Genomic DNA, 56,754 nt, shown 5'->3' on the forward strand with positions numbered 1-56,754 from the left:
TGATCGCCCACATCCGCCTGATCACCAGACGGCTTGCAAGGTATGGATATCGTTGAAGGCTTTTCGAGTCAGACTCTGAGAGATGCGAAGCGATCGCTCGCGTCGGGAAACCCGACCCGGATCATGGCTCTCCTCACGCATTTCCTCGACGGATCGTCGCCAGCGCAACTGGCCAAGGATCTGGCACGCACTCACTCACACGACATACTTCAAAAGGTCGACGGCGCCGTCGACAAAGGATTGCAAGCGCTTACTTCCGGCGTGCGGCGGCAAACTGCGTCTCTGGGCTTTGCATCGGATGAAGCCCTGGTCGACATCGCTCGCGACCTTCGCTTCAAACTCGCCGATCATGGCGTGGATCCAGAAGATCTGCGATATTCAGGACATGGTTATGCCAACCTGTTGTTCATGGCGACCATTGCGGTGGAACTCGAAAAGGTTCGGACGGCCGATCTAACCCTTTTTCTGGTGGAGGAGCCGGAAGCACACCTGCACCCTCAGCTACAGGCCGCCGTCCTGTCGTTTCTTCGCGATCAGGCCGCCCTCTCTCGGTCGACACCGCCTGACGATGGATCCTTGGCCGGGGAGCTTCAAGTTGTCGTCGCGACACACTCACCAAACTTATCGGCGTGGGTGGCTAACGAAAGACTGGTCTTGTTCAAGTCGGTAGCAGTGCCAGCCCCTCTCTCGGAGAGCGACAAAGCGGAACCCGAGCCACAGCTGGCCGACGCGGCTGTAATCGAGAGCAGCGCAACGTCCGAGACCTACTCCCCAGAGGAATTGAAGGACGGTGTTGTGGTCGCGACGATGACAGCCGCAGCGATGCGCAGATCGACGCGCGTCATTCCGCTTTGCAAACTCCCCCTTGACGACGGCGAGCGCCGGAAAATCGATCGTTATCTCGACGTTACCAAAGCTGCACTCCTGTTCGGTGGTCGCGTGCTCCTCGTCGAGGGTATCGCGGAGGCTTTGTTGCTTCCCATTATTGCGAAATACCACACTTTGAAGGGTCACCCGGAAAAGCTGCGGCTATTCATGTCGACTGTCTTCGTGCCCATCGACGGTGTCGACTTCGCGCCGTATATAAAGTTGCTGCTGACGTCGATAAACGACGCCCGCATTGCCGATCGACTTGTTGTTATGACCGATGGCGACAGAGCGGCCGACGATGATGAAGACGACGACGATGCTCAGGACGAGATGAACGAGAGCGCTGGTGCCGGCGCAACACTTAGATCGAAAGACAGCGCTGAGAGCGCCTTAGTGCAGGAAGAGGTTGCGCAAGCGCTCGATCGGGAAATGGATGAAGCTGTCACGCAGGCGCAAACTGTCGATCCCGTAATCCCCGGAGAGCGGCGCAAGAAAGAATTTGACGATCTGGCGACGGAGCTTGGGGGGATTGATCACTTCAAGGCGATAGCCAGCACCTACTCCTTGGAAACCGAACTAATCGAGGCTGGGAACGTCGACATTCTCCGCAAAGTGTACCTCGATCTTCATCCGAGGTCTCGACGGAAGTGGGATAACGCTGTTGGTTTGTCGGGCGACGCCCGAGCGAAAGCGATCCACAAAATCTTCAAGACGACCCGAAAAGGTGACTTCGCCCAGATACTGGCCAAGCGAATCGAGGACGGCGAAGCCTTCAACGTTCCTGGCTACATTGGCGACGCGATCGAGGCGGTGGTCTCGTGACCCAGAAGTCTTTCAAACCGACTGATGAACAGAGGACGATCATCAACCATACGGGGTCCGCTTTCATTACCGCCTGCCCTGGGGCCGGGAAAACACGAACCCTCGTCGAGCGAGCGAGGACGGTGCTGCAAGACCGGAAACTCCGGAGCGGCATTGCCTTTCTCTCTTTCACAAACGCAGCGGTCGAAGAGCTCGAAGCTCGCCTGAGAGTATTACGTGTCCTGCCAACGCCGCTCTTCCCGAGTTTCATCGGAACATTTGACAGGTTCCTCTGGCAGTTCCTGATTCAACCATTCGGAATCCCAGGCAGTGCCGCTCTACCCCGGCTCGTCCCTGACAAATCCGAGTGGGAAATAGTGCCGTTCCCCAACGCTCAGGCGCTGCCCTTCCGCGTTTTCGATAGAGAGACCGGGGATGCCGATGAAAACTTGTTGAAAGAAGCGGGTTTCGATGTTGAGACTCGTAACATAACCGCGTGGGAAACCGCAGCAGTCCGCACGCAGAAAAATGCCCTGGCCAAGGGGATGATCGACTTCGACGATGTGCGGTGGATCGTGTCACAGCGATTGGGTGATAGCAATTTTCGAGATCGAGTAGGAAAGGCGCTGGCCGCTCGCTTTTGCGAGGTAATCGTCGATGAAGCTCAAGACTGCAATCCGGCGGATCTTGACATCGTCGCCTGGCTGAGAACGGCCGGCATCGCGATCAAAGTAATTTGCGATCCGCACCAGTCGATCTACCAGTTTCGGGGCGGGGTCACCGATGAGTTGATGAAATTTGCGAAGACGTTCCCTAACGATCAGCAGCTATCGATGACCGGCAATTTTCGATCATCACCTGCGATCTGCTCGGCAGTCGTGGCACTGAAGCCACCTGGTGGCGCGGCAACAATCGACAAACCGCTCGGCCAGCACAAGCATGACCTTACGCCGGTTCATATCCTGTCCTATCCGGGTACGAAAGTAACGGCGGCGATTGGCGCCGCCTATCAGAAGATCGCCGAGCGATACAAAATCCCCTTGGACGCCGCGCCGGTAATCGCCTCGACACGACCAAGCGGAAGTAACGCCATCGGCCAACCGACCGTTAGCCGAACCAAGGAAATGACGTTGCTTCTCGCGGAGGCGGCGATGCAATATCACTTTGCCTTTGCTTCAGGAAACCGCAAGGAGGCGCTTGTCAATTTGCATCGCACGATACTCTACGTGCAAGATCGGATCCCATCGCTCGGAAGTTATCATGCCCACGTCGCTGAGACGAGCCTTGACGATGGTCGGTGGCGTCCTGCCGTCATCGCGATAGCAAATGATCTAGGTGTCCGGGATGGCGAGACGGCAGACGATTGGCTGGCTCGTGCACGATCTATACTCAGCCCTGGCCTCGTCGGCACGCGGAAAATTGGCCAAAGATTGAGGAGGCATAATGACCTCGGCTCCGTTCTTTCCCGGCCGCCACTCCAATCATCACCAGCCAGGACAATCCATTCGGTAAAGGGCATGGAATTTCCTGCGGTCTGCGTGGTCATGACCACCCAGACCAGTGGTGGAATCCTCGACTTCCTTGAGGGAAGCCCGGCCGTCAAATGGGAAGAAGATGCTCGAAAAATTTACGTTGCGGCCTCTCGCGCTGAACGGCTTCTCGTGGTCGCCATTCCTCATAGCCGTGTCGTGCGTTTAAAAGCTTTACTCGAAAAGCACGGCTGTAGCGTCGAGGTTACAGAACTGGCGAGGGATGCATGAACTACCGATGGTCTACATGCGAGCTGACCGGGTTGATGTTACCCGGCAACGAGGATCGCGAAATAGCCGAAGATCCCTTACTCCGTGGCAAAGTCTCCGGAGACGTTTTCTGTTATCCGCTTGTAGATTCCTGGCGGAAGACAATCTGGTCCCTCCTCGGCGATGTGATCACCGACGATGCCAAACTCGCGTTTAAAGAAGCGTCCCCGGAGTTCGTCGTATCCGATGACCTGAGCTGGCTGGACGAGCTGATTTTTGAGGTGACGGGAGAGCTCGTGAACATAAAAGAGCTGACCGCGCAGCGCCTCCGGCAGAAGTATCGCTTTTTTCGCGCCGCTCACGGTACCCGAACGAATGATTTGGCGCCGTTTTATAACAACGGTCTGCGCTTTCTCCGTTCTGACGATATTGAAGATCGAGCAAGATTGCTTTTTCTCAACGGTAGACTCCAGTTCACCAATGAGGAACGACTGCAGCGCGCCATCCAGGAGATCGACGCTCGCAAGACGACGGGCGGCCGGGAGGGCCGGCTCTATTTTTGCGCCGACGAGCGAAACCTAATAACCCGCTCTGGCTGCTCGGGCCACTATCTCGTCTATGGGAGTGAATATCTCTACTGCCTCGGTATAGGTCTCGGTAGCAGTTGGGAAATAAAGCGAATTCTGAAAGAGATCGGGCGTCCGACAATGTTCGTTTGTGACATCCCGATGTCTCAGATTCCAGATTATACTCTGGAAGAGTTTGCAGGTTTGCTTCTTGAATATCTGTTCTGCGAACTGGTGGACGAATTGCAACCTTACGCACTTAGCCCCGGAGCGGGAAGTGGGTTCAGCCTATCAACCGATCTATCTCCGGATCATATCGTGGGCCATTATCATCCTGATACGGTGCACGACCCGCTCTCGTCGGCCTAGTGTCACCGCCGGATGGCAGTTTGAGCGAGTTTCATCTTGCATGGGTCGAGTCACGGCAAAATTGCGTTCCTTCGGCACGCCACTGGCTCTAACGCTTCCCCCGCGCAGCCGATTACGTTCAGCTAAGAGATGGTACTCTGAACGACGGGCAAGATGGCCATTGCGGCTTCTCATGCGCGAATATGCTCACTTCCCCCGCCTCTCGTCGACAAGACGATCGATCTCGGCCTCGGCGGCCATCGCGCTTTCGTCTAATGCTTCGCGGAGCTGCGCTGTATGCTCAATGAAAGCGGCGTAGTTTTCCAGAGCCACATGCGGGCTTGCCTTGGAACGGAGCCGAGCGACCTGTCTTCGCCATCCTGGGATCGGATCTTTCTTGAAGCGCAGCGGATAGTTGGCTCCGAGCCACTCCAGCAGCTCGAGGGTCTCGCCCGAGAAGCCTCTCTCCTTCGCATAGTTCCGGCCCTCGTCCGAGAAGGCTAGCGGCCACGTCTGGCACTCGACTGTTGCCTGATCTCGAGTTCGTCGCTGACTGACATAGACACCCTCGGCCACAATATCGAGATTGGTGTCTTGGTCATCGATGATCTGCTCCATGTTGTCAGCAAGCGCCCGGATCGTGTCGGACTTCTTATGGTTGCACTGCGCGTCCATCGTGCGGCAGGCCTTCGCGAAATCATCCTGCTGGGCGGGGGAGTAGTCGCCGCGGCTGGTAAAATACTTCTTCGATCTCTCCGGAAGCTCGAGACCATGCCAATAGCTGAAATACCGGATCCGATAGGCCCCAAGAACAGTGCAAGCCGTGGAGAAATAGAAGCGGGAGAGGGCTGGCAGGATCGCTTCGTGCTGCAGGCCGACGTGGTAAAGCTCATTCCGAAAGTTGTGCATGATCGCAACCGTTCGCGCCTGCTCCTCCGTCAGGAGACCTTCGAGCTTAGCAAACTTTAGCTTCGCCTCGAAGACGCGGCCCATCGCTTCGTCGAGCTCCTTCGTGTGCTGATACCTCTCTCTCTGGATCCATGACGCCTTCAGCTCACTGTGCTTGTTCTTCGCAAGCTCGTGCATGGCGAGTTCGATAGCATTGTCGGTCAACATGAGCCCGAACCGGGCATCGTGAACGCCGCCCTTTTGGATATGCTCAAGGGCGAGATCCATTTGGTCCAGCACGCTCGCAAGGAACTTCAACATCGAGATCAGCCGAGGTCGATCTCGTCGGCGGCCTTGCGGGCACGCTCGTCGATAAAATCACTAATGACCCTCTGCTGGCTCGCTTCGATCTGGGCCGTCATGTCAAGGACATCCTGCATCCACGCACCAACGCGGAATCCTGTCACGTCAACGAACTCCCACTGGGCATATTCGTCCATCAGATCCTTGCAGATATCGAACTTGGCAACGCAGATCTCGCCTGCGTAGAAATGGACCTCTCCGCGGTAGGTGTCATCTCCCGGAGCCGACGACAGTCCGCCGTTGCGGAAGACGAGGCGATATGGCCGATCATTGAAGATGAAGTCGTTCGTCGTCACCTCGATACGGCGCGCACCGATCTCTTCGGTGGCTCGGGTGGAGACGATGTTGCTGGCGTCGAACTTCACCCATCTCATGAAGTCATCTCGCTGGCTCCATGCGTGCCAATGGCTCATGTGTTCTGGCAGGCAGCACCCGAGCGCATGCGCTATCCGGCCCTCTCTAACGATCTTGCGCGCAATCTCGACCTTGCGATAAGCCGCCTTCAGCTCCTCATCCGGAGCAACCTGCTGGGCTGCATACGAGGCATCGGCATAGGTTCGGAGCGATGAGGCCAGCTTCTTCGCTGCCTCCTCAAGCTCGTCCTGTTTCGATTTCGGCCCTGGCTTCATCGCCGTAACAACTGGCTCAGCTACCACCCGATCCTGCTTCTTCTTCCAAAACATGCATACCCCTCGCTGTCCGCCATCAGCGCCCATGAGACAGAACTGGCTTAATTGAGAAGAGAGGATTTTCGGCTCATCGTAGCTCATTCAAAGGAAGCGAAGATGAGACAGAAATCCGGGCCGCAGACATCAGCGGCTGAGAAGACGATCAAGGACATCCGCCGCGCCACGCGCAAGCACCATTCTGCGGAAGACAAAATCCGCATCGTGCTGGAGGGCCTGCGTGGCGAAGACAGCATTGCCGCGATCTGCCGCCGTGAGGGGATCGCGGAGAGCCTGTATTATAGCTGGTCGAAGGAATTCCTCGAAGCTGGCAAGAAGCGGCTTGCAGGCGACACTGCCCGTTCGGCAACGAGTGACGAGGTTAAAGCCCTTCGCAAGGAGAGCCGCGACCTGAAGGAGGCGCTGGCCGACCTCACCCTGGAGAACCGCCTGCTCAAAAAAAGCATGATCGGGCATGGGGGCGACGAGGAATGAGATATCCCGCCACGGAGAAACTTGAGATCATCCGGCTGGTCGAGAAGTCACATTTGTCGGTCCGGCAAACCCTCGACAAGCTCGGCATTCCCAGGCCAACATTTTACAGATGGTATGACCGGTTCCAGACCCACGGTGTCGAGGGACTGGAAGACCGGACGTCCGCGCCGCCACGGGTGTGGAACCGCATCCCCGACGATATCAGGGGCAGGATCATTGAGATGGCGCTGGACCACGCCGATCTGTCGCCACGCGAGCTGGCGGTGAAGTTCACCGACACGGAAAGCTATTTCGTATCAGAGGCTTCTGTCTACCGCCTGCTCAAGGCCCATGATCTGATCACGTCGCCAGCCTATATCGTCATCAAGGCCAATGACGAGTTCAAGGACAAGACCACGCGGCCGAACGAGATGTGGCAAACCGACTTCACCTACTTGAAGGTCATCGGCTGGGGATGGTTTTATCTGTCGACCATTCTTGACGACTTCTCGCGCTACATCATCGCCTGGAAGCTGTGCACCAGCATGAAGGTAGACGATGTCACAGCCACGCTCGACCTGGCGCTGGCCGCCTCAGGCTGCGACAAGGTCAAGGTCGAACATCGACCGCGCCTGCTGTCCGACAACGGACCGTGTTACGTCGCTTCCGATCTCGGCGAATGGCTGGACAAATACAAGATCGACCAGGTCCACGGCGCTCCCGGCCATCCGCAGACACAAGGGAAAATCGAACGCTGGCATCAGACGTTGAAGAACCGCATCCTGCTGGAAAACTACTTCTTCAAGGAAGACCTCGAAGCCCAGATCGCCGCCTTCGTTGAGCACTACAACCATCGCCGATACCACGAGAGCCTCGACAATCTTACCCCAGCCGACGTCTACTTCGGGCGCGGCCAGACCATCCTGCTCGAACGCGAAAGGATCAAACAAGACACGATCAAACTGCGCCGCTTGAACCACCAGGCCAAAGCAGCTTAAATCAACCCGCAAACCGAGCAGGAAACTCCAATCTTCCAGAGCCCAAAAAGTCTCAAATCATTCGACGACGGACACCCCTCGCTTCCACAACCATAGCATCATGATTTCAAAAGGGGAGGGCCCTCAAGAGGCTCTTGCGTCGTTCGCCACCGGCGACAATCATGTCAGGGTGCAGACGGACCCCACGCCGGATAGATTTCCCTTACGGCAAGCCCTCAAGTTCGTGGTCGCCGTGGCGCGACATCAAAAGTCTGCCAACCGGAGACAGTCTTTTCCCTTACAGGATGATCGGCGCAGTCGGGACCAGGCGACGTGCGGTAACACCTCCGCCGTCTCGAGCGAGAACTTCGACGAGGGCAGCGTTCGGCCCGTTGACGAAGAGGTTCCGGAAGACTGGTTCAAACTTCGCATGCGAGAACGTCATCTCAGGCAGCTTGATGTCAGCCAGCGTGCCAGCAAGGTAATCAGCAATCCGAATGAACTCAGCGTACTCGTTCTCTCCGTCCCATCCGGGCAGACCGAAATAGAACTCTGGCTCGAGAGCAACCTGACCATTCATCATCCGGTGAAGATGGAAATATAGGAAGGACAGATCGAAGGCCACTTTATCATGCTTGTCGAACATGGCGTCCCGGTCGCTGATCCAGCGGATGAATTTGGGCTTCTTTTTGACTGCCAGATGCCGACAAACGATCGAGGCAAAAGCCGAACAGAGAAGAATCTGTCGAGCCAGATTGGAATTTGGAGAGCGCTTTTTCATCTCGGTCTGGAAGCTCGCCAGCCGCCTGTCCACCGCGCGGTAATGATCAGCCTTCTCGGGCATCATTACCACCATTTGAGAAACGACATCCCGCATGTCCTGAAGAGCGCCGCGGATGTTGTCGTCGGTCATGTAGTCGCGAAGCAGCTTCGACTTCTTCTCGATTAGGTAGCTGACGCTGAAGACGACAGGGCAGCTCAGATATTCGATGAGGCCCTGCGACGACGACCGAGATCCTTTGATGTCGCTAGGCGCTACCGCCGCGATGTATTCCTCGATGTTCGACTGGGTGTCGTGATTGAGAACTATCGCGAAGGCAAAGGTGTCATTCGCCTTGTTTGAATCTCCGATGCAGTAATCGGAAAAGACGTTCCACGCTAAACCCTCGGGAAACTGCCTGAACCATGCTTCGAGATCGGCCGAGATGGTCCGGTACACGGTTTCGAGAAGATTGATCAGTTCGAACATGCCATTCTCACTTCACGCCTGCAGTCTTCGGCCGATGTCCAGGAGACGGTTTCGGAGTGTCGGATGTCACGTCGTCGCCGCGACGAGCAGCCAGCTTCGGTACCTTCCGGAATCCGCGGCCGTAGCGCACCAATCCATAGGCCTCACAGACCTTGGCCGAAAACAGGCGATGCAGCTCCTGCCGATCGTCGATGTTGAAGGACTGGACCACGCCGGAGCGGATCTCGAACACCTCGTGCGGTGTCAGGCCGCTGTTGTCCATAAGAATCACTTCGTCTGCGAGCCTCAGGGCTTCGGTCAGCTTTTCCAGCGAGCCTTTGTGTCGCCTGCGGATATCCGCTTCCGGTATGTCGTGACCGCCCTTCTCAACCCGGCGCTTAACGCGCTCGATGTTCGTCTCGACGGAATCCAGGGCGACATAATAGAGGCCGACCTTGAACCCGGCCGCTTTCGCCTCGCGCATCAGCCGGATGGATTGCTGGCTGCTCAGCGTGCTTTCGAAGATGAAGGATTGCCGGGTTTCGATCATCTCCGCGATCTTGCGGAGAGCTGCTTCGGAGGCTCGCCGTTCCTTCGACTTGCCGTCGTCGGACTCGGGCAATGTCTTCGCGATCTCGTCGGCGTTGATCCAGACACCTTCGAGCTTCAGCTTTGCGAATGCGGATGATTTGCCGGAGCCGTTCGGGCCTCCAAGGATTACAAAGGACAGTTCCGGCATGAAGCGATTACTGCCTCATGGCGGCGGGAACGCGCTCTTCATGCTCGCGCTCGGCGCGATCCTTGCGCTCGTTCTCGAGGTCCTTGGCGGAGAGTGGCAAGCCCAGCCGACGACTCTCGGCAAGAGCTTCCTTGCCAATCTGCATGAGGGCTTCCTTGTTCTCGCGGTATTTCTGCAAGAGCATCGTCGAACTCCTATTCCGCCGCTAACATAATGCCTTTGTCCGTCGACTGCAAATTCCAGCTTGTGCCGGGCTCCGCCGGCAGCAGTGCGGCGACACGAAGATTCATATCGTCGAAGGCACGCAGAGGCACTTGCTCGGCAATCCTGTTCGGTGCCATCCTATACAGCCCTGATGTCGCAATATCTGCGATTGCGGTAGAACAGGGAAAAAGCATCACAAGATGCCCCACGCCCGAAACCTCCCCCTCCCCGTCATCTCGCGGAGCCCGAGCTCCGACACGATCCGCCGCGCCGCCTGTGGCGTCACCTCGAGCGTCTTCGCCACCATCCCGGCCGACACGAGCGGCTTCGCCATCACCAGCTCGACCAACTCCGGCAGCTTCGAAGACGTCCGCCGTCCTTCCAGCTTTCGGTCCATCATCGTTTTCGCCAGCGCCAGCCGATCATGCTCCTTCAGTCCAATCTCGGCGGCCGCGATTAGGCCGTGTGCGATGGCGAGCAGCCGGGTCTCCCGGTCGCGATGCCGGCGCCGATCGACCGGAATGGTTTTTAGGCCGAGATTGACGGCGCCGAGATGCGCGCGCGACGTCACACCGGCCTGGCGCAGGATCGACGCGGCAAGGAGCCGTCCGAGCCAGGGCGCGTGCTGCAGCACAGAAAGCTCGTTCCAGGCATCGAGGGCGACGATCGCCTGCAGCACCGCCGGCAGGCTTTCGGACTGGCGCAGCACGCCGCGCCATTCGTCGAGCCGGGCATCCTCGTCCCAGTCGAGATCATAGATCATCGGATCCTTGTCTTGACCGCCGCCGCGGCCGGCCCGGCTTGCGTTCTCGATCGCCAATTCGGAGCGGGCAAGCACTGCATCGATGGCTGCGTAGTCGACGCCGGGTAGATTTTCGATATCGTGTACATCGTCCCCCTCCCCTTCCGGATCGATGGCGACCGCGGGACGAATAATGCGGGCAGGCTCCACTACCTCAGCGCCGATGTCCGCAGTCTGTCGCAAGATTCGGATGCCTTCGGCCGATAACGCCCAATCCGGCGACTGCGCAGCAATCCGCCGGCGGGTGCGCAGCACGTCACGGGCGATTGTCAGCTCGTGGGTGGGGGTGCGAATATCCCGCGTGGCGTCGTGGAGGACGAGGTCTTCCAGATGGACGAGCTCGCCGTCGATCCACAGCGAGGCGCAGGCATCGGTGAATTGGGTGCGTTCGATCCAACCCGCGCCGACGGGCGAACGCGCAATCCGCTCGTCCAGACGCGTGAGCGCTAAACCGGCGTCGAAAGCCGGCCGCATCAGGGCTGTCATGCTGATTTTCGCGAGATCGTAAGCCATTGAAATCATAGTAAATGAATTCTTATAAGAACTCTATCTGAATATTATGGTTCCTCACATCGTATGATTTGTGGTTGGGCGTCTAACCATCGATAAGTAACCCTTATCGATAGTGATTGATTTGACGGCTCTCAAGGCTTAGAGTCATGTCAAATCAACTGCTGGACGCGCGGATTTCAATGACAGACAAGAGGATGAAATGCCGCTTAATCGGCGCGCGCAGTCGCCTTGTGGCCCAGGGTCCGCGCCAGTTCGACAAAGCGTCGCTTCACCTCTTCGAACAAAGCCGGCGGCAAAGGGCCGTGATAGCCGGTTACGCTGTCTACAGGTCGAATATCGGGTCCTGGCCAGACGAAGCGGTTGCTCTCGGTGAGCACGATCCACGACCGCTCGTCACCGAGGCCCAGGCGGCGTTTGGTGGCCGCTGGAATTTCGATGGCTTCGCTCAGATCGGACGGCGGGGAATGCGTGATCGGCAGGACGCGAACCACAGGCGTTCCATCCTCAAGTGTGGCGACAATCGCCAGCACGAGAGCAGGGCGATCCTTGTCACCCTCTTCCCGCCCTTGCAGATGCTGCCAGCGCCAAAGGTAGGAATAGCGAAAGACCCAGCCGACTTTCGGGTCAGTCGGCAGCATTCTTGTCCATCAGCAGTTCGGCGTTGAGATGATCCAGGCCAGGCTCCATCGTCGACGCCTCTACCGCTGCCAACTCATCGTCATCGAGAGAAGTAGTGAGCTCGACACGCCGATCACGCTTCGCCAGCCGGATGTAATCCTCATAGGCCATCAGCACTGTGCGCGGCCGACCATTTTTGGTGATGATCACCGGCTCGCGGACTGCGGCGTCCTGATAGGCGCCAAAATTCTTCGAGACTGCGGCGGCTGTCACAATCGATGTCATGGAAGATCTCCTTTGTTCCGGACTATACGGGGATTACGGAACTTTTGCAAATCGCTCGCATATCATATTCCAGTCCATACATTTCAATTCTGAGGTTCACAGATCCATGAAAGACCCCGTCGATCTCCGCGCCGCCACGCTCGACACTATCGCCGCAGTGCTGCCCAATGAACGGCGCGATGAGCTGGCGGAACTACTGACGGATCAGGATGTCGAAACGCTTCGTCATCTCGTCAATGAGGGCATGGGCGCCAACACGCTGAGAGCGCTGACCTCCGATCTCGCTTATCTGCAGGCCTGGTCTCGGGCCTCGACCGGCAACGCTCTGCCATGGCCGGCGCCGGAGGCGCTGCTGTTGAAGTTCGTGGCCCATCATCTTTGGGACCCCGAACGTCGCGTTATAGACCCCCTGCACGGCATGCCGGCTGATGTGGAAGAGAAACTACGGCTGCAGGGTTTTCTGCGTACGGTCGGTCCGCATGCGCCGGACACGGTGCGGCGGCGGCTCGCCACCTGGTCGACGCTGACCAAATGGCGCGGGCTCAATGGCGCCTTTGCCTCCCCTGCCCTCAGGTCTGCAATCAAGCTCGCCGTCCGGGCCAGTGTTCGACCGCGGCGTCGCAAGAGCGCCAAGGCGGTGACCGGCGATGTGCTCGCGAAACTCTTGGCCACCTGCAGGACCGATAGTCTGCGCGATCTCCGCGACCGCGCCCTCCTGATGGTCGCCTTCGCCTCCGGTGGACGGCGCCGGAGCGAGATCGCGGGACTGCGGGTGGAGCAACTGGCGCTGGAAGAGCCGATCGAGGCGGATGGAGGTTCCCTCCCCTCGCTGTCCATTCACCTCGGCCGCACCAAGACCAGCGCGGCGGAGAGCGACGAAATCGTCTATCTCACCGGCCGCCCAGTCGAAGCGCTGAACGCCTGGCTCCGAGCATCGAAGATCGACGCGGGCAGCATCTTCCGCGCCATCGATCGCTGGGGCAATCTTTCCCGGCGGGCGCTCGATCCCAAGGCCGTCAACGACATCGTCAAACAGCGGGCGCAACTCGCCGGGCTCGATCCGAGGGAGTTTTCCGCCCATGGCCTGCGCTCCGGTTATCTCACCGAGGCCGCCAATCGCGGCATTCCGTTGCCGGAAGCCATGGAGCAGTCGCGGCATCGCTCGGTGCAGCAGGCGTCGAGCTACTACAACAATGCCCAACGCCGCAGCGGCCGCGCCTCCAGGCTGCTCGACTAAGGGTTTTGGCACGGCCCTACCCTGCCCTCATGGACGACGGCTGACCATTCGCCTTCAGCAGGGCCATCAGCGCCGGTCCAAGCGAGAATTCGCCTTGCCGGGTCTTGGCCGTGAGGCTTCGCAAATAGCCCCCGGCCGAGTTGATATGGCCGGATCGTTCGAGGATGCAGGCAATGGCGATGGCGGCGTTTTCCGGTCCCATGGCTTCGCAGGCGTCCTGATAGGCGGAGGGACTAACGCCCAGCATCGATCGGACGACCACGGCGGCGCTCATCAGGTCGCGCCAGTTCGCAATCGCCCCGCCTGGCCCGTAGTCGGCCAACTGCGGGCAGGCCCGCAACACCAATCCCAATGGAAACGCCTTCAGCCCCACCGACGTGCTTTTCTGGCCTGGCGCGGATTTGTCCCACTGCTTTCTGTCAGAAGCGGGTTCAAATTCAGTGATAGATTCGGTATTTGAATTCTGTATGTGCCGCTCATCATGACGGTCATTGCCGATCATAATACTCGTTTTAAGATGCTTTTCCAAGGCGTTGGAGACGTCGTCCGTCAACCGCGCAAGCGCTTCGACGGCAGCGTCGACATCGCTCTGGCGGGCGGACCGCGGCAAGCGGCTGAGAATGCCGATATAGCGGTCTTCGAACCCTGCCCAATCGCCATGCGCGGCTTCTTCCAGGCCGGCTGATATCAGCTTTCGGAGATCTCGCCGAAGGAGGGTCAGTCTTTCTCGTGAAATACGAAGGCTGCGGGCCTCGGCGGCGACTTGCTGGGCAAGCAGTGCAAGCTCGTTCGCCCGCGTCAGCAGGGGTAGGAGACTGAAGCCAAAGGCCGTCTCGACATCGCCGTCCTGATCCCGGCGGGCGTAGCGCTTGCCGTTCGGGCTGTCGCGACGGAAGATCAATCCGGCGTCCACCAGCGTTGCCAAAGCGCGCCGCAGCGTTGCCCCGGAAATGCCATGCGCCCGCACAGACAACTGGGCGTTGGATGGAAAGACCACAAGTCCCTGCCCTTCCATCAAGTCCGCATCGGGATAAAAACTCAACAACGCATTGAGCACAGCGAGCGGTCGGTCATTGAGACCGAGCAGGCTGCGCGCTTCGCAGACGTCGCGAAACACTTTCCACTTGTCCACCGCCCTGTCCTTGGGGGCGTCGTTGACGTCGATCTGGCGTTTGATCAGCGCAAGCTTCGCCGGCCGCCGTCCAAAGGGCGTCGTTATGTCTCCGATCCTCATCGTCTTTCACCTTTCTAAAGGCAAAAGAAATTCCTCCGCCAAAGAGGCGCCGAATACGCTTGACTAATTTTCGTGGGGATGCGATTCTCTAGGGGCTCAATCGAAGAGAGGCTTCCACGACGGCGACGTTTTGGGGGCCTTTTTCTTTTGCGTTAGTCTCCTCTGGTTTTCGCAAAGTCCTCGAAGAGCTCATCGAGCCTCTTCGAGAGATAGTTTCCGAAGGCCGCAGCCTCCGTCGATTTGAGGGAGAGTACGAATGTCTTCCTCCCGGTCTTGATACTTGCGGCGATATCGCCGCCTGCTTTGGGCGACCATTGAACGGCGGGGGCTTCGCGCCCGCCCTTGGCTGTAACCGACGCCAGGGCCAATTCGAACCGCTCATCCGAGGTTAGTGCTTGCGCCTCCGCTTTTCCGAGCCGCGCAGTCGCCGTCGCCAGCGTCCTCGGCGACAAAGCCTCCGACAATGCCAGCCACTTCCGGCGGCCAATACCCGGCGCAGACCCGACCAGCCGGATCAGTTCCGATGGCACGTTGGCGGCGACGGAAAGCATTTTCGACAGCTCCGTCTTGTCGGTGGATAGGGCCTTCATGATGACGTGTCGGGGAAAGCCTCTCTGCTCGAGCGCCAGAGCAAAGGCGACGCGCTCGATATAGGACAGATTCTTGCGCTCGCCGTTTTCGATACCTTGGGCGATCACCAGCGATTGATCGTCGAACTCGCGAATGACAGCCTTGACCTTGATGCCCAGCACCATGGCGGCCTTGAGCCGACGGTGGCCATAGGCGACTTGGTAACGCCCCTGCTCTGTCGGATGAGGACGCACCAGGATAGGAACCTCCTGGCCATTCTCCGCAATCGACCGAACGAACGGATCGTCTTCGCTGAATTCGATGTCTTCGAGACGATCCCGCACGAAGGATGGATCGATCGACGCGGGGTCGAGGTCCTGAACATGATGGCCGGATTTCAGCGCTTCCTGCAGCGCCTTGGCTTCGTCTTCCATTCGGCCCAGGGTCAGCGCCATGGATTTGACCGGACCTGCATGGCCGCGCGGCTCTTCTCGTTCATCGAAGTTGGCCGCGGCCAACCCCTCGACCGATTGCTGAAAGATACCGCTGAGGGTGGTTCTTCTGCTCATTTGCGCCCCCAGACCTTGAGCACATTGGCCAACACTTCGGAATTGGCGGCATTGACGGATTCGAGCGCGCGGTCGTAAGTCGACTTCCGGACCTGCCCGCGCTCGATTTCATAGAGCGTCTGCTTGGAAAGGCCGGCATCCGAAATCGCCGTCGATTTGAGGATGGTGGCCGTGAGCACATCGTCGGAAAACAGGCTGCGCAAAAGAGCGACGATCTGCGACTGAGGACCATCGAAGGGCTCATGCCGTGTGACAACGTACTTGATGAAGTCGTGCGAGAGGTCTCCGCCCGCCTTACGAACCACGGCGAGCAGATCGGAGGTCATCAACAGAAACTGCGACATCGACGCGACGTCGACCATTTGCGGATGGATGGTGATCAGCATGGATGTCGACGCGCAGACCGCGCCGAGCGTGAGATAACCGAGTTGCGGCGGGCAATCGATCACGACGATGTCGTAATCGGCTTCGACTTCGGCGATGGCCGCTCCGACGCGTCGGAAAAAAGGCTCGCTCTGTGTGCTGCGGCGCTCGGCCAGCGCGCGCGGAGTCTCATGCTCGAACTCCATCAGTTCGAGATTGCCGGGCACGAGATGTAGGCCGTCGAAATAAGTTTTCCGGACAATGTCCTTGAGACTGCGCCGCTCATTGTCGTAGCGGATGGCGCCGTAGAGAGTATCGCCGTCGCGTAGGTCGAATTCCGGCTGCACGCCGAGCATGGACGACAGCGACGCCTGGGGATCGAGATCGATCGCCAGAACGCGAAAGCCGCTCAGCGCCAGAAACTGCGCGAGATAGAGCGTCGTGGTCGTCTTGGCCGAACCGCCCTTAAAATTGGTCACGGCGATCGTCTGCAGCTTTTCACCGGCGCGGCGATGCGGCAGCAGCGCCAGCGCGTCTTTCGGCTTGACCGTGGCGAGATGCCGCCTAAGCTCATTGATCTGGGCCAGCGTATAGGAACGGCGGCCGCTGCTCGTCACCTCCGGCGACGGGCCTTTTCCGTCGAGCGAGAGCTGGCGAAGATAGCCGTCGGACACGCCGATCAACTGCGCGGCTTCGCCGGAGGAAAACGTCCGGAGGTTTTTCTGCGATTGCGGCGGAAAGAGATGTTCCGACAGAAGCTTCAGCTGTCGCGAAAGCTGTCTGGCCTGGCGCTCGATACGAACATCGGTCGTCGAAACGGTGTTTGCGGTCAAGTCGAATTTCCTTCGTAAAACGGTTTACGCCCTGATACGGAAACTAGACGTTTATGGTAAAAAAACCGTACCGCCCTTATGGCACGATTCGGATTTGGCGCCAAACGACAAAAAGTTGGCCGCGGCCAACATGGCTTTTTTCGTATGTAGAGCTTGGCGGCAGTCATTCATCACGATCGTGAATCGATGCCGCGAACTGATTCAAACAACTGATTGGACGAGAAACCGACGGCGGTCGATACTGCCGTCATGACCACAAACGATTATACTCTCTATGGCGAGAGGCGAGACACCCGTCGCAACATGGCGCGTTTTTATGCCCTCGAAATCACCACGGATCTCCTCGGGGGATTTCGCTTCGAGCGTCGATGGGGACGGATCGGCCAACATGGGCGGTTGGCCGTGGAAATGTATTCGTCAGCCTCGGAGGCAGAAAGGGCCTTGGATGCCTGGCGGGCGCGAAAGTTCTCGACATCGTCCAATGCTTACCTGCCGAAGGACATGAAAAGTTGAGGGCCCGTCGAACCAGACGCGCCCTCCTCTCTCGATCCAATGCAAGCGGATAGACCCGGCACGCTCAGCGATCAGCTCGGTTCTTGTCGTGAATGGGGTCGCGCACCACGCCGTACGACGCGCCCCAGGCATCGGTCATCTCCGCCCTCACATCCCATAATTCAGGAAAGAACCGGTGTCGGGCTCCCGCCTGAAGCATGTCGACCGGGCGGCCCTTGAGCGATTTGGAGCCGAGGCCGATCGACCGCTGAATGAGGTAGACGTGATTGGCGCGAAACTTCTGGAACAGTTCGTCGAATTCCACCAGCGCCTCGGCCGCGACATAGCTGTCGCCGTGATCATATCGGCTGTCATAGACATCTTTGACCGTCAGCCCCTTGCCATCCAGATAGCTCGCCTTGAACGCGTCCCAGAGATCATAGGGCATGCGCAGCAGAAGCTTGAAGCCGGGCGATTCCTGGCCTGAGCCGTTGCCGAGCTGCAGGCGAATTTGCTGATATTCCTTGGGAGACATCGTTTCGAGCACGTCGAGTTGATCGGTCATCAGCCGCATCAGCCGGTGGACGCGCCCCATAAGCGTCACCACGCGATGTGTGTTGGCCGCGTTCAAATACTCGATCACATCGACGAGAGTGTAACAGATCAGCTTCATCCAGAGTTCTTCGACCTGATGGACGATCTGAAACTGCAACTCGTCGGCATTACAGAGATCGTCCAGAGGCTTCTGACATGTCAGCAGGCGATCGCAATTCAGATAGACGCCGTAATCGAGCATCTGGGGCTGTTCGATCATGTCGTAATAATCGCGCTTGGTCTTCATTCCTGCTTCTCCGCTCAACATTTCGAGCGTCAACCATATCCTGCATGCCTGCGAACAATGTCTTGAAAACATCGCCCAATCCGACAAAGTGCAGGCCAACGTCTTTCATTCTCTCATTTCATCAGGACGATGTTCCATGGACCAGATCGATCGCAAAATCCTCCATGCGCTCGAACGAGATGCGCGGACCTCCTTCGCGGATCTCGCCGACATGGTCGGATTGTCGAAAACACCGTGCTGGACACGTGTCAAGACATTGGAGGCGGAGGGCTACATAACCGGCTACCATGCTCTTCTGGACTCCAAGCGTCTGGGATTTTCACTGGAAGCCTTCATCCATGTTTCCGTCGACCTGACGATGGCGGAACAGTTCGAGGCCGCGGTCATAAAGCAGCCGCTGATTCTGCGATGTCACGCCACCACCGGCGACGCAGACTACACTCTGCACATCGCCGCAGCCGACATGCCCGGCCTCGATCGCCTTCTGAGGGATGTGATCTGTCGGCTGCCGGGCGTGCGCAAATTCGTGACGTCCTTGATTACGCGCGACGTAAAGCCGGTGGCGCGGATGATGTACGCCGCCGACGGGCTTTGACAATTCGTCACTGAGGGGGAGGGCCCTCTGCGCCGGAAACGCGCGCCGCGTCTTGACACCTCAGATCCGACAAGCTCTGTCAGCCTGACGCAGTGCGGACGTTCGGATATCTATAGACGAAAAGGAAGATCGGTTATGAGCATCGAATACAAAGGAAAATCGATTGCGAACCTCGCGGCCATGCTCCAGACCGGCGCACTCGCTCCACGCGACCTGATCGAAGCTACGTTCGACGCCATCGCCAATCATTCCGATCGAGCCGTCTTCACATGCCTCCTGCAGGATCGGGCGAGGGCGGAGGCTGACGCCGCAGCACGCAGGCTGAAAGAGGGACGTTCCCTCGGTCTTCTCGACGGCGTACCCTTCGCCTGGAAGGATCTCTTCGACATCGAGGGAGTGACGACGACCGCAGGCTCGGTCGTGCTTTCCGATCAGGAACCCGCGCGCACCGACGCCGATGTCGTCAAGGCGCTGGCGTCCTCCGGCATGGTGAGCGTCGGCAAGACCAATATGAGCGAATTCGCGTTCTCGGGGCTTGGGCTCAATCCCCATTACGGGACGCCGCGCAACCCCGCGTCCACCAATGAGGATCGCATCACGGGCGGGTCGTCATCGGGATCGGCCGCGGCCGTCGCCGCGGGCCTCGTCCCGGCAGCCATGGGCACCGACACGGGCGGCTCCATCCGTATACCCGCCGCATTCAACGGCATCGTCGGCTACAAGGCGACGCGCGGCCGCTATTCAATGAGAGGCGTTTATCCCTTGGCGAAGAGCCTGGATTCGCTGGGCCCGCTCACCCGCACGGTTCAGGACGCCATGTGGATCGACGCCGCCATGCGTGGTCTCACGGCGCCGCAGATATCTCGACGTCCACTGGTTGGCCAACGCTTCGTCATCGCCGAAACCGTCTTTTTCGACGGCGCGGAAGAGGGGGTGGCCAACGCCTTCGAAGCGTCGGTCGAGCGTCTGGCCCGCGCCGGCGCCGTTATTCGGCGGCAGGCTTTTCCGGTCATCTCCGAAATTTTCGGCCTGATGAGCGAGCGTGGGCCTCTGGTCACCGCGGAAGCGTTTGCTTTGCACAAGGACCGGCTGTCTGGTTCCGAGGCGACGCGCATGGACCCGCGCGTCGTGGCCCGCGCGCGCTTGGGCGAAGCCACCAGTCTTCCGGACTATCTCCATATCCTGGAGCGGCGCGAGGCGATGCAAGCGGCATTTGCCGCAGCCCTTGCGCCGGGTGAATTGGTGTTGGCGCCGACGCTGCCCCATGTCGCGCCGCTGATCGAGCCGCTGCGGCGGAATGACGACCTGTTCTTCGCCACGAATGGCAAAACGCTGCGAAACACGCTGATCGGCAATTTTTTCGATTGGTGCGGTGTCTCGCTTCCCTGCGGTTTTGGGGAGGCCGACATGCCCGTCGGGCTGATGATGTCTGGATTGGCCGGTGACGACGATGCTGTGCTGGCAACAGCGCTCGCCGCCGAACCGCTTGTCCGGAACGACATTTCCTCGATGTGAGTGGATCAGCCGCTCGCAAAAACGGCTGTTTGACGTGCCCAGGCGCTTTATCGCCTCTCGGACGCCTGATCGAATTCCCGTAGCGGCTTTTTCAGCTCGGCTCGGACAGTATCATTCCCTGAAAGCATGCGCCGAAGCCGGGTTGAAGCGGAGATGAACACTTGCCCCGTGACCCAGGCCCTCCAGCATAGGATGGCCGAAGGGCAACCGCACCGAGATCGGCTCGCCTGCGCCGATATCGACGAGGAGATGGGTGTTGTTGCCGAGGAAGGTCAGATCACGAACTTGCCCTGACAGCGCATTCTCGCTCGTCCCGCGCGCCAGCTCGATACGCTCCGGCCTGAGCAACAGTGCTGCTTTCCGTCCCGTCCCCTGGCTGTGCAGCGGCACGCCAGAGACCGTGACGCCGCCGGGCAAGGCAAGCGTGCTCTTGCCGCCGTTCACGTCGACGATGTCGGCTTCGACGAAATTGGAATCGCCGACGAAGCCGGCGACAAAGCGCGTCGCCGGATCGGCATAGAGTTCCTGGCCCGTGCCGATCTGATCAATCTTGCCGTGGCTGAACACGGCAATGCGATCGGACAGGCGCAACGCTTCTTCCTGATCATGGGTGACATAGAGAATGGTGACGCCGGTTTCCTGATGGATGCGGCGAATCTCGAACTGGATTTCCTCGCGCAGTTTCTTGTCGAGCGCCGACAGCGGCTCATCCATCAAAAGCACCGGCGGCTCATAGACCAGAGCCCGGGCGAGCGCGACGCGCTGTTGCTGGCCGCCCGACATCAGCGCCGGCTTGCGGTCTTCGAAACCTTCCAGGCGCACGAGACGCAGCGCCTCCTTGACCCGGCGATCGACATCGGCCTTCGGCAGCCGCCGGATGCGCAAGGGAAAGGCGACATTTTCGCCGACCGTGAGGTGTGGAAACAGCGTGTAGCGCTGAAACACCATGCCGATATTGCGCTTGTGCGATGGCGTGGCCAGCAGCGTCTCGCCCTTGAGCAGGATGTCGCCTTCAGTCGGATCCTGAAAACCGGCGAGAATATAGAGCGTGGTCGACTTGCCCGAACCCGAGGGGCCGAGGAACGTCATGAACTCGCCTTCGCGCACGGTTAGGCTGACATTCTGGACGGCGGTGACGGGGCCGTAATCCTTGCGGATGCCGCGAATTTCGAGAAAGCTCATGATTTGCGTCCCTTGCGGACCAGCGCCGCGATGATCATCAAGACCATAGTGAACAGGATGAGAAGCGTGGACGCTGCGGCGATCACCGGCGTCAGATCCTGCCGGAGCGTCGACCAGATCTTCACCGGCAGCGTCTGCAGCGTCGGGCTCGCCATGAAGATCGCCAGCACCACCTCATCCCAGGAGGCGAGAAAGGAAAACACCGCCGCGCCGAACAGCCCATGGCTTATGGCCGGAACGGTGACCCTGAGCCGCGCTCCCCAGGGCGAGGCGCCGCAGAGAATGGCGGCGTCCTCAATCGATTTGTCGAAGCTTTCCAAAGCATTACCGATCGAAATGATCGAGAAGGGCAGGGCGATCAGGAGATGGGCGATGATGAAGCCGAGCGTCGTGCCGGCCAGTCCGATCTTGAGGAAGAAGGCGTAAAGCGCCACCGCGAGCACCACCACCGGCAGGATCATCGGGGTGAGAAACAACGCCCGCAGCGTCTCCTTACCGAAAAAATGTCCACGATTGAGGCCGAGCGCGGCCAGGAAACCTATCACCACCGAGAGCGCCGTGACGATCAGCGCGATCTTGAGGCTGGTCCAGGCCGAGGACAGCCAGCGCGGATCGGCGAACAGATCGGCATACCAACGCGTCGTCCAGGACGGCGGCGGAAAGATCAGCCATTGCGACGAGCCGAAGGACAGCGCGGCGATGAAGACGATCGGTAGAATGAGGAAGAGGCACACAAGCGTGGTCACGCCGAGGAGCAGCCATTTCCACGCGCCGAGTTTTTCAAAGTCCAGAAGCATCGCGTCCTCCTCAGCTCATTCGGCCGGCGCCGAAGAAGCGCAGTTGCACGCTATAGAGGATCAGCGTCACCACCAGCAGCACAAAGGCCGCAGCGCCGCCCATGCCCCAGTTGACCAGCGACTGGACAAACTGGGCCACCATTTCGGCCAGCATCATATTGGCCGTGCCGCCCAAGAGGGCAGGGGTGACGTAGTAACCGAGCGCCATGACGAACACCATCAGCGCTCCGGCGGCGATGCCTGGCAGCGACAGCGGCAGCAGAATGCGGGTGAAACATTGCCAGCTATTGGCGCCGCACAACGCGCTGGCCCTGAGAATGGCGGGATCGATCGATCGGATGACGCCCACCAGCGGCAGGATCACGAAAGGCAACATGATATAGGTCATGCCGATGGTAACGCCGACGAGATTGTTGACCAGCGCCAAGGGCTGGTCGATCAGGCCGAGCGCCTTCAGCGTCTTGTTGATGACGCCGGTGCGCTGAAGCAACACCATCCAGGCATAGGTGCGGGCTAGAAGATTGGTCCACATCGACAGGATGATGATGGCGAAGACCAGCCGCGACCAGCGCTCTGGCATGACCGCCAGCGCCCAAGCGACGGGATAGCCGATCACCACGGACAGAAGCGTCACCACGCCTGCGACGAGAAAAGTATTGGCGAAAATCCGCACATAGGTCCCGGACCCGATCAGTTCGGCATAGTTCTGCAGGCCGAATTGCGGCTCGGTAAGGCTGCGCAACATCAGGCCCGTGACGGGAGTCACGAAGAAGAGAACAATGAGAATGAGCGCCGGCGCGACATAAGCGAGGGCGTTTCCGCGCCGCGCCGGTCCCCGTCTCAGCGCGACTGTGGCGCTCGTGGTCATGGCAATGATTCCGGTGAAGAATGAGCCGGCCGAGCTCAGAGATCGGCCGGCTATGTGGTGTGAAGGTTACTTCGCCTGCCAGTCGTACCAGCGCTTGCCGATCTCATCACGATGTTCGGCCCAATAGTCCATGTCGGCGTTCACCTGGCTGTCGGCCTGCATGTCAGGCAGCGTCTTGCGGATCGCTTCTTCCATCAACAGGTTGGAGTCGAGATTGGTGGGCGCATAGCCGGTCGTCATGGCGAACTGAGCCTGCTGCATGTCGGCGGTCGCATGCGCGATGAACTTCATCGCCGCGTCCTTGTTCTTGGCGCCCTTCGGCACGACCAGCGAGTCGGCGGCGGTGATGTTCTGGTCCCAGGAGGTCTCGACCGTCACGCCGGTGGCGGCGAGCGCGGTCAGGCGGCCATTCCAGAACGAGCCGAACGGCGCTTCGCCGGAGGCGAGCAACTGCTGGGACGCGGCGCCGCCGTCCCACCAGACGATGTCGGCCTTGATCGTGTCGAGCTTCTTGAAGGCGCGGTCGAGATCGAGCGGATAGAGCTTGTCGGCAGAAACGCCGTCGGCGAGCAGCGCGGCCTCGATCACGCCCGGAGCCGACCACTTGTAGAAGGCGCGCTTGCCGGGGAATTTGGCGGTGTCGAACAGATCGGCCCAGGTCTTCGGGCAATTGCCGGCGATGTCCTTGTTGCAGCCGATGACGAAGGAATAATAGAAACTGCCGACCGAGTAGTCGGTGACGAAACGCGGATCGAGCTTGGACTTGTCGATCACCGAGAAGTCGAGCTTCTCGAGCAGACCCGCCTTGCCGGCCTGCACGGCGTAATCGCCTTCGACATCGACCACGTCCCAGGTCACATTGCCTGCTTCGACCATGGCCTTGATCTTGCCGTAGTCGGTCGGACCGTCCTGGATGACATTGATCTTGGTGTTGGCGGTGAAGCTATCGGCCCAATTTGCCTTCTGCGCGTCCTGCGTGGTGCCGCCCCAGCTTGCGAACACCATGTCCTCGGCTTGCGCTACGCCGGTGAAGCCGACCACAGTCATTAGAGCGGCGATTGCGAATGATTTTTTCATGTTCCCGTTCCTTGTTTTGATTATTGGCATTCACGTGGTTTGGATAGGCGCAGTCCCGCCGAGCGGCGAAAACGCCGCCGGCTTCATGATCTTGTTTTCCGCGACCTCGATCAGGTCACGGATCTTGGGCAGGAAAGCGCGCCAGGCCGGATCCGCCATCAGGCGGGCGCGGCGCGCGTCACGGTCATCAAGGCTGTCAAAAGCCCAGATATGAACGATCTCGTTGATCGGGCCGATTTCCGAGAAGAAGTAGCCGACCAGCTGGCCCAGATATTTCTTCTGGATGGCGATGCCCTCTTCGCCCACGACCTTAAGATAGTCGGGGATCGCGCCATTCTTCAGCCTGTAGGTGCGGATCTCGTAGTACATGGCGTCACCGCATCACGAAGGGATCGGGGATCGGATCGTCCGAGGTCCGCACCCAGACCGTCTTGGTGCGGGTGTAATCGAGCGCTGCGGCAAGCCCGCCTTCGCGGCCCTGGCCGGACTGGCCGAAACCACCGAAAGGTGCGATCGGCGAGACCGCGCGATAGGTGTTGACCCAGACCACGCCGGCGCGGATGCGCTTGATCATCCGGTGCGCGCGGGTGAGGTTCTGGGTGAAGACGCCCGAGGCGAGGCCGAAGGGCGTGTCGTTGGCGAGTCTGACCGCCTCCTCTTCCGTCTCAAAAGACAACACGGACAGCACCGGCCCGAACAGCTCCGTCTCGACCGAAGGCGAAGTGACGCCGTCACAATCGATGACGGTCGGCGCATAATAAAAGCCTTTGTCGCCGAGCTTGCGGCCGCCCGTGACCAACCGCGCGCCGGCGGCGATGGAGGCGTCGACCGTCTTCTCGATCAGCGCGCGCTGGCGTTCGGTGCAGAGCGGGCCGACCTCGGTGGCCATATCCAGCGGTTCGCCGATGCGGATCGCCTCGGCGCGGGATTTGAGAATGGCCAGGAACCGGTCCTTGACGGAGGCTTCGATGATCAGACGTGAGCCCGCTACGCAGGATTGGCCGGTGGCGGCGAAGATGCCGGCGATCTGGGCGTTGGCGGCGCTTTCGAGATCGGCGTCGGCGAACACCACGAAGGGCGATTTGCCGCCGAGTTCGAGCGAGGTGCTGGCGAGGTTCTCGGCCGAGTTCCGCACCACGGCCGCCGCCGTGCCGGGACCGCCAGTGAAGGCGATATGCGCCACTTTCGGATGCCGGGTCAGCGCGCTGCCGCAGGACGGGCCGAAGCCGGTGATGACATTGACGACGCCAGCCGGAAAGCCGGCCTCATGCACGAGACGGGCGAATTCCAGAACCGGCGCCGGGCCGTCTTCGGAGGCTTTCACCACGACCGTGCAGCCGGCGGCGAGCGCCGGTCCGAGCTTGACGGCGGAAAGAAACAACTGGCTGTTCCAGGGAACGATGGCCGCCACCACGCCGATGGGCTCACGCCTCAGCCAAACATCCATGTCCGGCTTGTCGATCGAGAGATAGGCGCCTTCGATCTTGTCGGCAAGGCCCGCATAGTAGCGATAGTATTCCGCGACATAAGCGATCTGGGAGGATGTTTCGCGTATGATCTTGCCGGTGTCGCGGGTTTCCAGCTCTGCGAGGCGGCTTGCGTTCGCGGCGACGAGATCGGCGAGCTTGTAGAGAAGCTTGCCGCGCTGGGTCGCTGTCATGCCGGCCCAGGGGCCGGACCAGAGCGCCCGATCAGCGGCATTGACGGCCCTGTCGACCTCGGCTTCGCGGGCCTCGGGCATATCGGCCCAGGCCTCGCCCGTCGCGGGGTCGACGCTGGAAAAGCGTCCGCCGCCATCCTCGAATTGCCCATTGATATAGAGCTGAAAACGCTGCATCGGGCTCTCCTCAGCCGAAGGCCGGCATGACCTCGGCGATGAAGCGTTCGAGCGACGCCTTCTTCCGCTCGAAGCTCATGCCGGTGTCGATCCAGAAGGAATATTCGTCATAGCCGAGCGCTTCATAGGCCTTGAGCCGGCCGATGACCTCGTCGGACGTGCCGATCGGCATGTTCGCCCGCATGACATCCGGGCCGAGCATGGCGTTGGCAGCGATATCTTCCTCGCTCAGCCGTTCGATCAGGCCCTGATGGATCGGGCGCTCATTCTTGAACCAGGCGAAGAAGTAATTGTAGTAGACGCTGACTTCCTTCATCGCCTGCTGCACATCCGCCTCGTCGGAACCGACATAGGTGTGCAAAAGCAGCATGATCTTCGGCCTTGCGATATCGGGGCTCTTCTCGCAGGCGGCGTTGAAGCGGCCCATCAGGCTCTCGATCTCGGCGTCGCCGTTCCAGAGCGGCGTCACCTGCACATTGCAGCCTTGCGCGACGGCGAATTCGTGGCTGTTGGGATCGCGGGCCGCCACCCAGATGGGCGGATGCGGCGTCTGAACCGGCTTCGGCGCGGAGGTCGTGGAGGGGAACTTCCAGAATTCTCCGTCATGTGCATAGTCGCCGGCCCAGACGCCTTTCAGCGCCGGGATCAGTTCGCGCATGCGCTGGCCCGCGCCCCATGCGTCCAGTCCCGGAAGAAGACGTTCATATTCAAAGCCATAGGCGCCCCGGGCGATGCCGACATCGAGACGTCCGCCTGTCACGATGTCGGTCATCGCCGCTTCGCCCGCAAGCTTGATCGGGTGCCAGAAGGGCGCGATCACCGTGCCCGTGCCGAGCCGGACATTCTTGGTGCGGCGGGCGAGATCGGCAATGTTGATGAAGGGATTGGGGGCGATGGTGAAATCCATGCCGTGATGCTCGCCCGTCCAGATGGCGTGCATGCCGCCGCGATCGGCAATCTCGCACAGTTGGACGAACTCCTCATAGAGCTCCTGATGGGTCTGGCTGGCGTCCAGCCGCTCCATGTGAACGAAGAGCGAGAATTTCATACGTCACCCTCTGACGGCCTGGGCGTGAACCCGGCCCTTTTCCTGGTTTCCCACATAGACGCCGAAATTGCCGAGGCTGGCTTCGGCGGCGTAGCGCTTGAGCACATCCCGCGTCGCGGCGTCGGCAATCCGCTCCATCGGCAGAGCGTCGATCGGATAGAGCGACCCCGACGCGACAGGCCCGTCGCCGAGACCGGCGCGATAGACCACATGTTGGCGCTTGTTCCTGGTGTCTTCATAGACCGAATAGAGAAGCCCCGGCTGAACAGTGAGGCCCGAGAGAGCGGCGACCGCACCCGTCAGCGCATCAAGACCCTCGCCGCTCGCCAGTTCGACGCCGGGCAGGCCGAGCGAACCTTCGGCGGTCTCCACCAGCAACACCTGGCCGTCGCGCTCGGCGACCGCGCTCAGATGCTGCGGCATGTCCTGGCCGGCCAGCAACGCCTTGTCAGCGAGCACCGGCGAGAAGTAGCCGCCGCGCGCATAACCGAGCCCGGCCTGGCCGGAATTCTCGAAGGCTTCGATGCGGCCGAGCAGAATGACATGATCGCCGGCGTCGACCACCTGATGCATGGCGCAATCGAACCAGGCCGCGACATCGGAGAACACCGGCGAGCCATGCGGCCCCTTGCGCCAGTCGACGGCGGCAAAGCGGTCCTCGACCGGGCGGGCAAACGTGTTGGATACGTCTTTTTGCCCTTCGGAAAGAATATTGACGGCGAAGCCGGCGGCGTTGGTCATGGTGGCGAAATTGCGCGACGTCTTGGCGAGACAGACCAGCAGCAAGGGCGGATCGAGCGAAACGCTGGTGAAGGAATTGGCGGTGAAGCCGATCGGCGCCCCAGTGGCGTCATGGGTGGTGACCACGGTGACGCCAGTCAGGAAGGCGCCGAAGGCGTCCCTCAAAGCTCTCGGTTCAAGCGTCATGGCGGGCCTCCTCCCTTGTCCATGTCATCCACTCGGTCAGCGCCGCATTGACGGCTTCCGGCGCCGTGAGGTTCACCATATGGCGGTGCCCCTCGATGATCACCGCCCGGCCGTTTCGGGCGGCTGCCGCCATGGCCTCGGCCATCGCAGGCGTCGAATTCAGATCGCCGTCGCCGGTCAGAAACAGCGACGGGCAGGTGACGTGAGGCCAACGATCCGCATAGGTCGCATCGCCGCCGGCGAAAGCGCCATAGGCGGTGGCGTAACCCTGCTGATCGACCAGCGCCAGCAGGCGCCGGGACAGGGCGTAAGCCTCCTCATGCTCATGCCCTTCGCCAAACCAGCGCCGGAGCGGCGCTTCACGATCGAAGGCGCCTGTGACGATTTCCGCCGCCCGCGCCTTCACCGCGTTGCGGGCCGCGTCGTCCCGCATGTAGACGCCGTTCAGAAGCGCGACCCGCGCCACCTGATCGGGCGCCACAGCGGCGATACCGCCTGCGATCAGCGCGCCCATCGAATGACCGGCGACGCTGACCGGCCCTCTGCCGAGTTCGACCAACACCGTTGCGAACCAGGCTACGAAATCCTCGAGCGACGCGCCGAGGGGAAGGGGGCGGCTTTCGCCGTGGCCCGGCAGATCCACCGCGATCACCTCGAAGCGCTTCGACAACGCCTCGATCTGCGGCGTCCAGGCTTCGAGCCGCATACCCACGCCATGGATCAGAACGAGCGGATCGCCGGCGCCCGCCACGGCATAGGCCGCGCCCGAGGGCGTCTTACACCGCTGCGGGATTGGCGACATCGTGGCCCAACTCCTTGAGATCCTCATAGCGATTGCCGATCCGATGATGCGGACGCCCGCCGATCGACGCGCCGAGCGCAATGACGATTTCATCCGCCGCCGGCGCATCCGGAATGGCGCACTGAATGGTGAGGTAGTGCGAACGACGGCCCTCGTCGTTCTTGTCCATCAGCGGAATCATGATCGGAGCGTTGGCCGGCCCGCGCGTGTTGCAGAAGGCGAGATAGGATTTGGCGCCGACAGCATGGCGATAGTGATTTCCGAACCGGAGCGTGTGGATCAGCGCCGAGGCGTGTTCGATTTCACCATCCAAGCCAACGACAGCGCTTTTGCCATAGCCTTCGACCGCCTCGCCTGAGCCGGCGACATCGAGGATCATCTTGGTCAGGAGCGCGCCGAGCACGGGAGCCGCCGCGTGGATTTCAGGCTTGAGGTTCTCGACGAAGCCACGGCCTGCCCAGGGATTTTTGATCACCGCCATGGCCGCGATCATCTTCAGGGGAACGACGGCTTCCTTGCCGCCCTCGATGAGCGTGTTTTCCACATGAAGAAGAGTTTTGCGTATCACGGGAACCAAGGCCGCCTCCTGTCACTTCGTATGACTGCATGTTGGTATACCATAAGACGACGTGTCAAGAGCTTGCTTGAAACAAATTTTGCGGCTACACGGAACCATGACCTCACAGGACGCTCATCTCGCTGATCTCCGGATCGACACGCCCCCCGCAACGTTGCGGGAAATCGCGCTCGAGCGCATGCGCCGCGCCATCATCGCCGGCCTGTTCGAACCGGGTCAGCGGCTGGTCGAGCGCGCGCTTTGTGAACAGCTGGGCGTGTCCCGCTCGGTCATCCGCGAGGTGATCCGGCATTTGGAGTCCGAGGGACTGGTCGAGAGCATCGCCAAGCAGGGGCCTATCGTCGCCCGGCTCAGTTGGGATGACGCCCGGCAGATCTACGAAATCCGTTCGGCGCTCGAGTCCACGGCGGTCGCCGATTGCGCCCGCCGCGCGGGAGCCAAGGTCAAGGCGCGGCTCGGCGCCGTGCTGAGCGAGCTCGACCGGACATCGAAAAAAAATTCGCCGCCGGCCATCCTCGACGCCACCCATGAATTTTACAAGATCATTTTCGAGACCAGCGGCCATACGATCGCCTGGGAGATCGTCAACCGGCTGAACAGCCGTATTTCGCGCCTCCGCGTCATGACGTTGTCCACCGCCAACCGCACGGTGTCGGGGCCGGCGCGCATGCGGGAAATCTATTCCGCCATCGAAAGAAACGACCCCGAAGCCGCCGCCGCCGCATGCCGGGCCCATGTCGCCGAGGCCTCCAAAATCGCCGAAACCCTGCTCGCCGAACAGGGAGACGTTTGACGCCGTTCTTCGGCGTTGAAAAAACCATGCGCCCAACGCAAAGTTGCAGCGGCCGGTAAACCGGCCGCTGCTCAGTCAACCCGAAAAAGGGTCTGATTAGACGAGCATGAAATCGCCTTGCGACAGCGTCTTCACGTCATCGAGCGTTGCAAGGAGCACGGCCTCCTCGTCGCCCGCCTTGCCGTCCGCATCGAACCAGAGGCGGTGCGTATCGCTTTCGAACAGGAAGGTCGGAGCGGCGGCGGAGAACTCCACTTCATCGGAAACCACGACATTGACGGCTTTTTTTCCGGTCATGTCGAAGTTGATGGCGTTGACCGACAGGCGATCCTGGCCGCGGGTAAAGTCGGTGATTTCATCGCCGGCGTCGAATGCGCTGCTGAACACGAACACGTCCTTGCCCGAGCCTCCGCTCAGGAGATCGCCGTCGAGACCGCCGACCAGCGTATCGTTTCCGCCTCGACCGAAGAGGACATCGTCGCCACTGCCGCCATCGAGATGTTCGCCGCCGTTTGCGCCGCGGATGTCGTCGTCCTTGTCCGTGCCCGTCACCCGCTCGACATTCCTGACGGTGAGCCCCTTCGCCAAACCGTCGTTTTCCGCATTGTCGGCAAGATCGAGTTTGACCGAGGAATCGCCGTAGAAATTGAAGGCCAGCGTGTCCAGGCCCGCGCCGCCATCGAACAGATCCTTGCCGGTGAACTCGTTGCGAACGAGTTGGTCGTCGCCATCGCCGCCATAGAGCTTGTCATCGCCGGCGCCGTCATAAAGGACATCGGCGCCGGCCATGCCCTTCAGTTCGTCATTGCCGACATTGCCGCGCAAGGTGTCTGAACCCGCAGCTGCGGTCACACTATCGGCCCCCGATGTTCCAAAGAAGTCGAGCGCTTCCATGCCCGAAACTGTGGTCGAAGCATTCACCTTCACGGTCCCCGAGGTCAGGGTAAAGCTGACGCCGACATTGAGCGCGGAGACATCGAGGTGAAGGCGGTCGGAACCCGCGCCCCCGGCGGCCTGGTCGCCGGAATTGATGTAAATGTCGTCATTGCCAGCCCCGGCGTCCAGAACGTCGCGATCCGCCTCGATCGACATATGACCTGCATAGAGATGATCGTCCCCGTCTCCACCCTTGAGGTTGTCGCGGCCGGCTCCGCCATAGAGCCAGTCATTGCCGCCGAGGCCGTTCAACGCGTCGGCCCCGTCATTGCCTTCGAACGTGTCGGTGAGCTTGCCGCCGGTGAACTTGTCATCGCCGGAGCCGCCGGAAATGTGGACCTGCTCGAAGTTCTTGAGGATGGCGTCGCCATTGACGAGGCGGGCATTGGCGCTCAGCACGAAACTCAGATTTTTGGTCGTTTCGCCGCGATCGACTTCGGCGAAGTCGACGCCGCTGCCGCCATCGGCCTCCAGCGATCCATAAATGTCGCCAAGACCGGCATTGAATTGGACGCTGTCATTGCCTGCGCCGAGACTGACCTTGCTGAGCCCGTCGCTCGACTGTTCCATGACGGTGATGTCGACCTCGTCATTGCCGTCGCCGCCGATCAGCGTGTTGTCGCCGCCCATATCCATGATTTTGTCGTCGCCCGCGCCGCCGTCGACGAAGTCGCGTCCAATGCCCGCATCGAGGAAATCGTCGCCCTTGCCGCCATAGAGCTTGTCATTGCCCGCTGCCGATTTGAACCACACCTGCTGCGCATCGCCCGCCTTCAGAGTGTCGGATCCCGATCCGGTGAAGACGTTGAATATTTCGGTGTTGGCGGCCGTCGTGCCGTTGGACAGCACGCCTTTGCCCTTGGAGACGTTGAACGTCATGTTCTGGTTGTAGCTGTCGACATACAGATAGGCCGTGTCGAGACCGGTTCCTCCATCGAGAAGATCCTTCTCTCCCTGGGCGATCAGAGTGTCGTTGCCGGCTTCGCCGTACAGCTTGTCGCGACCGTCGCCGGCCTGAAGCGTGTCGTTGCCGGCGCCCGACCGCAACGTGTCGTCGCCGCCATAACCATAGAGATCGTCATTGCCGCCGAGCGTCGTGAATTGGTTGGCGCCGTTGGAGCCATGGAGATCATAGGCTTCGACATGCTGGATGGTCGTTCCGTCCGCGAGTCTGTTGACCAGGTTTTCGGCTTTGGCGGTAAAATTGCCGTCGATATAGCGCAGTTCCAGCCGGTCGACGCCCGCGCCGCCGTCGATGATCTTCTTGCCGGAATCTACGGTGAAGAGAATTTCGTCGTCACCGGCGCCCGCCAGGACCTTGTCGTTGCCGTCACCCGTGATGATGTAATCGTTACCGACACCACCATCGAGGGTGTCGTTTCCGAGACCGCCTGAGAGATAATCATTGCCTGCGCCGGCGACGAGTTCGTCGTTTCCGTCCTCGCCATGCAGCGCATCGACGCCGTTGCCGCCGTCCAGCGCGTCATCGCCATTGCCGCCCGAGAGATTATCGTCGCCATAGCCGCCAAGCAGCCGATCCTTGTCGTCGCCGCCATTGATATAGTCGTCACCCTGGCCGCCGATCAGCATGTCCGCGCCGGCGCCGCCGGAGAGATAGTCGGCTCCGCCCTGGCCATCGAGCCGGTCGGCTCCGCCATTGCCTTGGAAGAAATCATTCCAGCGTCCGCCGGTCAGAGTGTCGGCGCCAGTGTTGGAGCCGTCGATGTAATACTGCTCGATATCATGCAGTCTGGCGCCGTACAGCGTCACGGTCTCGGTGGGATCCGCCGCGGTGAAATTCACGCCGGACGCCCGGCCGGAGAGAAAGAAGCGCACCGTATCCCTGCCCAAACCGCCGTCGATGACGTCCCCCTGGTAGTCGTCGATCTGGTTGTCGGTGAAAGTATCGTCGCCGAGACCGCCCTGCATCGTGTCGGCTCCGGAACCGCCGAGGAATGTGTCGTCGCCCGACCCGCCGTTCAAGCGGTCGTCGTCTTCATCGCCCATCAGTGTGTCGGACTGGAACCCTCCATCCAGTTGATCCCGGCCATCGCCGCCAGACATTGTGTCGCTGCCGAACAGGCCGATCAGATTGTCGGCGCCGCCCATGCCGACCAGCAAGTCGGTCTCATTGCTGCCGATGATGGTTTCCGCTGCATCCGTTCCATATTTCGTCGTCATGATATCTTCCCATTTTTCAGACGCATGCCGGCCAAACCCTCCTCGGGCCCTCACGCCGGCTGCGTGGTCTTCCGAACCCTGCGCTCGGATGGGGATCTTGTGTCATACGCCAAAAAGCCTGCCTGTTTCCGCCGGAACAGGGCTGGCGCAGTCACGGCGTGCAGCCGATCGGGCCGCGGCAAATGAATGCGCTGCGATCGATTGCGCCCGGCTTTTTGTTCCCGGCGCCAGCTAAACCCACGAGATGGACGCGAGCTGAGGCTCCAGTCGGCTTGGCAAGGGAGAGGGGAGGGCGGAAGGGGAGGGCGTTTAAGCCGAATTTCGCAGCATCAGCGCGGCTTCCAAAAGTATGCGGTCGCGGGCGAGCCTTGGATCGTCCCCTTCGGTCTCGCCGAGTTTCCGCAGGAGGAGCGCCATCGCCAAAGATCCGATCTGGGCATAATCCTGCGCCACCGTGGTCAACGGAGGACAGGCGTAGCGCGACAACGGATGATCGTCATGACCAGCGATACGAAGATCGCAACCCTCTCCATGCCCGATCTTGAGGCCGCGCCGCCAGGCAGCAGCGAGCACACCGAAAGCGATCCGGTCATTGGCGCAGACCAGCGTGCGGCTCCGAGGGGCTTGCTGCTCGAAAAACGCGGTCGCCTGCTCAAAGCCGAACTCCTCGAAATCCCAGGTGGAATGTGCGGACAGTTCGACGATGTCGGGCCTATGCCCCTGCGCCGACATGGCTTCGACATAAGCATCGCGACGGTCAGCGGCATTGTGGTTGACCGGCGGCATACCGAAAAAGGCCGGCGGTTCGCCGCTGCGACAGAGATAATCGACGATGAGCGCGAAACTCTTGCGGTTGTCGGTGCCGACAAAGGCCGCATCCTTGTCGGGCGGCGCGTCGACATGTACGACCGGTATGGCGCGCCGCAGTTTCTCCAGCGCCCTGCCGCTGGCGCCATGCCCCGTGGGCGCCACGATCGCTCCGGCGACATTCATTGAAGAAAGTGTGGCGATGGCCTCTTCCTGCTTCTCGGTCCGACCATCCGACGACAGGATGAACGCCACAAATCCCGCCTCCGCCGCCACCTGCTCTATGCGCCGCGCCAGCGCCATGAAAAATGGATCCAATGCATTGGGTATTATTACGCCGAGGATATTGCTGCGTCGACGGTTGAGGTTCACCGCCAGGAGATTGGGCTTATAGCCGCATCTGGCGATCGCCGCCTCGATCTTTACCCGCGTCGTCATACGCACGGACGCCGGATCATGGAAATATTTCGACACGGTCGGCCGGGAAAGGCCGACAAAGCGCGAAAACTCCTCCATGGTCTTGATGCCCGCCGCCAAAAAAATCGCTCCCTCATCCGCTCCAAGCATGACAGGTAAAGCGCATAATTGACGCATGTCCAGTTTTTCTTTCGAGTTCATGCCCTAGGATGAAGCCGCAAGTGTCAATTCCCTTTCACCCCGCACGCAAATTTTTTACGCGCGTCAATTTTTGTTGACCACAGCGCCAGCACCGACTTAGATGCCTTATATTTCAAGTCACTGGGCATGGGAGGCAGGGCCTTGAACGCATCAACCGGCATCGCGGACGAGGCCCTTGGGCCGACCATCACGATCGGCGAGATCCTCGTGGAGATCATGGCGACGACCATAGGGGAGGGGTTTCGGGAGTCGCAACCCTTGACCGGACCGTTTCCGAGCGGAGCGCCGGCGATCTTCATCGATCAGATCGCCAAGCTCGGTGGCGGCTGCGGCATCATCGCCGCGGTCGGCGACGATGATTTCGGCTGGCTAAACATCAATCGACTCGAGGCGGACGGCGCTGACGTCTCGGCCATCGCGGTGCTTGCCGACCAGCCGACCGGCTCCGCCTTCGTCCGCTATCGGGCGGATGGATCGCGCGACTTCGTGTTCAACATTGCCCGCTCCGCCGCCGGTCATGTCCGTCTGACCGACCAGGCCCGAACCCTGATCGACCGCGCGGGCCATCTCCACGTGATGGGCTCGGCCTTCGCCATTCCCGCAATCGGCGCGATCGTACTCGACGCGTTGCGGACGGTGAGGGCGAAGGGTGGGTCGGTGTCGCTCGATCCCAATGTCCGAAAGGAATTGCTGTCGGGCGGGCAGGGGAGGGAAGCGCTGGACGAGGTTCTGGCGCAAGCCGATCTGTTGCTGCCTTCGGGCGAAGAATTGTTTGCCGCAGCCGGCGTCGCCGATGAGGCCGAGGCGATCGAGAGTCTCTTGGCGCGAGGCGCGCGCGAGATCGTCGTCAAGCGCGGCAAGGCCGGCGCGTCGGTGTTCAGCGCATCGGGTCGATTGGATCTCGAAGCGTTTCAAGTCGAGGAACTGGATCCTACCGGGGCCGGCGATTGCTTCGGCGCCACCTATCTGACCTGCCGCCGCAAGGGCATGTCGATGGAGCAGGCGCTGCGCTACGCAAATGCCGCCGGGGCGCTGACGGTGACGCGTCGCGGCCCGATGGAAGGAACCTGCGGCTTTGCAGAACTCGACAGCTTCATCGCCAGCCAGGAGGGAAAGCCTACCCCATGAGCGCGCTTCTCCTGCAATTGGCCGAGGCCCGGCGTCTCGGACGCCCTTTCGGCATCGCCTCAGTCTGTTCGGCCCACCCGACCGTGCTGCGCGCCGCCATCCGACGGGCCAAGCAACGCGGCAGACACGTGTTGATCGAAGCCACTTGCAATCAGGTCAATCATCTCGGCGGTTACACCGGAATGACGCCCGCCGATTTCCGCGCCTTCGTCGAAGCAATCTGTGCTGAGGAGGGGCTGGCCTTTGATCAGGTCATTCTGGGTGGCGATCACCTGGGCCCCAATCCCTGGCGGGGCGAGGAGCCGATGACGGCAATGGCCAAGGCCGAGGCGATGGTGGAGGCATACGTCGCCGCCGGGTTCGGCAAACTGCATCTGGATACGTCCATGGCCTGCGCGGGCGAATCCCAAGCGCTTGCCGAAAGCGTGATCGCCGAACGCGCCGCGCGCCTTTGCGGCGTCGCGGAAGCAATGGCTTCCCGTCTGAACCTGTCGAAACCGCTCTATGTGCTCGGCACGGAAGTGCCTGTTCCAGGCGGCGCCGACCATGTGCTCGACACCGTGGAGCCGACCCGCCCGGACGCTGCGGAGGCGACGATCGCCTATCATGCCGAGATATTTGATAAGGCGGGTCTGGCGGAGGCTTTCTCACGCGTCATCGCTTTCGTCGTCCAGCCCGGCGTGGAATTCGGCAGCGACAATGTCATCGCCTATGATCGTCAGAGGGCCAGAAGCCTTGCAGCCGTGCTCGAGCACCATCCAAACCTGGTCTTCGAGGCTCATTCCACCGATTATCAGTCGCGTGAGGCCCTGAGGGCGCTCGTGGAAGACGGCTTCCCGATCCTGAAAGTCGGCCCCTGGCTGACCTTCGCCTATCGCGAGGCGATCTATGGGCTGGACATGATCGCGGCAGAACTCGTTGCCGAATATGGCGGCCGGCGGCTGCGCGACCGGATGGAGGCGCTGCTGACTGCGGATCCCAAAGACTGGCGCGGACATTATCACGGCGACGACACCGCGCTCGCGCTGCAACGTCACTACAGTTATAGCGACCGCATCCGCTATTACTGGAACCGGCCGGAAGCCCATGCGGCCGTCGAAGATCTGCGCCACGCCCTGTCAGGACTGAAAATACCGGAAACGCTGTTTCATCAATATCTTCCGTCGCTGGCTTCAAGCCTTGCATCGCAGGCGATGGAAGAGATCCTCATCGCCGCCGTCGATCAGGTGCTCGACCTCTATGACCAAGCTGCCGGCGACCCGACATGACCCTCTGCGCACGCCGCCGGCAAGTCGGCGCGACGATCATAGTTTCAGCTTCTCACCCAGCCAGGCAAGCGTCGCCGCCTCATCGAGCGGCGCCGTGGTGTTGATCGTCAGGGAGGGCGCCCGCCCAGTGGGCGCGGCGCGGCGCGCCAGCTCAATCAGTTCCGGCACATAGCTTTCGCCGGGATGTCCCGGCAGACGCTCCGTCAATCGCGCCCGATAGCGTTCGCCGATCACCTCGGGCGGCGCCGAGCACCAGAGTTCGGCCAGCCCATCCACGCCTGAAGACGCGAGATACCCATCCAATTGCTCAAGCGGCTGAAAACCAAACCAGGCGTCGATGACGAAGCCCGCGCCGGGCGGCGCGGCGGCCACGATGTCCCAGATCGCCCGATAACTCGCTTTGCCGAGCCTGCGGTTGAACAGGCGATCGACATCGTCGAGTTCGGCCAGGAAGGGGTTCTTGACCACGTCGAGCGACAGCATCTGCCAGCCCAGACGATTTGCAATTTGCGAGGCCACCCGACTTTTGCCGGAGGCCGGCACGCCATTGACGAGCACGACTTTCTTGGCCGTGCCGCGCGTTCCGGCAAGCTCGAGCGCGGCCAGCCCCGCCCCGATCATGCCGGCGTCATCGTCGAGCGCTGCGGTTCGCACCGGCGTCTGATACCATCGGCCGATCGCAGGCGCGAAATCCAGCGCGCCGACCGCGCACCCCCCAAGCCCGCCGCCGAGCAGCAGCACATCGGGATCGAACGTTGCCGACAGCGTGTTGATTGCCGCCCGCAACGGTTTCGCCCAACGCCCGAGCAAAGCGCGATGCGGCTCGTCACCGGAGGCCGCGCGTTTCAGGATCTCCTCGCAACGTATACCGCCGGGCAATCCTGCCTCGTTGGTCAGCCGTCCGAGCGCGGTGCCCGAAGAATAGAGCTCCACGCAGCCCGCCTGTCCACAAACGCAGATCGGGCCATCGGCCTGCACCACGACATGGCCAAGTTGGCCCGCCGCCTGCTTGCCATTGACGATGCGGCCGTCCAGCATCGCCGCGCCGCCGATGCCGGTGCCGATCGTCAGCATCACCACATTGGCGAGCCCTTTGGCGGCGCCGACCCGGGCTTCGGCGATGAGCGCCATCGAGCAGTCATTCTCGATGCGAACGGGGCGGCCGAACTCCCGTTCGATCCGGCCCTTCACATCGACGCTGGAAAGATCGAGAAAACCGCCGGAAAGCACCGCGCCGCTGCGGGCGTCGACCCTGCCAGGCACGCCGATGCCGATCGCGCGCACACTGGGTCCGTCGAACTCGCGAATGAGTTCGCAGAACATGTCGAGCGCGCGGCGCGGCTCTCGGCACCCCTCGACGATTTTCTTGTCGAGGATCACGCCGTCCGCGCTGATCCGGGCGGCGCGCATGCGCGTGCCGCCGATGTCAAGGCCGATCGCCTCATCCGCCATGCCGGCCTCCGTCACGCCGCCTGGCGGCGCTGGGTCTTGGCGTAGCGATCGATGATCGCTTGGATCTCGCGCAGGCGCGGAACAGCGATTTCCTGCAGGCGGGATTTGGTGACCGTGCGATCCAGCGAAATGCAGTCCTTCCACAGGGAACGGCCCGCGATCACGCCGGAAGCGCCATGCTTCATCGCGCTTTCCACCTGCACCAGGAAGGTCGAATGATCTACGCCGGCCGACAACACCGCCCAGGGCGTGTCGCCGCAGAGCTCGGAGACGGCGGCGCAGGCGTCATCCGACCCCGGATAGGGAATCTTCAGCACCTTGGCGCCGAGGTCGAGGCTCATCCGGCAGCCGTCGAGAATGAGCTGCGGGAAAATCGCCTCATAGGCTTCCTTGCTTTCGTCTTCGAGCCGATAGGTCAGGAATTCGACGACGAGGAACAGTTCTTCACGCGCGAAATCGTCGATGCAATCCTTCAGGATTTCGAGATTGCGGGTGTTGGCCTCGGGCTTGTCAGAACGGAGATAAACCATGATCTTGCCGCCGGTGCCGCCGAGTTCGCGGACCTTGCGGGCATTGACGCCGTCGCAGAGCTTGGAGATGCGGTAACCCTCGGGCGACACGTCCCAACCGGACGCGTCCAGGCCGATCAAAAGCGCGGTGTTGCGCGGCAGGACCCAATTGTCGACGAGATGCGGAACGGCGCAGACCGGGTCGACCAGCACGCAGCCGGCTTCCGATGCGAGGTAACGCGTAATGTCAGCCTTGGTGTCGCCGAGCACCTCGTTGGCGATTTTCGCTTGCGCTTCGGGATCATCCGCCAGCAATTGTCGCATGCCGCCGCGCTGGTCGCACGCAATCACCATCATCGCGCCATTGTCGTCACAGATCTGCTGGTAGCCGCGCAATTCGGCCGTAGTCATCATGCCCATCGTTTCTCTCCCATGGCGGGTCCAGGCCCGCAATTTCAGCATTTCAGATCGAACACCCCCGGAAAACCACAGGCAACAGAACGCCCTTGGCGGAAATGCGCTGAATTCCGGCCCTCATTGCTGATAACAGCGTCGTTTCAAGCGTTGCTAAACTGATGGTTTTCGGCGATAACTCCTCCAGCAATCGTGTAACACGTTTCTGAAAGGAATTGCAAGCTGCCTCCCCAACCCGCTCAGGAAACGGCGGCGACCCGCGCCATGCTGCATATGGTGGCCAAGCTGCATTATGTCTCCGACATGTCGCAGATCGATATTGCGCGGAAACTCGGCATGTCCACGGCCACGGTCTCCCGCATGTTGCAAAAGGCCCGGGCCGTCGGCATCGTCAGGATCGAGGTGCTCGATCTCGTCTCGCCCGAAGAGATTACCGCTGAACTGATTGCGGCTCTGGGCCTGAAGGCGGCGGCGGTGATCGATACGCCGCAAAGCGGCGTGCTCGGCGCGCTGGCCCAACCGCTGGGCGGCCTTCTCAAGGCGGCCGGTCTCGGCGAAGGCGCGGTGATCGGTCTGGGGTGGGGACGGGCAGTGCGCGAGGTGGTGCTGGCGGGACTGCCGCCGCTCGGCGATGCTCAAGTCGTCCCCTTGAACGGCGGCATGCAACAGGCGGCGCCGCATTTTCAAATCAATGAATTCGTCCGCTCGGCTGCCGAGCAGATCGGCGGCCAGCCGAGATTTCTGCACGCGCCCTATCTTTCCTCGCTCGAACTCCGCGACGCATTTCTATCGGACGCCTCGGTGCGAGAGACCATCGCGCTCTGGGACCGGCTCGATTGCGCCATAGTCGGCGTCGGCCTGACGCATGCGCCGCAACCAACCGAGGCCAGCGCCGCCACCGCCAGCGAGAAGGCGCTGATCAATGCCGCCGGCGATGTGATCCGTCATTACGTGGCGGTCGACGGCAGATTGCTGCCCTGGGATGGCGAGGAGAGGATGATCGCAGCGAGCCCGCAACAACTGCGCCAGACCCCACTCTCGATCGGCGTCGTCGCCTCACCGGAGAAGGCGGCAGGCGTTGTCGGCGCTGTGAGATCCGGCATGGTCAACGCCGTGGTGACGGACACGACCACCGCGCAGGCGGTCATCGACCTCATCAGCGCAGAGCGCTCTCCAGATTAACGCAAAAAAACGCAAGAAATATCTTTCAGGAAAATATTTCACTTGACGCCAGCTCTGAACGAGCGTGAATATGGGCCATGCACGATCCCGAGGAGGAGTGGATCGGGCTATCCCAACACGCACATCTCGAGGAGGAGACTATGGAGCGTCGTTCATTTTTCAAGGCGGCCGGTGCGCTCGCAATGGCGAGCGCGGTCGCGCTTTCGGCAGGAAGCGCTGGCGCGCAGGACAAAAAATTCACTATCGCCCTCATTCCGGGCCTGACCACGGACGCCTTCTACATCACCATGCGCAAGGGCGCGGAAGCCGCCGCCAAGGCGGTCGGAGCCGAACTCGTGTTCCAGGGCGCGTCGGATTTCAACCCGGTCACCCAGGTTCCGGTGCTCGACGCCGTGATCGCCAAGAAGCCTGACGCGATCCTGATTGCGCCGACCGACAAGACGCAGCTCGTGCAGCCGCTCAAGAAGGCCGCCGACGCCGGCATTCCCGTGATCACCGTCGACACCTTCATCGGCACCGGCCAGTATCAGACGGGCGCCGGCGACGCCGATTTCCCGATCTCCTATGTGGCGTCCGACAACGTGCTCGGCGGGGCAATCGCCGCCCGCGCTTTGGCCGCGGCGATCGGCGACAAGGGCAAGGTCTATGTGTCCAACGTCAAGCCGGGCATCTCGACCACCGACCAGCGCGAGGAAGGCTTCAAGGCCGAAATGGCCAAGCATCCCGACATTACAGTCCTGGAAACCCAGTTCAACGACAACGACGCCAACAAGGCCGCGTCCCAGCTGCAGGCCGTCTATGCCCGCAATCCCGATCTTTCGGGCGTGTTCGGCGCCAACCTGTTCTCCGCCCTCGGCGCCGCCAACGGCGTTCAGCAGGCCGGCCAGATGGGTAAAGTCCGCGTCGTGGCCTTCGACGCGCCCGGCAGCATCGTCGACAACATCAACGGCGGCCTCGTCGACATGGCGATCGCCCAGCATCCGGCTGAAATCGGTTATTTCGGCGTCATGGCCGCCTATGCGCATCTGACCGGCAATTCCGTGCCGACCGCGATCGGCACCGGCTTTACCGTGATCGACAAGTCCAACCTGTCCGATCCGAACGTCGCCAAGTTCATCTACTCGGAATAACTTTTACTCCCTGAGCCTCGGCGCCCACGCTTTGCGTTGGGCGCCGCTTTTCCTCGTTTGACGCGTCGGGGCGATGTTGTTCGCCCGGTCGCCGGGACTGAACCCGGGAAAACCAATGACGGATATTGCAACCATGACGACCGAGGCCGAAAAACACGTCGCGCCGCAGGCCGACCACGCCGAAGCCGGCAAGACGCTGCTGCAGCGCATCGCCCAACTGAGGGCCTGGCTTTTTCTGGCCGCTCTCATCATCATTTTCGAAATCTGGTCCCGCGTCTCGTTTGGCGGCACCTTCGCCTTTTCCTCGTTCAACTGGCAGTCCGTGGCGATCTTCGCCGTGGCGCCGCTGCTGATTGCGGTGGGGCAGACTTTTGTCATCATTTCCGGCGGCATCGACCTGTCGACCGGCTTCATCATGGGCCTGGCGGCCGTCGTCGCCGCGCATTTGACCAATATCGCCGGTGTCTACATGCCGCTGCCGTTCGCCATGCTGTTCGGCATCCTCGCGTCTATTCTCGCGGCCGCCGTGCCGGGCGTGGTCAACGGCTTGCTGATTTCCCGACTCAAGATCCCGCCCTTCATCGGCACGCTCGGCATGTTCGGCGTCGCCCGCGGCGCGGCCTTTCTTCTCGCCGGCGGCACCACCGTGCCTGTCAGCAATTCCTGGTTCGCCGCATTGGGCAATGGCCGTCTGTTCGGCGTGCCCTATCTGGTCATCGTCACCGCGATCTTCGTCTTGGCCATGCACTACGTGCTTAGCCAGACGCGCTTCGGCCAGCACAATTACGCCATCGGGGCCAACGCTCAGGCCGCGCGCCGGGCTGGCATCGACATCAAGGCGCATATCCTCAAGCTCTATGTCCTCTCGGCCATGTGCGCAGGCTTGGGCGGCGCGCTTTATGCGGCGCGCTTCACCGCCGGCGCAGCGCAGGCCGGCGAACCGCTGCTGCTCGATTCCGTCGCCGCCGTGGTCATCGGCGGCGCGTCGCTGTTCGGCGGCTCGGGCTCGATCATCGGCACGGTTGCCGGCGCTCTCGTCATCGCCGTGATCCAATACGGCCTCGTCTTCATCGATGTCGAACCGTTCTGGCAGTTCATCGCCGTCGGCGTCGTCATCATCATTTCCGTGCTGATCGACCAGGCCCAGCGCCGGTTCAGCGGAGGCAAGCAGGATGAATAGTCAAACGCCGCTTCTCGAAGTCCGCAATCTCTCCCGTCATTTCGGCGCGGTCCGGGCGCTCGAAGGTTGCTCCATGGTGGTCCGCCCCGGCGAAGTCGTGGCGCTGGCCGGCGACAACGGCGCAGGCAAGACCACGATGATCAAGGCGCTCTCCGGTGTCTATCCGCCGACATCGGGTGAAATCCTGATCGAAGGCGAAGAGGTGAAGTTCGGCTCGCCGCAGGAGGCGCGCGCGCTCGGCATCGAGACGATCTATCAGGATCTGGCGCTCGCCGACAATCTCACCATCGGCGCCAATATCTTTCTCGGCCGCGAACCGATGCGCAAGTTGTTCGGCTTCCTGCCGGCGCTCGACCGCAAGAAGATGGCCGAGGCCGCCCGCGACACGATGGCCAAGCTGGATTTCCACGTCAAACGGCTGGACGCCCCGGTGAGCAACTTCTCTGGCGGTCAGCGTCAGGCTGTGGCCATCGGCCGCGCCGTCTACTGGAACGCCAAGATCCTGATCATGGACGAGCCGACCGCAGCGCTCGGCGTGCCGGAACAGCGCAAGGTGATCTCGCTGATCAAGGCGCTGAAGGCGCAAGGTAAGGGCGTGATCTTCATCTCGCATAACCTGCAGGACATTTTCGCCGTCTCGGACCGTATCGTGGTGCTGCGCCGCGGGGTCGTCGCCGGCGAAAGGCAGATCGCCGATACGACGCATGACGAGATCGTCAAGCTGATGATCGGCGGCTGATCGTCCCGCGCTTCGATATCGGAGGCTCCGTCTTTAGTGTCGGGTCCTCCTTAAGCCTTGGCAAAGGCGACCAGCCCTTGATATGAGGCGAAAAGCGCGGGAGCGACGGCATCCCGCGTATTCAAGGGGAATAGATATGCAGAAAGAGACGGCGGCCAGCGCCGCGCTGCCGGCGGTGCGGCAGAACCGCCTCATCGATCTTCTCAGGCAGCATGGGCAACTGACCGTCAACGAATTGATGGAACAGCTTGCCGTTTCTCGCGACACGGTCCGGCGGGATCTCGATCAGCTCGAACAACGTGGACTTCTGCTGCGCACCCATGGCGGCGCCGTGTTCAACGATGCGCTGGTGCGCGTCGACACCACGCTGGGCAGCCGCATGGACGCCTATACCGCCGCCAAGCAGCGGATCGCCAAGAAGGCGGCCTCGCTCATCCGCAATGGCGAGACGCTCATCGTCAATGGCGGCTCATCCACCTGCTATTTCGCCGCCGCGCTCGGCGAACGACGTGATCTCACATTGATCACCAACAATCTCCGCATTCCGCCTGTGGCGCCTGACAATGCCGTCAGGGCGCTGCATATTCTCGGCGGCGTCTATTGGCCGGTGTCGCAGGTGACGATCGGCGCAGTCGGCTTTCCCGAAGTCTCCGGCATCAGCGCCGACACGGCCGTGATCGGCGCCACCGGCCTATCGGTCGCCGGCGTCACCATGGGGCGGCTCGACGAGGCGTCGGAGACGGCGGCGATGATCAAGATCGCCAGCCGCGCCATCGCGCTGATCGACCATTCGAAATTCGGCGTCACCGCCTTCGCCAAGATCGCGACCTTCGCGCAGATCGGCGTGGTGATCACCGATGAATGGCCGCCCGAGCCGATCGCCCAGGCGATGAAGAAGGCCGGAACCCAGCTGATTGTCGCTTGACCTCAAAGGGACCGCAGCCAAGCCATGCGCGCCGGCAGATCAGGATCGTTGAAGGCAAGCGAGCCCATCACCACCGTCTGCGCTCCCGCCTGGCGGAGAAGCGGAACCGTCGTCTCGCGAATGCCGCCGTCCGCCGCCAGAACCGCATTGTCGCGGCCGGAGGCAGCGATGAGCGCGCCGGCTTCCTGGAGCCGGGGGCAGGCGGTTTCCGACAAGCCTTGGCCCTTGACGCCGACGGCCGTGCCGAGCAGCGTGACGAAATCCAGCCTCGACACGTAAGGCGCCAGCGCCGACACCGGCGTTTCCAACCGTAACACAAGCCCCGCTTTCACACCCAATTCCGCGATCAGATCCAGCCCTGCGCTGGTGACGTCGCCGGTCTCGGGATGAAAGGAAATCAGGTCGGCGCCGGCTTCGGCAAACTGACGGATCTGGCTGAGCAGGATGTCGCCCTCGATCATCAGATGCACATGGATCGGCTTGGCCGTGACTTTGCGGATGCGGGCGATCTGGTCGGGAAACATCAGGAAGGACGGGGCGAAACGGCCGTCTGCAGCGTCGGCGTGATAGAGATCGACGAACTCATCGACCCTGAGTATATCGGCTTCGAGATTGGCGAGGTCGGCCGACCACAGCGAATATTCCGCCATCAGGCGCGCGCGCGGCAAAATGTCGAACCAGTCGGACTTAGGCTTCAGGCTCATGATCGGGAATCCCTGGATGTCATTCGGAAGAAAGCGGATAGCGCGCCCTTGAGTTCGGCGGCATAGGCCGTGCGGTCCACGGCTTTCGGCGTGATTTCGGCGCAGACCGCGCCGGGGATAAGCGAGGCGAGTTTTCGCGCGTAATCGAGCGGGTGGACGACGTCGACCCCGTGCCCGACCGTCAATGTCGGGACGCGAATGGCGGCAAGATCGTCTTCCGTCACCCCCGGGCCATCAAGCGCGATGTCCAGCAGGAGAGCGGCGAGTTGATCCGGTTCTGGATGGGCGAAGAAACCGAGCAGCGAGGCGAGATTGTCGGGCGCGTGCTCCGCCAGATAAAGCCCGATCGGGGAGGCGGCGAAACTGTCGCGCCCCTCCGCGCCATGCGCCCGGAGATGATGGGCGACCGCCACGAATGGCTGCATATTGGTGGGCGCGGCAGCCGTCAGCCAGGCGGGGCGCACCAGCGCGAGCGCGTCGATGCGATCGGGAAAACGGCAGGCGATGTTGAGCGCGACGGCGGCGCCCATGGAAACGCCGCCTATCGAAAACCGTTCGAGGCCGAGACTGTCCGCCGTGGCGATGACGTCATCGGCAAAGCGGGCGATGGAATAGCGCCCTTTGGGATCAAAGGGGCTGAGCCCATGGCCTCGGCATTCCACCGTGACGCGCCGGCACGGCAAATCGCCGGGAAAGCTGTCGGCGATCTGGTTTCTGTCGCCGCCCAGACCATGTTGAAAGACGATAGGCGCGCCCGAGCCGATATCCACGACATGGAGCGACGGCGTCGAGACCAGCGTCAGTTTTTCCGCCATCATACAGCCAGCCTCCGGAGAAAGTCTGAAACTTCAGGCGCTTCCGCAGCCGACAATCCATGCGTCACCACTGGACCATCAAAGCCGGCTGCCTTCAAGCGGCGAAACATATCCGGGAAATCCACGACGCCGCGACCGGCGGTGACGAAATCGCCATCGGCGTCGCGATCCTTGGCATGCGCCATGGCGATGCGGGGACCGAGCGCGTCGATCGCGGCAGCCACGATCGCGCGGGCTTCTTCCACGCTCGCCATTTCGAACAGATTGGCGGGGTCCAGCACGATTTTCAGCCTGTCAGAGGGCACGGCGGCGAAAAGCCGTGCGGCGTCATGGGCGTCGCGGATGACATTGGCCCGTTCCGGCTCGATGCCGAGGCAAACGCCATGCGCTTCTCCAAGCGTTGCGGCGCGGCCCATCTCCTTGATGAGATCCCGCCAGGCCTCTTCCGTCTGATTGTCCGGATGATGCCGCCATTGATCGTCGGCGTCGCGCGTGCCGGTGCACAAAGTCACCAAGGGAATGCCGAGATCGGCTGCCGCGCGGATAGCGACGCCGAGCCTGACGAGACCCTCGGCGCGAAGGGCCTTATCGGGATGGATCATGTTGTAGGTCGCAGACAATGCCGAAATCTCGACGCCGGACGTTTCGCGCGCCACCGAGATATCCTCGAGCACGGCCTCGTCGAGACTGTCCGGCATCGGGGGCAGGCCGCAACAGGCGAAATTGAACTGCACGCAGTCATAGCCCGCAGCCTTGGCGGCCGCGAGCACAGGGCCGGGCCGCTCGCCCGCAAATGTCTTGGCGAAAATGCCGATCCTCATCAGACGGCTCCCCTGATGTCTGCGACAAAGACTTTGTCGCCGCTCTCGGCCGAGCGGGCGATGGCCGCCATGGCCTTCACGCTCGCCAGTCCATCGGCGATATCGGCGCCCTGCATCGGCGCCCCGTCGAGAATGACGCGGGCAAAACCTTCGAGCTGCCGGCGATAGAAGTGGCCATCCGCGCCGAGCGGGCGATGATAAGTCGCGTCGCGCTCGTCGAAGATCTCGACTTCGGAAGACCGGTAATACCAGGGATTGAAGGTCTTGGCGGTGACGCTGCCGTTCTGGCCGTAGAGCTGAAAGCCCTCGTGCCAATCCATTCGCACCGCCACCGTCAGGTCGAGATGCCCCAGAGACCCATCGGCAAATTCCGTCTCGACGAACCAGGAATAGGCGCCGAACCGTTCGAGCAGTCGCGCCCGGACCCAAGTGATCTCGCCGCAGAGATAGCGGGCGAGATCGACCAGATGGCAGCCATGCGCCAGCATGTAGTAGCGCTTGAGATCGGCCTTGGGATTCTCCTTCGGCTTGAGCGCCGCCTTGCTGAGAACAGGCAGAGGCTGAACCGCATCGGTCATCGTGTAGCGATGCGTGCTGTCGCAATACCAGGCCTTCAGCGCCAGGCGCTCGCCCATATCCCTGTCGATGAAACGCTTCGCCGCCTCGATGCCGGGGTCGAAGCGCTTCATATGGCCGATCTGCAGCACTTTACCGGTTCGCTCCACCACCGCCTGAAGCGTCTCGACCTCCTCAACGGAAAGGCCGATCGGCTTTTCGCAGAGCACATGCTTGCCGGCTTCCAGAGCCTTGATCGAGGCGGGCACATGGAATGCGTCCGATGTGGCGATGATCACCGCCTCGAGCTCGGGATCGGCGAGCATCTCGTCATAATCGAGATAGATCTTGTCGGGCTCGTAAGTCGCGCCCATGCGGCGGGCGAGGTCTTCGGCGGCGTCGCAGATTGCGTAGAGACGGCAATTGGCGGCCTTCACGGCGGATTCGAAATGCGCGAACTGGGCGATCGGGCCGCAGCCCAACACGCCGACCCGCAACTGCCGGCTGTCTTTCTTCACGGTTTCCTCCCAAAAATCCGTCGAGAAAGAAATGCGCTCTTCTGCCGAATGTCAAGAGATATGAGCAGATAAACGCATAAATGCTGAATTCAAATCAAGCGACCCCGAGGCCTGCGAGCAGCCCGCCGTCGATCCGATAATCCGCTCCGGTGATGAAACCGGACTTCTCCGACGCCAAAAAACAGACGATGCGCGCCACCTCTTCCGGCTCGCCGATGCGGCCGATCGGATGCGCCGCGCCGAAGCGGCGGAAGACATCCTCGACATCGGCGTCGTCGCCATCGAAGGTGCGGGCCGCGAGTTCCAGAATAGGCGTGCGGACGGAGCCCGGGCTGATGGAGTTCACCCGCACATTGGCTTTGGCGTGATCGAGCGCCATGGCGCGGGTGAGGGCGTGAATCGCGCCTTTGGTGGCGACATAGGCGGCGACATTCTTCTGGCAGGCATGCCCCTGCACCGAGGCGATGTTCAGGATCGCGCCGCCGCCGTTCTTTTCCATCAGGGGTATTCCGTATTTGCCGGTCAGCTGGATCGAGCCGACATTGACGGCATAGGCGCGCAGAAAGGTCTCATGCTCGGTCGTGACGACCGTGCCATAGGGGTGCACCGCCGCCGAATTGACGATGACGTCGAGACCACCATGCTCGCATCCAAGCGCCTCGAAGGCCGCAGCCACCTGATGTTCATCGGCGACATCGGCCTGCCGCACGGCAAGGGGCAGCGCCTCGCCAGCGGCGATCTCGGCCAGTTCTGCGTTCGCCTTGGGGTCGATGCCGAGCGCAATCACCGTGGCGCCCTGTTTCGCCAGCGCGATCGCCGATGCTCTGCCGATGCCGGACGTGCCGGTCACCACGGCGATTTTTCCCGAGAACTCCACGCTTACTCCTCCCTGTCCGCCGTAGGGCGCACAAAACGCATGCCGTAATCCAGATGCCGGCTCAGCAGATAGGCATAGGCGATACGGTCTTTTGCTCTCAAAGCTTCGACGATCGCTTGATGATCCCGCCAGGTCTCCTCGTTGACGAACCGCGTCTCCTTGCCGAGCCGCATGAGCTCAAGCATGGTTTGCCGCTGGTGGCGATAGCTCGCAAGCAACACCGCATTGCCGGCCAGCGCCACCAGTTTCTCGTGAAAGGCATAGTCGGCTTCCGCCGCTTCGGCCACTGTAGCGCTGTCCAGTATGTTTAGATTGGCGACGTCCAGGTCAGCGAGCTGCGCCTCCGTCAGCGTCGGCAGCGCCGCCTCTCCGGCGCCGGTCTCGACGATCTTGCGAAAGCCCTGCACCTCACGAAAAGACGCCGGCGAGATCGCGTGATGCAGAGTAAGAAGCGACGACATCGCGTCCGAATGGCGGTTGGCAAGAACTGCGCCAGCCTTGGGCTTGATGTCCACGATCCCATAGGCGCGCAGATATTGCAGCGCTTCGCGGACCGTGTTGCGGCTCGCGCTGAATTGCTGCGCGAGGTCGCGCTCGGTCGGCAAGGCATCGCCGAAAGACAGTCGCCGTTCGGCGATCATCTCCTGAATCCGCTCCACCAGCCTCGAAACGGCCGAGCCGCCGGGCTTGCGAGCGCCGCTCTCCGCTGGCTCGATCTGCATCCTGTCCTCCCGTCTCAATTGTTGGACCAAGATCAGCCAATCGTCAACATGGCGCCCTCAGAATCATCATATTGATCTCGCCAACATTCTGTGGTCCAACAATACGGCAAGGGAGGATGATGATGCAGGAATGTTTTCGCTGGTATGGGCCCAATGACCCCGTCACGCTCGACCATATCAAACAGGCCGGCGCCACCGGCGTCGTCTCGGCGCTGCATCACATCTATGACGGCTCGACCTGGCCTGAAGATGAGATCCTCACCTATAAACGGCGGATCGAGGCCGAGGGGCTCGAATGGTCGGTGGTCGAAAGCATTCCGGTCCACAATTCGATCAAGATTGGCGGCCCCGAGCGCAGCGCCTATATCGGCCGTTACAAAGATACGATCAGGACGCTGGCGAAGGCCGGCATCCGCACGATCTGCTACAATTTCATGCCGATGGTCGACTGGACGCGTACGGATCTGATGTATCGCATGCCCTCGTCAGGTTATGCGCTCCGCTTCGACGCCATCGATTTCGCCGCCTACGACCTGTTCATCCTAGCGAGACAGGCTGCAGAGGCAGACTACTCCCCCGCACGCATCGCCGAAGCGCAGGCTCGGTTCGAGACCATGGACGAAGCGACCCAGGCGCGCATCGAGAAAAACCTGATCGCCGGCCTGCCGGCCACCGAGCGCGTCTATGATCGCCCGGCCTTCCGCGCCGCCCTTGCCGATTACGCTGGCATCGACGCCGAGACGCTGCGCGGCAACCTCCATCATTTCCTGCGCGAAATCGTCCCGGTCGCGGCCGAATGCGGCGCGCGGCTCTGCATCCATCCCGACGATCCGCCATTTTCTCTGTTCGGCCTGCCGCGCGTGGTCTCGACGGCCGAAGACGCCCGCTCGATCCTCAACGCCGTGGATCAGCCAGAAAACGGCCTGACTTTCTGCACCGGCTCCTATGGCGCCAGAGCCGACAACGATCTCGTCGCCATGGTCGAGGAATTCGGACCCCGCATTCACTTCACCCATCTGCGCAATGTGCGGATCGAGCCCGACGGCTCCTTCCATGAATCCGATCATCTCGACGGTTCCGGCGACATGGTCGGCGTGATCGTGGCGCTGATGAAGGAGGAGAAGAGGCGCAAGGAGGAGGGGCGGCAGGATTGGCGCATTCCGCTCCGCCCCGATCACGGCCATCTGCTTGCCGACGACATCGGCAAGGCGCGGGTCAATCCGGGTTATTCGCTCATCGGTCGCCTGAAAGGCCTGGCCGAGATACGCGGAGTCATGCGGGCGGTGGAGCGGTTGGCGGCCTGACGTCGTGGCAGCGTTCGGAACATATGGACGAGCTTCCGCAAATAATGCGAGAAAGCGCCTGGAACGCGTGAACTGCCAGACGCTGCCTCGATCAGGCGGGCTCGTTCACGAATTGGCCTGTTTCGACTTGGGATTTCGACGATGACTTGGCGCATGCCTTCAGAGACCGCCCGCCACGACCGCACCTGGATGGCTTTTCCGCGCGCCGGCGCGACGCTCGGCGAAGGCGAGGCATGGAGGGAGACAGGTTACGCCGCCTGGACCGCCGTCGCTCACGCCATCGCCGAGTTCGAACCCGTCGCCATGGTGGTCGATCCGTCCGAGCTCGACCGCGCCCGCCGCATGCTGGGCAGCCATATCGAAATCGTCGAAGCGCCGCTCGACGAATTCTGGATGCGCGATTTCGGTCCGACTTTCGTCCTCGACGACGAGAGGCCCGGCGCACTCGGCGCCGTCGACTGGATCTTCAACGGCTGGGGCGACCATGAATGGTCCGAATGGAAAAAGTCGGCTGACATAGCGCGCTTGATCGCCGCCCATACCGGCGCGGAACTGATCTCCAGCGTGCTGGTCAACGAAGGCGGCGGCATTCACGTCGATGGCGAGGGCACGGTTCTCGTCACCGACACCGTGCAACTCGATCCGCGCCGCAACCCCTATGCCGACCGCGCCCGCGTCGAGGCCGAACTCGCCCGCACGATCGGAGCCACCAAGGCGATCTGGCTGCCGCGCGGCCTGACGCGCGACTACGAGAACTTTGGCACCAGCGGCCATGTCGACATCGTCGCCACGATCGCCTCGCCCGGGGTTCTGCTTCTGCACAATCAGTCCAATCCGGAGCATCCCGACCATCAGGTCATGCGCGATCTCCGCGCTCTGCTGACCGAAGCCACCGACGCGGCCGGTCGGCGCTTCACCATTCTCGATCTCGATGCGCCCGCACAAATCCGCGACGAGGACGGTTTCGTCGATTTCAGCTATGTCAATCACCTCGCCGTGAATGGCGGCGTGATCGCCTGCGGCTTCGGCGACGAGAAGGCGGACGCCGCCGCCGCAGACGTCCTGCAACAGGCCTATCCCGGGCGAGAGATCGTGACGGTCGATTCCCGCGCCATCTTCGCCCGCGGCGGCGGCATTCACTGCATCACCCAGCAGCAGCCCGCCGTCACAGCCGGGATGTGACACGATGAGCCGCTTCGACGTCGTCGAAAAATCGATCGCCCAACTGCGCGCGGCCCTGGAGGCGCGGGAGGTGACGAGCGTCGAACTCGTCGAGGCCTATCTGGCCCGCATCGAGGCCTATGACGCGCCTGGAACGGCCACGGCGCTCAATTCAATGGTGGTGATGAACCCGGACGCGATCGAGGAAGCGCAAGCCTCTGACGCGCGTCGCAAAATGGGCGAGGTTCTGTCGCCGCTCGACGGCATTCCCTATACCGCCAAGGACAGCTTTCTGGTACGCGGGCTGACGGCCGCCGCCGGCAGCCCCGCTTTCGAGCATCTGATCGCCCGGCGCGACGCGTTCACCATCGAGCGACTGCGCGGCGCAGGCGCCATTTGCATCGGCCTCACCAATATGCCGCCGATGGCGAATGGCGGCATGCAGCGCGGCGTCTATGGACGCGCTGAAAGCCCCTACAATCCCGAATGGCTCACCAGCGCCTTCGGCTCGGGATCGTCCAACGGCTCCGGCACGGCGACGTCGGCGTCGTTCGCGGCCTTCGGCCTCGGCGAGGAAACCTGGTCGAGCGGTCGGGCGCCGGCCTCCTACAATGCGCTCTGCGCCTATACGCCTTCGCGCGGCGTCATTTCCGTCCGCGGCAACTGGCCTTTGGTGCCGACGATGGACGTCGTCGCGCCGCATACCCGAACCATGGCCGACATGCTCGAACTGCTGGACGTCATCGTCGCCGACGACCCGCAGACGCGCGGCGATTTCTGGCGAGCCCAGCCCTGGATCGGCCTGCCCGCCGCCTCGTCCCTACGGCCGACAGCCTATCCAGCGCTTGCGCCTAGGGATCAAAATGCGGCGCAGCAGGCGCTGGCAGGCAGACGTTTCGGCGTGCCGCGCATGTATGTCAACGAAGATCCGGAAGCCGGGTCGAATCCTGAAGGCGGCATCGGCGGCTCGACGGGCAAGCCGATCGAAACGCGAGCCTCGATCATCGAGCTCTGGCGCCTGGCGAGGCGCGATCTCGAAGCCGCCGGCGCGGAGGTCATCCTCGTCGATTTTCCCGCCGTGACGAACTATGAGTCGGATCGTCCGGGGGCGCCGTCGATCGCCACGCGTGGCCTCGTCGACCCCGACTTCCTGCATTACGAAATCCATGACCTCTCCGCCTGGGGCTGGGAGGATTTCCTGCAGGCCAACGGCGATCCCGCGCTGAACAGTCTCGCGGATGTCGACGGCGCCAAAATCTTCCCGCGCCCGCCCGGCGCGCTTGCCGATCGCTATACCGGCTTCTCCGATGATATCTCGCAATATCCGGCGCTCGCCCGGGCGCGTCCCTATCGCTCGCTCGAGGAAATCCCTGCGCTCGAGGCAGGCCTGCGAGGTCTCGAGGAGACAAGGCGCCAGGATCTGGAGCTGTGGATGGACGGGCTCGGTCTGGACGCAGTGTTGTTCCCCGCAGTCGCCGATATCGGCCACGCCGACATGGATGTGAATCCGGTCCATGCCGATCTTGGATGGCGCAACGGCGTCTGGGTCGCAAACGGCAATCTCGCCATTCGCCATCTGGGCATCCCGACAGTCACCGTGCCGATGGGAACGATGGCCGATACGGGCATGCCGGTCGGCCTGACATTCGCCGGACGCGCTTATGACGACACCAATTTGCTGGCGCTGGCGGCCGCCTTCGAGAAGACCGGCGCGCGGAGGACGAAACCACCGCGGACGCCCGCGCTCTAGTCATGCATGGGCGCCGCGGCGCAGGCCTTCGATCCAATTGTTGCAGAGACGGACGCCTTCTTCCGGGCGAAAGGCGTCCGGGTTGAGGCACCATGCCAGCCAAAGCCCGTCCATCAGCGCGGTGAAGGATACGGCTGCGAGGCGGAGATCAGCTACCGCAAACCCTTCTTCGCGGGAGAGATCGCCGAGCAAGCCTTGGACTGTGCCGACATAGTCGCCGTATTCCTGCCGTTGCGATGCGCTCATGCGCGGCGAATGCAGGATCAGGCTCCAGAACACCACCCAGACGCCGAGCACGTCGCGATCCATCATGATCGGCGAGAAAGAGGCGGCGATGAAGGCGTCGAGCCGCGCTTTCGGCGTGGGCTCAGCTTCCTCCACCGCCTTGACGATCGATTGCAGGATGCCTTCGGACATGATGTCGAAGGCATAGGCGACAAGTTCGTTGATCTCGCCGAAGTGATGGGTAATCAGCCCCTGCGTGACGCCCGCCTCGGCCGCGATCTGCCGTACGGACACGCCGGCATTGCCATGTTTGACGATGCAGCGCAGCGCCGCTTCGCCCAATTGCCGGCGGCGCTCCTCCGGCGCCTCGCGGCGAAAGCGGGCGCGCGTCTTCGGTCCTGTCTTGGCAGTCGTCACAATTGAAAATCCCTTCGCGCGTCAATCTAGCCTGTTCCTGATCGTCCATCAACATTATATTTTTATTAGTGTTTTTCTTCTTGTTATAAGATCGTATAATTTTTCTTGACATCAGAAACGACGCTTCTATCCTGACCCCAAGATCGGCAAAGCCGGCAAAGGGGAACTGCATGAATGTGATGACGAAACCGCAGTCGCGGTATGACGTCCTGTTCGAGCCTGTCCGGATCGGCCCGGTCACCGCGCCCAATCGCTTCTATCAGGTGCCGCACGCCTCGGGCATGACCAATGCGCTTCCTCGAGTGCGCGCCGGCTTCCGTGAAATGAAGGCCGAGGGCGGCTGGGGGGTGATCTGCACCGGCGCCTGCTCCATCGACATCTCCTCCGACGACGCGCCCCTGCCGATGGCGACGATGTGGGACGACAACGACATCCGGGCGCATGCGCTGATGACGGACGCCGTGCATCGCCATGGCGCGCTGGCTGGCGTCGAACTCTGGCATGGCGGCGCTTCGGTGATGAACCGGTCGAGCCGCATCGCGCCGCTGTCGCCCTCGGGCATTCCCTGGATGGCCACCCATGTCGGTTTCATGGGCAATCTGCGCCCCCGCGCCATGGACAGACAAGATATCCGCGACGTGCTGCGCTGGCAGGCGGAAGGCGCCCGCAAGGCGCGGCAAGCCGGCTTCGACATCGTCTATGTCTATGCCGGCATGGGCTATCTCGGTTATGAATTCCTGCTGCCTGAATATAATCACCGCATCGACGAATATGGCGGTTCGATCGAAAACCGCGTCCGCTTCGTGCGCGAACTGGTCGAAGTCACCAAAGACGCGGTCGGCAAGGATTGCGGCGTGGCGCTGAGGATTTCGCTCGAGGAATTGCGCAGCCGTCCCGGCCGGCATCTGCCGTCTGAAGCCCATGAGGTGATTTCGCTGCTGGCGGAGACGCCCGATCTCTTCGACGTCAAGATGGATTCGAGCCCGACCGACTGTTCCGCCTCCCGCTTCACCGGCGAGGGCAGCCATGAGCCGGTGATCGATTTCGTCAAGACCCTGACGAAAAAGCCTGTCGTCGGCGTCGGACGCTTCACCTCGCCGGATACGATGGTGAGCCAGATCAGGCGCGGCGTGCTCGATTTTATCGGCGGCGCGCGTCCCTCGATCGCCGACCCTTTCCTGCCCGCCAAGATCCGCGACGGCCGGGTGGACGAGATCCGCGAATGCATCGGCTGCAATATCTGCATTTCCAGCTGGCATGACGGCGTGCCGGTGCGCTGTACGCAAAACCCGACCGCCGGCGAGGAATGGCGGCGCGGCTGGCATCCGGAAAATCCCGGCAAGGCGGAATGGCGCGAAAAAGTGCTGGTGATCGGCGGCGGTCCCGCCGGGCTCGAAGCGGCATTGACGCTCGGCCGGCGCGGCCATGAGGTGACGCTTGCCGAAGCCAGCTCCAGCTTCGGCGGCCGGCTGGTGTTTGAACGCAGCCTTCCCGGTCTTTCGGCCTGGAACCGGGTGGTGGATTACCGCTTGGGCCGCTTGCGGGAAATGCCCAATGTCGAGCTCTATCTCGAAAGCCGGCTGGGGGCCGACGACATCGCCGATTTCGCCCCCGATCACGTCGCTGTCGCCACCGGCGCGCGCTGGAGCAATTTCACCTATTCCTCGATGGAAATCCCGGTTGGCCGCCTCGAGCATCCCCATGTCTTCACGCCCGACGATATCGCCGCAGGGCGACTGCCCGAGGGCCCGACGCTGGTGTTCGATTTCGACAATTATTACATGGGCGGCGTCATCACCGAACATCTGGCCGGGCTAGGCGTCAGTGTCTCCTACGCCACGCCGGCCGGTCAGGCCTCGGCCTGGACGATCATGACCAACGAACTGCCGCTGGTGCATCGCGCGCTCAGCCGCCGCGCCGTGCCGGTCACCACGCTGGTCACCGTGTCGGATTTCGATGGCGAAGCGGCGACGCTCACCCATATCTTCACCGGCGAGACGGAAAAGCGGCCCTGCCGCAATCTGGTGATAACCGGGCTGCGACTGCCTAAGGACGAACTTTTCCATGAGTTGATCGCCCGGCGAGACATGTTGCGTGACGCGGGCGTCAAGACCATCGAACGGATCGGCGATGCGCTCGCCCCCGGCGCCATTGCGCATGCCGTCCATAGCGGACATCT

General features: G+C 61.7%; 53 protein-coding genes (1 of these 53 only partly in view). 20 read left to right on the forward strand and 33 right to left on the reverse strand.

What is annotated here, in order from left to right; all coding sequences use genetic code 11:
- Nucleotides 1–42 precede the first annotated feature (42 nt).
- From OCK01_RS25795 to OCK01_RS25805, 3 genes are read left to right on the forward strand one after another with little or no spacing between them, the layout of a single operon-like run.
- Nucleotides 43–1,692, forward strand: a complete 1,650-nt coding sequence (locus OCK01_RS25795; RefSeq protein WP_263826457.1) for an ATP-dependent nuclease — start codon at nucleotides 43–45, stop codon at nucleotides 1,690–1,692.
- Nucleotides 1,689–3,431, forward strand: coding sequence for a UvrD-helicase domain-containing protein (locus OCK01_RS25800; protein WP_263826458.1), 1,743 nt, complete (start codon nucleotides 1,689–1,691; stop codon nucleotides 3,429–3,431). Before OCK01_RS25795 ends, OCK01_RS25800 begins: the two co-directional genes overlap by 4 nt.
- On the forward strand, nucleotides 3,428–4,345 hold the full coding sequence (locus OCK01_RS25805; RefSeq protein WP_263826459.1) for a hypothetical protein: 918 nt from the start codon (nucleotides 3,428–3,430) through the stop codon (nucleotides 4,343–4,345). Before OCK01_RS25800 ends, OCK01_RS25805 begins: the two co-directional genes overlap by 4 nt.
- 186 nt (nucleotides 4,346–4,531) lie before the next feature.
- On the opposite strand, the gene OCK01_RS25810 is transcribed toward OCK01_RS25805, so the two are convergent.
- Together OCK01_RS25810 and OCK01_RS25815 are read right to left on the reverse strand one after the other, a co-directional pair.
- Complete coding sequence (locus tag OCK01_RS25810; RefSeq protein WP_263826460.1) at nucleotides 4,532–5,533, reverse strand: hypothetical protein; 1,002 nt, start codon at nucleotides 5,531–5,533, stop codon at nucleotides 4,532–4,534.
- 5 nt (nucleotides 5,534–5,538) lie between these two features.
- Entirely contained in the window at nucleotides 5,539–6,258 is a 720-nt protein-coding gene (locus OCK01_RS25815; RefSeq protein WP_263826461.1) for a hypothetical protein, read from the reverse strand.
- Between the two features lie 102 nt (nucleotides 6,259–6,360).
- Here OCK01_RS25815 and OCK01_RS25820 point away from each other — a divergent pair.
- A protein-coding gene (locus tag OCK01_RS25820) for an IS3 family transposase (RefSeq protein ID WP_263826509.1) occupies nucleotides 6,361–7,712 on the forward strand; the annotation gives its coding sequence in 2 pieces (ribosomal slippage) (nucleotides 6,361–6,697 and nucleotides 6,697–7,712; 1,353 coding nt in all).
- 277 nt (nucleotides 7,713–7,989) lie between these two features.
- Here the strand turns inward: OCK01_RS25820 and OCK01_RS25825 are convergent.
- From OCK01_RS25825 to OCK01_RS25850, 6 genes are all read right to left on the reverse strand, one after another.
- Nucleotides 7,990–8,940: a hypothetical protein gene (locus OCK01_RS25825; RefSeq protein ID WP_263826462.1), complete on the reverse strand. Its 951-nt coding sequence runs from the start codon at nucleotides 8,938–8,940 to the stop codon at nucleotides 7,990–7,992.
- A 7-nt stretch (nucleotides 8,941–8,947) separates the two neighbouring features.
- Nucleotides 8,948–9,658: a zeta toxin family protein gene (locus OCK01_RS25830; RefSeq protein WP_263826463.1), complete on the reverse strand. Its 711-nt coding sequence runs from the start codon at nucleotides 9,656–9,658 to the stop codon at nucleotides 8,948–8,950.
- 7 nt (nucleotides 9,659–9,665) lie between these two features.
- Complete coding sequence (locus OCK01_RS25835; protein WP_263826464.1) at nucleotides 9,666–9,842, reverse strand: hypothetical protein; 177 nt, start codon at nucleotides 9,840–9,842, stop codon at nucleotides 9,666–9,668.
- Between the two features lie 213 nt (nucleotides 9,843–10,055).
- Entirely contained in the window at nucleotides 10,056–11,186 is a 1,131-nt protein-coding gene (locus OCK01_RS25840; protein WP_263826465.1) for an RHE_PE00001 family protein, read from the reverse strand.
- A gap of 197 nt (nucleotides 11,187–11,383) precedes the next feature.
- On the reverse strand, nucleotides 11,384–11,815 hold the full coding sequence (locus OCK01_RS25845; RefSeq protein WP_263826466.1) for a type II toxin-antitoxin system PemK/MazF family toxin: 432 nt from the start codon (nucleotides 11,813–11,815) through the stop codon (nucleotides 11,384–11,386).
- Entirely contained in the window at nucleotides 11,802–12,080 is a 279-nt protein-coding gene (locus OCK01_RS25850) for a type II toxin-antitoxin system Phd/YefM family antitoxin (protein WP_263826467.1), read from the reverse strand. Before OCK01_RS25850 ends, OCK01_RS25845 begins: the two co-directional genes overlap by 14 nt.
- Nucleotides 12,081–12,186: 106 nt before the next feature.
- Here OCK01_RS25850 and OCK01_RS25855 point away from each other — a divergent pair, with 106 nt between their 5' ends.
- Nucleotides 12,187–13,317 (forward strand): site-specific integrase, encoded by a 1,131-nt coding sequence (locus tag OCK01_RS25855; protein ID WP_263826468.1) that lies wholly within the window; start codon nucleotides 12,187–12,189, stop codon nucleotides 13,315–13,317.
- Nucleotides 13,318–13,333: 16 nt separating this feature from the next.
- Here the strand turns inward: OCK01_RS25855 and repC are convergent, their stop codons facing one another.
- The 3 genes from repC to repA all read right to left on the reverse strand — a co-directional run bounded on the left by repC (nucleotide 13,334) and on the right by repA (nucleotide 16,886).
- Nucleotides 13,334–14,551, reverse strand: coding sequence for a plasmid replication protein RepC (gene repC, locus OCK01_RS25860; RefSeq protein WP_263826469.1), 1,218 nt, complete (start codon nucleotides 14,549–14,551; stop codon nucleotides 13,334–13,336).
- Between the two features lie 152 nt (nucleotides 14,552–14,703).
- A complete protein-coding gene (repB, locus tag OCK01_RS25865) occupies nucleotides 14,704–15,690 on the reverse strand; it encodes a plasmid partitioning protein RepB (RefSeq protein WP_263826470.1) in 987 nt (328 codons plus the stop codon).
- On the reverse strand, nucleotides 15,687–16,886 hold the full coding sequence (gene repA / locus OCK01_RS25870; RefSeq protein ID WP_263826471.1) for a plasmid partitioning protein RepA: 1,200 nt from the start codon (nucleotides 16,884–16,886) through the stop codon (nucleotides 15,687–15,689). Before repA ends, repB begins: the two co-directional genes overlap by 4 nt.
- Nucleotides 16,887–17,135: 249 nt before the next feature.
- Here repA and OCK01_RS25875 point away from each other — a divergent pair, with 249 nt between their 5' ends.
- Nucleotides 17,136–17,399, forward strand: a complete 264-nt coding sequence (locus OCK01_RS25875; protein WP_263826472.1) for a WGR domain-containing protein — start codon at nucleotides 17,136–17,138, stop codon at nucleotides 17,397–17,399.
- 64 nt (nucleotides 17,400–17,463) lie between these two features.
- Here the strand turns inward: OCK01_RS25875 and OCK01_RS25880 are convergent, their stop codons facing one another.
- Nucleotides 17,464–18,219 (reverse strand): tryptophan 2,3-dioxygenase family protein, encoded by a 756-nt coding sequence (locus OCK01_RS25880; RefSeq protein WP_263826473.1) that lies wholly within the window; start codon nucleotides 18,217–18,219, stop codon nucleotides 17,464–17,466.
- 136 nt (nucleotides 18,220–18,355) lie between these two features.
- Between OCK01_RS25880 and OCK01_RS25885 the strand changes: the two genes are divergently transcribed.
- Both OCK01_RS25885 and OCK01_RS25890 read left to right on the forward strand, forming a co-directional pair.
- On the forward strand, nucleotides 18,356–18,814 hold the full coding sequence (locus tag OCK01_RS25885) for an Lrp/AsnC family transcriptional regulator (RefSeq protein WP_263826474.1): 459 nt from the start codon (nucleotides 18,356–18,358) through the stop codon (nucleotides 18,812–18,814).
- A 135-nt stretch (nucleotides 18,815–18,949) separates the two neighbouring features.
- Nucleotides 18,950–20,329, forward strand: coding sequence for an amidase (locus OCK01_RS25890; protein ID WP_263826475.1), 1,380 nt, complete (start codon nucleotides 18,950–18,952; stop codon nucleotides 20,327–20,329).
- 111 nt (nucleotides 20,330–20,440) lie between these two features.
- On the opposite strand, the gene OCK01_RS25895 is transcribed toward OCK01_RS25890, so the two are convergent.
- From OCK01_RS25895 to OCK01_RS25940, 10 genes are all read right to left on the reverse strand, one after another.
- Complete coding sequence (locus OCK01_RS25895) at nucleotides 20,441–21,511, reverse strand: ABC transporter ATP-binding protein (protein WP_263826476.1); 1,071 nt, start codon at nucleotides 21,509–21,511, stop codon at nucleotides 20,441–20,443.
- Complete coding sequence (locus OCK01_RS25900; protein WP_263826477.1) at nucleotides 21,508–22,308, reverse strand: ABC transporter permease; 801 nt, start codon at nucleotides 22,306–22,308, stop codon at nucleotides 21,508–21,510. The genes OCK01_RS25895 and OCK01_RS25900 overlap by 4 nt, the downstream gene beginning before the upstream one ends.
- A gap of 10 nt (nucleotides 22,309–22,318) precedes the next feature.
- Nucleotides 22,319–23,176: an ABC transporter permease gene (locus OCK01_RS25905; RefSeq protein ID WP_263826478.1), complete on the reverse strand. Its 858-nt coding sequence runs from the start codon at nucleotides 23,174–23,176 to the stop codon at nucleotides 22,319–22,321.
- Between the two features lie 66 nt (nucleotides 23,177–23,242).
- Nucleotides 23,243–24,253, reverse strand: coding sequence for an ABC transporter substrate-binding protein (locus OCK01_RS25910; protein WP_263826479.1), 1,011 nt, complete (start codon nucleotides 24,251–24,253; stop codon nucleotides 23,243–23,245).
- Nucleotides 24,254–24,283: 30 nt separating this feature from the next.
- Complete coding sequence (locus OCK01_RS25915) at nucleotides 24,284–24,622, reverse strand: NIPSNAP family protein (RefSeq protein ID WP_263826480.1); 339 nt, start codon at nucleotides 24,620–24,622, stop codon at nucleotides 24,284–24,286.
- A gap of 4 nt (nucleotides 24,623–24,626) precedes the next feature.
- On the reverse strand, nucleotides 24,627–26,090 hold the full coding sequence (locus OCK01_RS25920; RefSeq protein ID WP_263826481.1) for an aldehyde dehydrogenase: 1,464 nt from the start codon (nucleotides 26,088–26,090) through the stop codon (nucleotides 24,627–24,629).
- A 10-nt stretch (nucleotides 26,091–26,100) separates the two neighbouring features.
- Nucleotides 26,101–27,138 (reverse strand): LLM class flavin-dependent oxidoreductase, encoded by a 1,038-nt coding sequence (locus OCK01_RS25925; RefSeq protein WP_263826482.1) that lies wholly within the window; start codon nucleotides 27,136–27,138, stop codon nucleotides 26,101–26,103.
- Between the two features lie 3 nt (nucleotides 27,139–27,141).
- Nucleotides 27,142–28,065, reverse strand: coding sequence for a flavin reductase family protein (locus OCK01_RS25930; RefSeq protein ID WP_263826483.1), 924 nt, complete (start codon nucleotides 28,063–28,065; stop codon nucleotides 27,142–27,144).
- The gene (locus OCK01_RS25935) at nucleotides 28,055–28,867 is read right to left on the reverse strand and encodes an alpha/beta fold hydrolase (RefSeq protein ID WP_263826484.1); all 813 of its coding nucleotides are present in this window, start codon (nucleotides 28,865–28,867) and stop codon (nucleotides 28,055–28,057) included. Before OCK01_RS25935 ends, OCK01_RS25930 begins: the two co-directional genes overlap by 11 nt.
- Nucleotides 28,842–29,444, reverse strand: coding sequence for an amino acid synthesis family protein (locus OCK01_RS25940; protein WP_263826485.1), 603 nt, complete (start codon nucleotides 29,442–29,444; stop codon nucleotides 28,842–28,844). The genes OCK01_RS25935 and OCK01_RS25940 overlap by 26 nt, the downstream gene beginning before the upstream one ends.
- A gap of 97 nt (nucleotides 29,445–29,541) precedes the next feature.
- Here OCK01_RS25940 and OCK01_RS25945 point away from each other — a divergent pair, with 97 nt between their 5' ends.
- Nucleotides 29,542–30,237 (forward strand): GntR family transcriptional regulator, encoded by a 696-nt coding sequence (locus OCK01_RS25945; RefSeq protein ID WP_263826486.1) that lies wholly within the window; start codon nucleotides 29,542–29,544, stop codon nucleotides 30,235–30,237.
- Nucleotides 30,238–30,333: 96 nt separating this feature from the next.
- Here OCK01_RS25945 and OCK01_RS25950 read toward each other — a convergent pair whose 3' ends face one another.
- Nucleotides 30,334–33,354 carry a calcium-binding protein gene (locus OCK01_RS25950; protein WP_263826487.1) on the reverse strand — a complete coding sequence of 1,007 codons (3,021 nt, stop codon included), beginning with the start codon at nucleotides 33,352–33,354 and terminating at the stop codon, nucleotides 30,334–30,336.
- Between the two features lie 309 nt (nucleotides 33,355–33,663).
- Entirely contained in the window at nucleotides 33,664–34,677 is a 1,014-nt protein-coding gene (locus tag OCK01_RS25955; protein ID WP_263826510.1) for a LacI family DNA-binding transcriptional regulator, read from the reverse strand.
- Between the two features lie 228 nt (nucleotides 34,678–34,905).
- Between OCK01_RS25955 and OCK01_RS25960 the strand changes: the two genes are divergently transcribed.
- Both OCK01_RS25960 and OCK01_RS25965 read left to right on the forward strand, forming a co-directional pair.
- Complete coding sequence (locus tag OCK01_RS25960) at nucleotides 34,906–35,907, forward strand: sugar kinase (RefSeq protein ID WP_263826488.1); 1,002 nt, start codon at nucleotides 34,906–34,908, stop codon at nucleotides 35,905–35,907.
- A complete protein-coding gene (locus OCK01_RS25965) occupies nucleotides 35,904–37,175 on the forward strand; it encodes a D-tagatose-bisphosphate aldolase, class II, non-catalytic subunit (RefSeq protein ID WP_263826489.1) in 1,272 nt (423 codons plus the stop codon). The genes OCK01_RS25960 and OCK01_RS25965 overlap by 4 nt, the downstream gene beginning before the upstream one ends.
- Nucleotides 37,176–37,211: 36 nt before the next feature.
- Here the strand turns inward: OCK01_RS25965 and OCK01_RS25970 are convergent, their stop codons facing one another.
- Both OCK01_RS25970 and OCK01_RS25975 read right to left on the reverse strand, forming a co-directional pair.
- Nucleotides 37,212–38,627 (reverse strand): ROK family protein, encoded by a 1,416-nt coding sequence (locus OCK01_RS25970; RefSeq protein WP_263826490.1) that lies wholly within the window; start codon nucleotides 38,625–38,627, stop codon nucleotides 37,212–37,214.
- Nucleotides 38,628–38,638: 11 nt separating this feature from the next.
- Nucleotides 38,639–39,556 (reverse strand): tagatose-bisphosphate aldolase, encoded by a 918-nt coding sequence (locus tag OCK01_RS25975; protein ID WP_263826491.1) that lies wholly within the window; start codon nucleotides 39,554–39,556, stop codon nucleotides 38,639–38,641.
- Between the two features lie 258 nt (nucleotides 39,557–39,814).
- Here OCK01_RS25975 and OCK01_RS25980 point away from each other — a divergent pair, with 258 nt between their 5' ends.
- The 5 genes from OCK01_RS25980 to OCK01_RS26000 all read left to right on the forward strand — a co-directional run bounded on the left by OCK01_RS25980 (nucleotide 39,815) and on the right by OCK01_RS26000 (nucleotide 44,706).
- A complete protein-coding gene (locus OCK01_RS25980) occupies nucleotides 39,815–40,732 on the forward strand; it encodes a sugar-binding transcriptional regulator (RefSeq protein ID WP_263826492.1) in 918 nt (305 codons plus the stop codon).
- Between the two features lie 140 nt (nucleotides 40,733–40,872).
- Nucleotides 40,873–41,862, forward strand: a complete 990-nt coding sequence (locus tag OCK01_RS25985; protein ID WP_263826493.1) for an ABC transporter substrate-binding protein — start codon at nucleotides 40,873–40,875, stop codon at nucleotides 41,860–41,862.
- 115 nt (nucleotides 41,863–41,977) lie between these two features.
- On the forward strand, nucleotides 41,978–43,042 hold the full coding sequence (locus OCK01_RS25990) for an ABC transporter permease subunit (protein WP_263826494.1): 1,065 nt from the start codon (nucleotides 41,978–41,980) through the stop codon (nucleotides 43,040–43,042).
- Nucleotides 43,035–43,781 (forward strand): ATP-binding cassette domain-containing protein, encoded by a 747-nt coding sequence (locus tag OCK01_RS25995; RefSeq protein ID WP_263826495.1) that lies wholly within the window; start codon nucleotides 43,035–43,037, stop codon nucleotides 43,779–43,781. The genes OCK01_RS25990 and OCK01_RS25995 overlap by 8 nt, the downstream gene beginning before the upstream one ends.
- Nucleotides 43,782–43,917: 136 nt before the next feature.
- Entirely contained in the window at nucleotides 43,918–44,706 is a 789-nt protein-coding gene (locus OCK01_RS26000) for a DeoR/GlpR family DNA-binding transcription regulator (RefSeq protein WP_263826496.1), read from the forward strand.
- A 2-nt stretch (nucleotides 44,707–44,708) separates the two neighbouring features.
- Here the strand turns inward: OCK01_RS26000 and OCK01_RS26005 are convergent, their stop codons facing one another.
- The 6 genes from OCK01_RS26005 to OCK01_RS26030 all read right to left on the reverse strand — a co-directional run bounded on the left by OCK01_RS26005 (nucleotide 44,709) and on the right by OCK01_RS26030 (nucleotide 49,718).
- The gene (locus OCK01_RS26005; protein ID WP_263826497.1) at nucleotides 44,709–45,410 is read right to left on the reverse strand and encodes a ribulose-phosphate 3-epimerase; all 702 of its coding nucleotides are present in this window, start codon (nucleotides 45,408–45,410) and stop codon (nucleotides 44,709–44,711) included.
- Nucleotides 45,407–46,228, reverse strand: a complete 822-nt coding sequence (locus OCK01_RS26010; protein WP_318530263.1) for an alpha/beta hydrolase — start codon at nucleotides 46,226–46,228, stop codon at nucleotides 45,407–45,409. Before OCK01_RS26010 ends, OCK01_RS26005 begins: the two co-directional genes overlap by 4 nt.
- Nucleotides 46,225–47,046, reverse strand: coding sequence for a sugar phosphate isomerase/epimerase family protein (locus tag OCK01_RS26015; protein ID WP_263826498.1), 822 nt, complete (start codon nucleotides 47,044–47,046; stop codon nucleotides 46,225–46,227). Before OCK01_RS26015 ends, OCK01_RS26010 begins: the two co-directional genes overlap by 4 nt.
- Nucleotides 47,046–48,119: a Gfo/Idh/MocA family protein gene (locus OCK01_RS26020; protein ID WP_263826499.1), complete on the reverse strand. Its 1,074-nt coding sequence runs from the start codon at nucleotides 48,117–48,119 to the stop codon at nucleotides 47,046–47,048. Before OCK01_RS26020 ends, OCK01_RS26015 begins: the two co-directional genes overlap by 1 nt.
- A 94-nt stretch (nucleotides 48,120–48,213) precedes the next feature.
- A complete protein-coding gene (locus tag OCK01_RS26025; protein WP_263826500.1) occupies nucleotides 48,214–48,996 on the reverse strand; it encodes an SDR family NAD(P)-dependent oxidoreductase in 783 nt (260 codons plus the stop codon).
- 2 nt (nucleotides 48,997–48,998) lie between these two features.
- Nucleotides 48,999–49,718 (reverse strand): FadR/GntR family transcriptional regulator, encoded by a 720-nt coding sequence (locus OCK01_RS26030; protein WP_263826501.1) that lies wholly within the window; start codon nucleotides 49,716–49,718, stop codon nucleotides 48,999–49,001.
- Between the two features lie 122 nt (nucleotides 49,719–49,840).
- On the opposite strand from OCK01_RS26030, the gene uxuA reads away from it, so the two are divergent.
- The 3 genes from uxuA to OCK01_RS26045 all read left to right on the forward strand — a co-directional run bounded on the left by uxuA (nucleotide 49,841) and on the right by OCK01_RS26045 (nucleotide 53,933).
- Nucleotides 49,841–51,022 (forward strand): mannonate dehydratase, encoded by a 1,182-nt coding sequence (uxuA, locus tag OCK01_RS26035; protein ID WP_263826502.1) that lies wholly within the window; start codon nucleotides 49,841–49,843, stop codon nucleotides 51,020–51,022.
- Nucleotides 51,023–51,175: 153 nt separating this feature from the next.
- Nucleotides 51,176–52,204: an agmatine/peptidylarginine deiminase gene (locus OCK01_RS26040; protein ID WP_263826503.1), complete on the forward strand. Its 1,029-nt coding sequence runs from the start codon at nucleotides 51,176–51,178 to the stop codon at nucleotides 52,202–52,204.
- Between the two features lie 4 nt (nucleotides 52,205–52,208).
- Nucleotides 52,209–53,933, forward strand: a complete 1,725-nt coding sequence (locus OCK01_RS26045; RefSeq protein ID WP_263826504.1) for an amidase — start codon at nucleotides 52,209–52,211, stop codon at nucleotides 53,931–53,933.
- Here the strand turns inward: OCK01_RS26045 and OCK01_RS26050 are convergent, their stop codons facing one another.
- Complete coding sequence (locus OCK01_RS26050) at nucleotides 53,934–54,575, reverse strand: TetR/AcrR family transcriptional regulator (RefSeq protein WP_263826505.1); 642 nt, start codon at nucleotides 54,573–54,575, stop codon at nucleotides 53,934–53,936.
- A gap of 170 nt (nucleotides 54,576–54,745) precedes the next feature.
- Here OCK01_RS26050 and OCK01_RS26055 point away from each other — a divergent pair, with 170 nt between their 5' ends.
- Nucleotides 54,746–56,754, forward strand: partial view of an FAD-dependent oxidoreductase gene (locus OCK01_RS26055; protein ID WP_263826506.1) — the 5' portion only. 106 nt of this gene lie beyond the right edge of the window; the window shows 2,009 of its 2,115 coding nt (coding positions 1–2,009); its start codon is at nucleotides 54,746–54,748; its stop codon lies beyond the right edge, outside the window.

The sequence above is a fragment of the Rhizobium sp. TRM95796 genome (assembly GCF_025779995.1).
GTDB lineage: Bacteria > Pseudomonadota > Alphaproteobacteria > Rhizobiales > Rhizobiaceae > Rhizobium_E.

Coding starts and splice junctions, on each gene's coding strand:
- OCK01_RS25795 (WP_263826457.1), top strand. CDS start 43: ATGGATATCGTTGAAGGCTTTTCGAGTCAGACTCTGAGAGATGCGAAG.
- OCK01_RS25805 (WP_263826459.1), top strand. CDS start 3,428: ATGAACTACCGATGGTCTACATGCGAGCTGACCGGGTTGATGTTACCC.
- OCK01_RS25810 (WP_263826460.1), bottom strand. CDS start 5,533: ATGTTGAAGTTCCTTGCGAGCGTGCTGGACCAAATGGATCTCGCCCTT.
- OCK01_RS25815 (WP_263826461.1), bottom strand. CDS start 6,258: ATGTTTTGGAAGAAGAAGCAGGATCGGGTGGTAGCTGAGCCAGTTGTT.
- OCK01_RS25825 (WP_263826462.1), bottom strand. CDS start 8,940: ATGTTCGAACTGATCAATCTTCTCGAAACCGTGTACCGGACCATCTCG.
- OCK01_RS25830 (WP_263826463.1), bottom strand. CDS start 9,658: ATGCCGGAACTGTCCTTTGTAATCCTTGGAGGCCCGAACGGCTCCGGC.
- OCK01_RS25835 (WP_263826464.1), bottom strand. CDS start 9,842: ATGCTCTTGCAGAAATACCGCGAGAACAAGGAAGCCCTCATGCAGATT.
- OCK01_RS25840 (WP_263826465.1), bottom strand. CDS start 11,186: ATGATTTCAATGGCTTACGATCTCGCGAAAATCAGCATGACAGCCCTG.
- OCK01_RS25845 (WP_263826466.1), bottom strand. CDS start 11,815: ATGCTGCCGACTGACCCGAAAGTCGGCTGGGTCTTTCGCTATTCCTAC.
- OCK01_RS25850 (WP_263826467.1), bottom strand. CDS start 12,080: ATGACATCGATTGTGACAGCCGCCGCAGTCTCGAAGAATTTTGGCGCC.
- OCK01_RS25855 (WP_263826468.1), top strand. CDS start 12,187: ATGAAAGACCCCGTCGATCTCCGCGCCGCCACGCTCGACACTATCGCC.
- repC (WP_263826469.1), bottom strand. CDS start 14,551: ATGAGGATCGGAGACATAACGACGCCCTTTGGACGGCGGCCGGCGAAG.
- repB (WP_263826470.1), bottom strand. CDS start 15,690: ATGAGCAGAAGAACCACCCTCAGCGGTATCTTTCAGCAATCGGTCGAG.
- OCK01_RS25875 (WP_263826472.1), top strand. CDS start 17,136: ATGACCACAAACGATTATACTCTCTATGGCGAGAGGCGAGACACCCGT.
- OCK01_RS25880 (WP_263826473.1), bottom strand. CDS start 18,219: ATGAAGACCAAGCGCGATTATTACGACATGATCGAACAGCCCCAGATG.
- OCK01_RS25885 (WP_263826474.1), top strand. CDS start 18,356: ATGGACCAGATCGATCGCAAAATCCTCCATGCGCTCGAACGAGATGCG.
- OCK01_RS25890 (WP_263826475.1), top strand. CDS start 18,950: ATGAGCATCGAATACAAAGGAAAATCGATTGCGAACCTCGCGGCCATG.
- OCK01_RS25895 (WP_263826476.1), bottom strand. CDS start 21,511: ATGAGCTTTCTCGAAATTCGCGGCATCCGCAAGGATTACGGCCCCGTC.
- OCK01_RS25900 (WP_263826477.1), bottom strand. CDS start 22,308: ATGCTTCTGGACTTTGAAAAACTCGGCGCGTGGAAATGGCTGCTCCTC.
- OCK01_RS25905 (WP_263826478.1), bottom strand. CDS start 23,176: ATGACCACGAGCGCCACAGTCGCGCTGAGACGGGGACCGGCGCGGCGC.
- OCK01_RS25910 (WP_263826479.1), bottom strand. CDS start 24,253: ATGAAAAAATCATTCGCAATCGCCGCTCTAATGACTGTGGTCGGCTTC.
- OCK01_RS25915 (WP_263826480.1), bottom strand. CDS start 24,622: ATGTACTACGAGATCCGCACCTACAGGCTGAAGAATGGCGCGATCCCC.
- OCK01_RS25920 (WP_263826481.1), bottom strand. CDS start 26,090: ATGCAGCGTTTTCAGCTCTATATCAATGGGCAATTCGAGGATGGCGGC.
- OCK01_RS25925 (WP_263826482.1), bottom strand. CDS start 27,138: ATGAAATTCTCGCTCTTCGTTCACATGGAGCGGCTGGACGCCAGCCAG.
- OCK01_RS25930 (WP_263826483.1), bottom strand. CDS start 28,065: ATGACGCTTGAACCGAGAGCTTTGAGGGACGCCTTCGGCGCCTTCCTG.
- OCK01_RS25935 (WP_263826484.1), bottom strand. CDS start 28,867: ATGTCGCCAATCCCGCAGCGGTGTAAGACGCCCTCGGGCGCGGCCTAT.
- OCK01_RS25945 (WP_263826486.1), top strand. CDS start 29,542: ATGACCTCACAGGACGCTCATCTCGCTGATCTCCGGATCGACACGCCC.
- OCK01_RS25950 (WP_263826487.1), bottom strand. CDS start 33,354: ATGACGACGAAATATGGAACGGATGCAGCGGAAACCATCATCGGCAGC.
- OCK01_RS25955 (WP_263826510.1), bottom strand. CDS start 34,677: ATGGAGGAGTTTTCGCGCTTTGTCGGCCTTTCCCGGCCGACCGTGTCG.
- OCK01_RS25960 (WP_263826488.1), top strand. CDS start 34,906: ATGGGAGGCAGGGCCTTGAACGCATCAACCGGCATCGCGGACGAGGCC.
- OCK01_RS25965 (WP_263826489.1), top strand. CDS start 35,904: ATGAGCGCGCTTCTCCTGCAATTGGCCGAGGCCCGGCGTCTCGGACGC.
- OCK01_RS25970 (WP_263826490.1), bottom strand. CDS start 38,627: ATGGCGGATGAGGCGATCGGCCTTGACATCGGCGGCACGCGCATGCGC.
- OCK01_RS25975 (WP_263826491.1), bottom strand. CDS start 39,556: ATGGGCATGATGACTACGGCCGAATTGCGCGGCTACCAGCAGATCTGT.
- OCK01_RS25980 (WP_263826492.1), top strand. CDS start 39,815: ATGCTGCATATGGTGGCCAAGCTGCATTATGTCTCCGACATGTCGCAG.
- OCK01_RS25985 (WP_263826493.1), top strand. CDS start 40,873: ATGGAGCGTCGTTCATTTTTCAAGGCGGCCGGTGCGCTCGCAATGGCG.
- OCK01_RS25990 (WP_263826494.1), top strand. CDS start 41,978: ATGACGGATATTGCAACCATGACGACCGAGGCCGAAAAACACGTCGCG.
- OCK01_RS25995 (WP_263826495.1), top strand. CDS start 43,035: ATGAATAGTCAAACGCCGCTTCTCGAAGTCCGCAATCTCTCCCGTCAT.
- OCK01_RS26000 (WP_263826496.1), top strand. CDS start 43,918: ATGCAGAAAGAGACGGCGGCCAGCGCCGCGCTGCCGGCGGTGCGGCAG.
- OCK01_RS26005 (WP_263826497.1), bottom strand. CDS start 45,410: ATGAGCCTGAAGCCTAAGTCCGACTGGTTCGACATTTTGCCGCGCGCG.
- OCK01_RS26010 (WP_318530263.1), bottom strand. CDS start 46,228: ATGATGGCGGAAAAACTGACGCTGGTCTCGACGCCGTCGCTCCATGTC.
- OCK01_RS26015 (WP_263826498.1), bottom strand. CDS start 47,046: ATGAGGATCGGCATTTTCGCCAAGACATTTGCGGGCGAGCGGCCCGGC.
- OCK01_RS26030 (WP_263826501.1), bottom strand. CDS start 49,718: ATGCAGATCGAGCCAGCGGAGAGCGGCGCTCGCAAGCCCGGCGGCTCG.
- uxuA (WP_263826502.1), top strand. CDS start 49,841: ATGCAGGAATGTTTTCGCTGGTATGGGCCCAATGACCCCGTCACGCTC.
- OCK01_RS26040 (WP_263826503.1), top strand. CDS start 51,176: ATGCCTTCAGAGACCGCCCGCCACGACCGCACCTGGATGGCTTTTCCG.
- OCK01_RS26045 (WP_263826504.1), top strand. CDS start 52,209: ATGAGCCGCTTCGACGTCGTCGAAAAATCGATCGCCCAACTGCGCGCG.